Origin of the sequence: Maricaulis sp. (genome assembly GCF_030149425.1) — a bacterium.
In the GTDB taxonomy this organism is placed as follows: domain Bacteria; phylum Pseudomonadota; class Alphaproteobacteria; order Caulobacterales; family Maricaulaceae; genus Maricaulis.
This window is the reverse complement of sequence record NZ_JASBRQ010000051.1, coordinates 1-54236: the sequence shown is the minus strand read 5'-3', so window position 1 is coordinate 54236 and position 54236 is coordinate 1. Positions and strand designations below refer to the sequence as shown.

Below are 54236 nucleotides of genomic sequence, written 5' to 3'. Positions count from 1 at the left end.
GCCGGCCTGCGACCTCGGTGGTTTCCAGCGCCGTCATGTTGAGCTGGCCATCCTCGAACGCAGTCAGCTGGCCCTCCGGCGTGATCCAGCTTGCAGAGGTATAGACGCTGCCATCACTCTGGCGCAGCTGGAAGCCCATCAGCTTCTCTCCGCTATCGAGATGAAAGGACACCCAGTCCCAGCCGAGCTGGGTTTCCGACAGGGGCTGAGAGGAATACTCCCGGTCGAGCCAGGCCTGGCCGGTGACGGCGACTTCGCCGCCGGGAAGGTCCAGCATGCCGGATACGCTGTAAAAGGGCTGGGAATAATAATAGCTCGCCTGGCCGCCAGCGGATTTGACCGAGAACCCGTCCGCGCCGTGGAAGACCAGGGGCCCGTTTGCGTCGAGGGCCAGCGTGTAGCTGAAACCGTCGCCGCGGGCGCTCAGATCCAGCGCGGCGAGGCTGTCCGCGGTCGCGGGCAAGCGTTCGCGTGCGCTGCGCATCGACCATTCATCGATATAGGCCTGGAAGGGTTCGGCATCGACGCCGGCCACGCCCAGCCCGCCGCGGGCCAGCCGTTCGGCGTGATAATGCGCGCTCGGCGTGGTGACGGCGGCATGGCCCATCCAGAGCTGGGGCGAGGACCAGCCTTGCTGATCTGATGGTTCCAGTGCGGACCGGAACAGCGTCCACTGCGCGCCGTAGGGCGTGCCATCCGCGTCCTCCAGCACGGCTGTGAGATACCACCACTCGATGCGGTAATCCGGATGCGCCCCATGGTCTGCCGGGAAGTCGAATTGCGGCGCCGGTTGCGGCGTGGCGAAGCCCGCCACCTCGGTGCCCAGACCGGCAAAGCCCTGGCCGGCGGCCGGTGCGGCATGAAGGGTCAGCGCGATGAGAAACAGGGTGGTGATCCGGATCATGCTTCAGCGCTCCTGCGCGAAAATCTGCAGGAATTCCCGCGGCGGACGTTTGATCAGCGCGCGCGCCGGCAGCAATGCCGCGATAAAGGCGGCGAGAATGGCCAGTACCGCAAGGATCAGCCAGTCGAGCGGGAAGAGGTGTATGGGCAGGCGCCAGCCGAAGGCTTCCACATTGACGACGGCGAGCAACACCCAGGCCAGGAGCAGGCCGGTCGGCAGGGCAATCAGCCAGGTCATCAAAGCGAGGACCCCGGCGCGGATGAGCTCCAGCCGAGCCAGGCTGGCCCGGCTGAGGCCGAGCGCCCACACCGGTGCCAATTGCGGCAGGCGCATGGAGGCCAGGGTGGCGAGGCTGGCGAACATGGCGAAGGCGGCGACGGACAGGGTGAGGACGTTGAGGGCTGCCGTAACGGCGAAGGTGCGTTCGAAGACGGACATAGAGAAGGCCTTCACCTGTGCCTGGTCGATCACGCCATTGGCCGGAAGATCAAACTCGGCCCGGAGCGCCTGCGCCAGTGCCGGGGTGTCGCCGGGGGGCAGGCGCAGGCCGTAGCGCAGCCGTGAGACCTCGCTGTCATAGCGCGTCAGCAGAGCGTCGAGGCCGATAATGGCCTGGGCATTGGGATTGCCGTAATCGGTGTAAACGCCGACCAGCGTCATAGAGGGCTGGGTGCCGAGCCGGACCGGGTCGCCAAGCGCGAGGCCAAGACTGCGCCAGGCCTGTTCATTGACCAATATGCCGTTCCCGGCCGCCACCTCGTCCCAGGCCGTGTCGGTCGCTATCAGCAAGGGCCAGTTATCCCGGTAGGTGGCATGATCGACGACGCCGAAAACTTCGCCAGACCGGCCGGCAATCTCGCTCTCGGCGCTCCAGATCGGCAAGACCGCCTCGGTCCGTGGCTCCAGCCATTCATGGACTTGCGCCGATTGGGTCTCATCCCGTGTGGTCACATAGAGTTCTGCCGCCAGGCGCTGGTCGAGCCAGCCTTCAAAAGTCAGGCGGAAGCTCGAGACCATGGTGCCAACGCCGATATTCGTTGCCAGGGCGAGCATCAGGGCCATCAGCGCCAGTGACAGTCCGGGCAATTGCTGGCGCGTATCGGCCAGGAACCATTCTGCGATGGGACCGCGGGCCAGGCGCTGGATCAGGCGCAAGGCCAGGGCGAGGGCGGGCGGCAGGATCAAGGCCGCGCCGAACAACAGAGCCGCGAGCATGGCAAAACCGGCGATGATGCCGGAGAAAAAGTGCGGGATCAGGGCCGCAACGGCAAGCAGAACCAGGGCGGCGATGGCCTGCTGCACGAAGCGGCGTGCCGACGCCATGGCCCAGGCGCGCGGCTGCGCGGCGGCCAGGAGCGGCAAGGTGGCGGCGCGGCGGATCGAGAGGGCCGTGGCAGCCAGGGCCCCGAGGACGGCAATGGCAAAACCGGACAGCCACCATTGCGGGCGGATGGCGAGCTCGCCTGCAACACTGGCGCCGTACAGGCCGCGCAGGGTGGCGGCGACGCCGGGCAGGAGCGCACTGGCGACGACATAGCCGAGGATCACACCGATTGCGCCGGCCAGGAGGGCGAGGGCAAGGGCCTCGATAATCAGGGCGGCGATGATGGAGGAGACGGGCGTACCCAGCGCGCGCAGTGTTCGCAGCGTTGCCCGGCGCTGCTCGAAGGCCAGGCCGATGGCGGCGTAGACGATGAACAGGCCGACGGCAAAGGACAGAAAGCCAAAAGCTGTCAGGTTGAGGTGAAAACTACCGGTCAGCTGGGCGACTTCGCCATTGGCCGAACCGGTATTGCGCTCCAGTGCCGGCACCAGCTCGGTCAGCGGGGTTCGGCCCGTCCGTTCACGCGTATCGACGAGGATGCGGTCGACCGTATCGCCACGTTCCAGCAGCCGGGCTGCAACGGCGATATCGGTGATGATTTCCCCGCGTGGAACCGCCGCACTGACGCGTACAGGGGGCAGGCTGGACCGGGCGCTTTCCGGCGCGGCGCGCAAGAGCTCTGCTGTCTCCGGCGCAGCCAGAAGCACGCCCGGTGCCGTGAGGAAAGCCAACCCGATCGCCTGGTCTTCCGGTATCGCCGTACCGTTGCCCAGACCGCTCAAGGGTTCGACCCCACGCAGCAGGAAGCGCGCTCCGTCGATCGCATATTCGCCTTCGATGATCGGGGAGGCGGCCCACCCGTCACGGCGCAGTAGCGCCCAACGCGAGAGCGGGATCCGGCCATCGCGCGCTGTCAGCACCAGTACTGAGCCACCGCCCAGTGTCGCACTGGCTTCGTCATAACTGGCACGGGCCTCGGCGTTGATGGCCTGAACGCTGGTCCACAACGCTGTTGCCAGACCCAGACCGATAATCAGGGTGGCCAGCTGACCGGGCTTGCGGCGCCAGTGCGACAAGAGCGCGATGAGCGCCGTTGTCGTCATGACAGACGACCACGTGTCAGATGCGCGCGCCGGGACAGCTGGTCCGCCGCGCTGGCCGAATGGGTCGCCATGACCAGCGCCGTGCCGGCGTCGCGACACAGTTCCAGCATGAGTTCGAGGACATCGGCGCTGGTGGCCTCATCCAGATTGCCGGTCGGCTCGTCGGCCAGCAGCAATGTGGGGCGGGCGGCCAGGGCCCGGCCGACCGCGACGCGTTGTTGCTGACCGCCGGATAACTGTTCGGGATAGCGCGTGAGAAAACCGGACAGGCCGAGCCGTGTGGCCAGGGTATCGATCCAGGCCGGGTCATGCTTGCCGGCCAGTCGCGCCTGAAGCGCCAGATTTCCCGCCACCGTCAATGAGGGCACCAGGTTGAATTGCTGGAAGACCAGCCCGACCGTATCGCGTCGCCGCGCGGCACGCCCGGCCTCGTCCAGCGCCGAGATGGCCTCGCCATTGAGCGCGATATCGCCGGCATCAGGGGTGTCGAGAAGCCCGATCAAATGCAGGAGTGTGCTCTTGCCCGAGCCGGACTCGCCGGTAATGGCCAGGCTCTCACCCGCAGCCAGGGTCAAGCTGACCCCGTCCAGCACGCGCTGGCGCTGGGCGCCATCGCCATATGATTTTTCCAGCCGATCGACCGTGAGCAACATAGGTCTTCCTCTTTTGCCCAAGACTTAGCATCGGCGGCCAGCACTGAAAGAGCCGATATGCCAATTGACCGGCGGCATGTTGAAGCAGGCAGACGGGGCAAGCACGGGGATAGGTTACGGGAAACGGCTACCGGCCTCGATCGCCGCCGCGCTTGCGGTGGTTTGTCAGGCGGCCGTATGCTCAATCAAAGCGCCGCACCCGGTCCGGGTGAGCAGGTCCGCTATCTCCCGGCGCGCGGTATCATCGAGAGCGGCATACTCCTGTCTCATCCAGGCCAGGCATTTTGCCTGATAGGCGAAGACCGGCTGCGTCCATTCGCGACCATCGATCCGGGTTGAGAAGCGGTCCTCGCCGCGAGTAATGGCGTCGGCATTGGCCAGCATGATAGGCACGTAGACCCGGCCGATTTCCTGCAGCAAGGGTTCCAGCGCCGGGCTGGCCTGGCTCAGTGGCAACCAGCCATTCGCGTCGACATCCAGTCCGGACAGATCATCAACCCGGTCGACCCAGGCACGCAGGCGCGGCGAGGCGCCGTTGAGCAGGGCCGCCGGAGTTGGGTCGACCAGGGCGAGCTGGGTGAGTTGTCCGTAAAGAGCAAAGCCGGCCGCGGACGGGCGGGCGCCGAGGACATAGCCCTGGGTTTCGATCAATTGCGACAGGATCGGGATGAAGCGCTTGAAGCTGGCTTCGATTGTGGCCGCGGTGGTCTCGTTCGAGCCGACGACATGGAGTCGTTCAATCTGGCGCTTGCTGATGAAATCGCTGAACCCGCGGGCATCGTCCTCGCCGAGCTGCGGGTTGTGCCAGAAGGTCAGAAGCGGGCCGGCATTGTCGATATCGGCCTGATGGCTCCAGCGGTAGTGGAACATGGCCTTGGTCAGCCATTCATCGGCGAAATCCTCGATCAGATAGTCCAGGAAAGCGAGTCCGGCTTCGCCGGGGATGGCGCTCCGGCCCGGATAGTCCTGTTCCAGGCGGCGCAGGATAAAGGTGGAATCGACGACCGCTTCGCGGCCCCCATTGCTATCCGGGAAGTAGAAAGTCGGCAGGAGCTGGACCTTGGGCATGGGATAGCCCGTCAGGTCCGCATGCCGGCCACCCCAGAGGACGCGATAGGGGATGTGCCGGTATCGCATCAGGGCGAGCATTTTCCGGGTATAGGGCGAGCCCGGTGCACCGAGCAGTTCCAGGACCTTGTCAGCGGCCATGCGCTATCCTCCCGCGTTGTTTGTTCAGCGCGTGACCCTAACGGTCCGCCTTGTGCGATGAAATCCCCGGCCCATCGCCCGGGATGGCCCGGCGCTGGTTTTCAGGCGTTTTCCTTGGCCTGCATAAAGCCCAGACAGCCGGTATCCCGGAGCAGGCCGGTGAGCGGTGCATGCTCGGCGACAGTGGAGAATTTGCGGCGCAATTCGTCCAGCGTGCGGGCTTGATACTTGAAGGTCTTCTGCTTGAAGAGCTCACCATTCATGGTCAGGCGGGTCTCTGCCTCACCGGCATGGAAGGCCTGATGATTGGCCTCCATCCAGGGCAGGAAACGCGTCGCCATCTCTTGCTGCAGGATGGGCCGCAAGGTCGGTGTGAGCGTGTCCAGGGTTTCGAATTCGCCGTCTGCGGACGGCGAGAGCATACGCTTGATATAGGCTGTCAGAGCGGGGGAATTGGCTTCGATATAGGCTTTGGCGGTCGGATCGGTCCAAGCTTCGTAGAGATTGCACCAGAGGCCGAAATCGCCAAAGCAGGGGCGCCCGCCCAAGAGGTAGGGGCGCGCCAGAAAATGTTGATCCAGCATGGCGCAAAGGTCGATGAAGGACTGTTTGAGCTGCGGGATATTGGTCTCATTGCCGCCGGAATAGACTAGGCGCGGCACCATGCGTCGCACGACGAGATGGGCCACCAGCGGACGGGCGAGGGCGCCCCACCATTGACCCTGTAAGCGGTCGCGCGCGAGACGTTTGCCGGTGGCTTTCGCGTCGGTCTCGTAGAACCAGCGCTGGAAGAACATCAGCTTGTTGCACCACTCATCGCCGAACTCCTCGAACAAGCAGGAGAGGAACCAGAGGGCCTTGTCATCGGGATGGATGGAGGGGCCGTCCTCCTCCCGCTCCAGACGTTCAATGATCAAGGTGGAGTCCTGCATGGTCTCGCCGGAGGGAAAGAAGAGCAGGGGAATGAGCTGAACCTTGGCGTGGGTCTGGAAGAGTTTCTCATTCTTCAGATTGCGTATGACCCACTCATAGGGCAGGCCCTTATACTTCAAATAGGCGTCGACCTTCATCGTGTAGGGCGAGGCTTCCAGGCCCATCAGACGATAGTTCGATGTCGTCTCGGACTGGGTTGGGCGTGCGGTCATCTTGACGTCCCCGTTTGCTGGCGATGTGGCTAGGCTGGTACGGTTGCACGCTTGGGCACGCCCGCCTTCTCCAGGCGCCAGCGCAGGGTTTCGATCCGGTCCTGGCCGAAGAAGGGTTCGCCATTGAACACCAGGGTCGGCACGCCCCAATGGCCTGCCTCATCGAGCGCCTTCTGGTTGGCCTCGATATCGTCCATGGGATCATAACCGGCGATCGCCGCTTCCATATCGGCCAGGTCCAGACCGGCCCTGGCGACAGCTTCGGCCAGTTTGTCGCCCTTGTCCCAGTCTGCCTCGCCGCTCCAGATCAGGTGGGAGACCTGGTAGGCGAGTTCTATACCCTTGCCGCGGCGTTGTGCCTCAATGCCCAGACCGGACAGGCGGTAGATGTAAGGCTGCTCCTCGGCAACTTCGAACGTTTCCATGTTCTGCACGATCGGATCAGGCTGCGGGAAGCCCAGCTTCATGCCGAGGAATTCCGCGCGCCGGAAGACATCGGTGATGATGTACCCCACACGGTTCCGGTCGCCGGCAAACAGGGTGTCCTTGCTGCGCACGGCAATCGGCAGAACCGTACGCAAATTGACCTCAAGCTCGAAGTCATCGCGCAGGCGCAGCATGTCGGGCGTGGCAAGATAGGAATAGGGACTTCTGAATGACCAATAAACGTCAACAATTGCTGTCATGTTTTCCTCCCAGCGGCGATCGGTGCCGCCATTATTGAGTATGTGCGGGGCCGCTATTCCAGCCGGTTGGCCGGCAAGGCAATCAGCGTATCGGGGTTTAGGTCTTCATTCGGGTCGGTCAGAGCGCCGGCCGGGAAGAAGACGCTTATGGGGTCGCCTCGAGCATCGAGGCAAAGATCGTGATTATTGTCATTATCACCTAGATCGCCGACCGCGAACGGTGTGGCGGTCTCCACTGATCCATCGGGCTGGTGTAGCGTCACGCGATACAGACCCATTTCTCGAGCGTCGATTTCATCGCCCCCCGGTTTGGTAACCCCACCGGCCCAGACCGCACGCACCACACTTACCAGGCCTTCGCTGGGGCATTCACCATCAGCGTCCAGCGTCCATTGCTCCGGCGGCAGATTTTCTGCCAGCACTAGGGAGGGGCCGTTCTCCAATGGAGTGACTGCGACCTGCGCGTTGAGGAAATTGACCGATCCATCAAGGGAGCGGATCTCGCCGACAATCTCGACCCGGGCCGGTTGATCCTCCTGTGACCCAAATTCCCCGACAAGCAGCGCGGTGCGAAGCTCGCCGGCATCATCGGCGGGGCGTAGGGTGACGCAATCGGCTGAATGGGCTTCACCCGAGCGCGTCGTGACCTGGAAGTCGGCCGCGTCCAGAGTGGCCGCATCAACCTCGTGCGAGAAAATCACCGGCATGCCGTCATCGCCCGGGATTCCGCGGCTCTGCCCGCGGCAGATGGGCAGCGTCCTGATCCGGATTTGCCGCGAGTCGTTGAGGCCGAAAAAGGCCGACAGGAGTTCACCGCGCGGCTCGTTGTCCTGAGCCATGGAGGCCACAGGAAGGGCGGTGATCAGGACAAGGCCGGATACAAAGCGTCTCATCGCGTCACGCCTGATTGTCCGAGCTTCCGATCGGACCGATCAACAGGTCCGCCAGCTTCTTGCGATGATAGACGCCATCGCCCCAAAGTCCCTGATTGTGCAGATTGCGCTTGAAGAAGATGTGCAGCGCATACTCCCAGGTGAAGCCGATCCCGCCATGCAGCTGGATCGCCCGGTCGGAGATATAGGCCGCAGCGTCCGAAGCGGCACTTTTGGCCATATGGGCGGCGGCCTCGGCCTGGCTGCTACCCGCATCAATCTCCGCGCAGGCGTGATAGAGCAGTGAGCGGGCGCGGTCGATATCCACCATGGCATCGACCAGCGGGTGTTTGACCGCCTGGAAGAAGCCGATGGGACGGTCGAACTGGACCCGCTGATTGGCGTAGTCCACCGTGGTCTGAAGCATGTGTTCGCTGGCACCGCACAGATCGGCCGCGACCAGCACCAGCAGGCCGGGCCAGGCCTGGCGCAAGACCGGTTCGGCGTCACGGCTTATCACGGCGCTGCTGGCGATCTGCACATGATCGAAATGCGCGCTGGCCTGATCGCGGGTCAGGTCGTGAATATGATCGGCGGCGAGGCTGAGGCCTTCAGCGCCCTTGTCCACCACGCAGAGGACGAGCGCGTCATCCAGCCGTGCGCTGGTGATCAGCATGTCAGCCTTGAACGCGTCCTGGACGAAGCGGGCCGTGCCCTGGAGGGTGAGTCCGTCTCCATCCGCGCTGGCCATCAATGGCGCATCCTCTGGGGCCCAGCTGCCGCGTTCATTGGTCACCGCAAGACTGGCCGTCGAACCAGAGGCAATCCGGGTCATCGGTGCCAAGGCGGCTTCACCACCGGCAGCACGCAGGACCAGGCTGGCCGAGAGCGTGGGAATAAGCGGCGAGGGCAGGGCGTGACGGCCGGCTTCCTCGACCATGCCGGCGATCCCGGCGAGCGAGATATCGGCGCCGCCGGCATCCTCGCTGATCGCCAGCCCGGTCCAGCCGAGCGCTACGATCTCGGCCCAGAGCGTCTCATCCCAGGGCGAACGCTCGCCTTGGTCATAAACCGGACCCGGATCGGCCGCGACGAGCTCGCGCAAACGGTCCATGGGCAGGCGTTCGTCGAGCATTTTGCGCGCCATGTCGCGCAGCATGGTTTCGTCCTCGCCAAAGCCGAAATCGCGGGGGGTGGTGTGCATTGCGGTCATCGTCCTCTCCCTATTTCGACTTCGGCAGGCCGAGCACGCGCTCGCCGAGAATATTGCGCTGGATCTCATTCGTGCCGGCGGCAATGGTATTGCCATAGGAGTTGAGATAGGCGAGCGGCCAATGACCGGCATCGGGCGCGCGCGGATCGAGCTTGTAGAGCGAGGCATGGGCGCCGGCGATCTCGACGCCGAGGCGGGCATTGTCCTGCTGGAACTCGCTATGGGTCAGCTTCTGCTGCAAGGGCAGGCGCATGGGATGGTCGCACAGCGCCGGCACCCGGGCACGACGCGCATTCTGCCGTAACCCTTCGGCGATAATGGCGCGTTGCATGATGGCGTCGCGGGTGACCGGATCATCGGCCGCCAGCTCCCCGTCGCGCCAGGCATTGCGGGCCAGGTCGATCAGGTTCTCAACGGCTTTTTCGCCTTCACCACCGCCGGCGCCGGCACCTTCTGCCGCGCCGCGTTCCGACAGCAGGGTGGTCATGGCCACGCTCCAGCCCATGCCGACGTCATCGAGGCGGTAGCTGTCGGGAATGCGGACATCCTCGAAGAAGACTTCATTGAAACCGGTCTCGCCGGTGATCTTCAGCAAGGGCCGGACGGTGACGCCCGGATGACCTGCAATGGGGCACAGGAAATAGGTCAGGCCCTGGTATTTCTCGTCCTTGCTGGTGCGGGTGATCAGGATCATCCATTTGGCGAAATGGCCCAGGCTGGTCCAGACCTTGTGACCATTGATGATCCAGTCATCGCCATCGCGCACTGCAGAGGTGCGCTGATTGGCCAGGTCGGACCCGGCGCCGGGCTCGGAAAAACCCTGGCACCAGATCTCTTCTCCGGAGAGGCAGCCGGGGATGAATTGGCGCTTTTGCTCTTCCGTGCCGTGTTTGAGAATGGTCGGTGCGGCCATGCTCAGGCCTATGATATTGATCAGGAAGGGTACGCCGGCGCGGTTGAGTTCCTGATTGGCGATACGCTGCAGCCCGTTATGGCCGTGGCCGCCATAGGCGACGGGCACGTCTGTGCCGACCAGACCGGCGTCATAGCATTGGCGTTGCCAGGCCTGGAGATAGTCGCGCTGCCCCGTGGTCATGACCTCAATCGGTGTGATCGGGAGGCGTTCCGGGGGCGGTGGCGGTCGGTTTTCTGCCAGCCAGCGGCGTGCATATTGACGGAAATCCGCGTGTTCCCGGTCGGTTTCTGGTGCGCTCACGGCGGTCTCCCCTTGGCAGTCTGCGGCCGGTGATCCGGTCCTGTGTCTTGCCGGTATCTTGGCAGCAGGTCGGGTGATCGAAAACAAAGAAGTTTGGATTTGCCGTCACAGGTAGAACGCCGGTTGCGAGACCGGGACCAGGACGAGGACCGGGGCCGGCGCTCAGGCGGCGCTGGTCTTGCGCAGCCAGGCTTTCAACCGCGCCTTGTCGGGAACCGTCACGCAGCGATATCCCGGTTCGACCAGCCGGGCCGCCTGCAATTCCTTCAGCGCATTGCCGATCGAGACCTGGGACACGCCCAGGAGCGCTGCGAGATCGCGCTGCAGGCAGGCGACCCCATCGGCCAACGCGCCGCGGCCGCAATGCAGATAGATGACCTTGGCGAGACGGGCCGTGACGCTGAGTGTGCGGGCATCGTCATAGAGTTCCAGCAAGGCGTTGAGCCGGGCCGTATTGGCCTGCCACAGGCCAGCTGCGAAACCGGGCTCGTGGTCAAGCAGGACCTTGAGGCTGGCCGCGTCGACAATGTCGATCTGGGTTGGACCAACGGCGTAAGCATCATGGGTTTGCGTCGATCTTTGTACCGCCACATCGCCGAAATGCGCGCCGGGTCCGATCATGCGGACCAGATTCAAGGTTCCACCGGGCTGGAAACGGCCGAAACGGACCGCGCCTTGGGCGACGATACACAGCCGCGCGGCGTCATCGCCGCGTGCGTGCACGATCTGGCCGTCGGAATAGCTCGCCCTGCGGGCGCGCCGGCGGGCTTCTTCATAGGCGAGCGGCGGCAGCAAATCGCGCAGGGGCGTTATGGCGAAATCGAGCAGATCCATACTCGTTTGGGTAAATCCAAAAATCTTTGCATTCAATCCGCATGCGAGGGCTTCACCGATGTGGCGGGGCAGGGATCCACGCGTCAGGCGGTGACGGCCGGGCGTCCTGCTATCGCCAGATCGGAAAAAAAATCCGCTTTTAGCGCCAATCGCGTTGGCGCTCAGATGTTTAAGCGCAAGAACGCTATGGTTTTGCTCAGATCTGCCCGCCTCACGCTAACGCGTTGAAACTCTATAGGTATCAATTTGAAACCAAGTGTCCGGCCAAGCATTAAGTGGCCGTATATAAACGAGAAAATAACGTCCCGGCTAATATCGTATAACCGCATGGTTAGCCGAAATTAAGCAAGTCCAGGGTCTATTACCTCCGCAAATTGGCGCAGAGACGCCGAAGTGGAGACATTGGGATGTACGGTCTTTTCGGGACACTCACGGCAAATGTCGCGAGCGCTGCGTTGATATCCAGCGCCATAACGGCCGGCCAAGCGGGCGGCGGGCCAGACGTGTTCAAGTCGCGGGCGGGCGGCTTCTCAACTCACAGTGAAAACAATGGCTTAGATGAAGCAAAGAGCAGTGCTGCTCCAGCCATCCCTTCATTATTCCGGTCCGCCTAGGGCCATACCAGATCAGTAATGGGACAAGCGTAATGAAAACTCTCAATTTAACGGTCGCAGCGGCCTGCCTGTTTGCCGGTATCGCACCTTTTGCCTACGCCGATAATCATGGCGATGTGCTGGTCGATATCCGCGCTCGCGCTGAATTCGTCGAACAGGAAGGCAAGGAAGACGCCGAAATGACTTCGGTGCGCTCGCTGCTGGGCTGGCGCAGCCCGCAATCGGGCGGTTTCACCTTCCTGGCTGAGATCGAGAATGCCTTCATCATCTCCGATGATGGATATAATAACGGCCTCAATGGTCAGACCCAGTATGGCAAGATCTCCAATACCGAGTTCACCGAGCTGCAGCGGCTGCAGCTGACCTATGCCTTCAATGACCAGTTCAATGTCACCGCCGGTCGCCAGTATCTGAATTTCGACGATAAGCGCTTTGTCGGCTCGCCGGGCGCGTCGCAGGACAAGGTCTCCCACGATGCGGTGGCGTTCAACTACTCCGACGGGGCCTTCCAGGCCGATTATGTCTACCATTTCCGCTCCAATCGCGGGCCGGGCGATCGCAATGAGTGGGAGGGTGACAGCCATCTCTTCCGCGCCCAGTACGGCGTCAATGAGTGGGTCAATCTGACCGGCTTTGCTTACTTCATCGATCTGGATGGCAGTGCAGCGAGCCGCTCGAACTTCACCTATGGCGGCTGGCTGCGCGGCGGGCATGATTTCGGCGATGCCGAGCTGTCCTATGCGGCTATGGTCGCCCAGCAGAGCGATTACGGCGACAATACCGCCGACTTCGACCTCACCTACATCGTAACCGATGTCAGCCTGGAGTACGGCGCTTTCACCTTTGCGGCCGGCTGGGATGTGCTGGAAGGTGACGGGACCAACCGCATCGTCAACCCGCTCGGCGCCAATCACGGGGTGCTCGGCTATGCCGATGTCTTCACCGGCGGCGGCCGCCAGGGCACGGTCGACGGGCTGGAAGACATCAATTTCGGTGTCGAATACGCGATCGAGCCGCAAGGCTCGTTCTTCGGCGAGATCGAGTTCGGTGTGCGCCGGCATGAATTCTCGGCCGAAAGCGATGGCGATGATCTGGGCAGCGAGTGGGATAGCTGGGTGACGTTCGCCCTGCCGCACAACCTGTCCCTGACCTTCGACTATCAGGACTTCGAGGGCACCGATGACCCGGTGTCTCCGGGTGATCGTCAGCGTCTCTGGACCGTGCTGACCTATAAGCGCTAGGGCGGTTCCCGGATCACAACAAATAAAGCCACCGGAGCAATCCGGTGGCTTTTTTGTGCCTGATGGGTCGCAAGCGGACGGCTAGCGTGAGCCGGTATCGTCCTCTGCTTCGGCCTCGGCGGCGCGTTGTTCAATCAGCGCCAGGGCCGCGTCCTCGTTTTCGACCTGCTCAATATCGCGGATATAGCAACGCGGATCATCGCGCGTGACGATGTATTCGAAACGCGGATTGTAGATCGTGGCTGTGCGGCCGAAACTGGTGCCGATCTGGATACCCCGGCGCAAACCCCAGCAGCGCCGCTGCAACGTCACCAGATAGCGGCGCGAGGCGCTGCCGGAGAGAATGACGTGCTGGTTATCGACAACGGTATAGCCGTTTACATTGACGACGCGGACGCGTTCGCGGTCCTCTGCGACAGCCGGTAGGGTCAGTACGCAGGCCGCGAGTATGGCCGCTGCGAAACGTGCTGCAGTCTTCATGGCGTGTCTCCACAAATTCGTCCCTCGGTTGAATCCTAGCACGGGCAGGGGCCGGCGACAAAGGTCGTTAACGCGTGGTTAGGTGCGGCGCAGCGACGCTAGCGCTCGATTCGATTCTAACCTTGCAGGAGCTGCGCTGTGGTCAGCCGCGTCGAGATGAATATCCCTGAAGCTACGGCGGGTCTGTTACGCCGGGCCGCGAGCGAGACCGGGGTTGATTTCGGCTATCTTGCCCGCACCGCAGCGCGCGAGAGCAATTTTGACGCGCGTGCCGAGGCCCGCACGTCCAGCGCCGCCGGCATGTTCCAATTCATCGAACAGACCTGGCTTGGAACATTGCAGCGCCATGGCGCCAAGCATGGTTATGCCGCTGCTGCTGCCATGATTGATCGCGGTGCCGATGGTCGCTTCACCGTATCGGACCCGGCCCGTCAGCAAGAAGTCCTCGATTTGCGTTTTGACCCGGCTGCTTCGGCCGTCATGGCAGCCGAGCTCGCGGGCGAGAACGCCCAGGTGATTGAAAGCCGTCTGGGCCGGCCAGCCAGTGGCGGTGAACTCTATGCGGCGCATTTCCTCGGGGCCAACGGGGCGGCCGGGCTGATTGCAGCCGCAGAACGGTCCCCGCAACGCCGTGCCGACGAGCTTTTTCCGCAGGCCGCTGCGGCCAATCGGCCGATTTTTTATGATGGGGCCCGCCCGCGCGGTGTCGCTGAAGTGCTGGCCTCGCTGACCGGCGAGGGCGCCGGGCGCACGCCGGCGCCGATGATGGCGCCGATGATGACGCCAGTGCCCGTGCCGGTCACGCCGCCGGCCATGGCTGGAGCCGGGGCTTCAGCTGGGCGGTCCAGCGCGCCGGTCGCAACCGGGATGACCCGCTTCAGCGGCGGAGAGCTGTCTCCGGCGCTGGTGGAAATCCTGGCCGAACTCGATGCGCCGCGGCGCGCCGGGTCGGAAGAGGCTTAACGCGGCACTGTCCCGGCAAGACTTCATTAAGCATACCCGGCCATCCTGTCCGCTGAGATAAATTTATCCGGCGAGCTAGCGATGAGCGTTGTCACCCTACGAAATCGACTGACCGATACCGATATCCGGCGCTTGGTTCGCGGCCGCGATGAGGAAGATCGTGCCCTTGCGGCGCGTAAGGTCTGTCAGCTGATCGATACGGCCAAGCTGACCGATGTCGAGCGTCAGGCGGTTGGCGGCATTCTCGACCTGATCGTCCAGGACGCGGCGGAAATGGTGCGCCGGTCAATGGCCGTGACCCTGCGCCAGTCGAAGAATCTTCCGCGCGAGATTGCTGTCAAGCTGGCGGCTGATGTCGACTCCGTTGCGACACCGGTGCTGTTGTCGTCACCGGTTTTCGAGGCGGGCGATCTTGAGGAATTGGTCCGGGCATCGGACAGCTCCAAGCGCTGCGCTATTGCGGCGCGCGAAACGCTGCCGAGCAGTGTCGTTCACGAGATCATCGATAGTGGTGACGACAAGGCCACAGGCATCGCCGCCTCCAATAACGGCGCGGATTTCGACCAGACGGCCTATGAGAAGGCTTTCGCGGCCTTCTGCGAAAACCCGCAAGTGATGGATTCCTTCGTCGCGCGGACGCATTTGCCGGTCGAGATTACCGAGAAGCTGGTCGCCCATGTCAGCCAGGAAGCGGCTGAGCGGCTGATCAAGAACCACGCCCTGCCGCCGCAGCTGGCCATCGAGCTGGCCGAGGGTGCGCGCGAGCTGGCTACGATTGATCTGGTGGATCAGGCCGGTGTGGCCCAGGACCCCGAGGCCTTCGTGCAGCATTTGCGCATGAGCGGCCGCCTGACGCCGTCCCTCATCCTGCGCGCTGCCCTGCGTGGACATATCGTTTTCCTGGAGCATGCCTTTGCCGAGCTGGCCGGGGTCACCCATGGCCGGGCCTGGCTGCTGGTGCATGATGCCGGGCCGTTGGGTTTGCGGGCGGTGTATGACCGCACGGGCATGCCGCCGCGGCTCTACCCGGCGATCCGGGCGGTTCTGGATGTCTATCATTCCATGGAGATGCCGCAGGACGAGGCCGGCCGGGCGCACTTCCAGCGCATCCTGGCCGAACGCGCAATCACGCGTTTCCAGGGCATTCCAGAAGATGATCTGGACTATGTCATGGCGCGCTTTGACAGCGATGCGCCCATGAAAATGGCCGGGTAAAAACCCGGCCGCTTTCACGCTTCCAACTTGGTGTCAGTGCTAGTCGTCTTTCCACGGCTCGGCGAAGGCGGCCGATTGCGTCTCGAGCTCTTCTGCCAGGGCTGCGGCGACCGCGTCATTGGTATCGCGGATATTCTGGCTCAGGGCTGCGCGGATCGCATTGACGTGGGCCAGGGCGAGGGCGCGCGGAGCCTGCTCCCGCTTTTCCTCCATATCGATCAGCTTGGTCAGGGATTTGGCCAGGCGCGTAATGATCGGGAATTCATAGGTCGAGCCAACACCGCGCAGATCGTGGGCGCGGATGAAGAGGGTTTCGCCGGCCTTGCCCTTGAGACCTTGGGCTTTCACCTCGGCTGCGGCTTCCTCAAGCTTTTGCACTTCTTCTTCCAGCCAGGTGCCGAAATCGGACCGCAAATCCTTGATCGCATCCTCGGCTTTTTCGATCAGATGCAGATCGCCCGCGCTGATCGGTCCACCGATCTTTACCTGCAGCAGGTTCGGCGGATTCACAATCTCGACATCTTCTTGCGGCTTGGCCATGGGGCGTTCCTTTACCTGGCAGCAGTCATCGGGCGATCCGCAGACCGCGCTCTTGATCGACGATCTGGCCCTAAAAACGTTTCGGTTTGGATAAAATTCCGCTCATCTGTAATGACTTCGCGCAAAGTCTGCGACAGGGAGGCGGCGGTGAAGGGTTTGACCAGGAAGCCATTGGCGCCGGCTGCGCGGGCCATGCCGATGCGTTCGCCATCATCATAGGCGGTCAGCATCACGACTTTGACGCCCGGCGCCGGGGTGCAGCGCGGATCGCGCAGCTCGCGTAACAGATCGAACCCGCTGCGCGGCCGCATCTTCCAGTCGGTCAGAACAAGATCATAGGGGTCCTGGCGCAATTGCGAGAGGGCGCGCTCGACACCATCGACATCGGTGACCTTGGCGACGCCGAACGCATTGAGCGTGACGCGCAACAGGCCGCGCAGGGCAGCGTTGTCGTCCACGACGAGCACGCGCAGGCGGCTGAAGTCAGCACTGTCAGGGGTCTGATCGGCCATTGCCTCAAGCCCGTCATCCAAAACCAGACAGTAGCTTAAGGCCGCTTGCTTAACGGTGCGCTAAGCCGGTCAGCTCTCGAACTGTTCCGCCAGGATGCGTTCGGAGAGATTGCGGTCGCTGTCGAACAGCATGGTCAGGGTGATATCGCTGGCCTCTTCCACATCAACGCGGACAATCTCGCGGAATTCCTTGTTGTCGGCCACCGCCGAGACCGGCCGGTAAGACGGTTCGCAGACCTCGAAACTGACCTTCACCGTGTGCGGTAACAGCGCGCCGCGCCAGCGCCGCGGCCGGAAGGCGCTGATCGGCGTCAGGGCCAGGACCTTGCTGTCGAGCGGCAGGATGGGGCCATGGGCAGACAGGTTATAAGCGGTGGAGCCGGCCGGTGTGGCCACGAGAACGCCGTCGGCCTGCAGCTCGGCGAGGCGGTCCTTGTCGTCGATACGGATCTTGATCTTGGCGGTCTGGCGCGTCTCGCGCAGCAGCGAGACCTCATTGATCGCCAGCGCCTCAAAGGCATTGTGGTGGATGTCCTCGCCGCTGGCCCGCAGCGGCCGGATCCGGGCCGGCTCGGCCGCCGCGATGCGCTCGATCAGATTGTCTTCGTGAAAATCATTCATCAGGAAGCCGACCGAACCGAAATTCATGCCGTAGACCTGGGCGCCGGTGGAAATCGAGGTGTGCAGCGCATCAAGCATCAGGCCATCACCGCCCAGGGCGATGATGATGTCCGCGTCATAGACCGAGACCGAACCATAGCGTTGCTCCAGCCGCTCCTTGGCGGCCAGCGCTCCTGGCTTGGGACTGGCAAGGAAGGCGAGGGAAGGCTTGGATGTGGAAGTCAAAATGAACGCCCGGCTGAGTGGGCGTCATTCAAACTCCCCGGCCCATTTGACGCAAGACTTTCGACGCTTTTTCCGGACCATACATGCGGAAAACATTGGCGGCGGCGGTCATGGCATCGCCCTCGAGCGCCTGGTGCATGCGGCCGTGGTGACGCAGTCCCTTGTGCATGATCGGGTAGGCGGTGCGGTCCAGGCCGGCGGCCTGACAAGCCATGGCCGCAGCGCGCACGCCACCCATGGCCAGGGCGACGCGCCATTGCGCCGGCGTCACCGAGCACAGCTTGGCTATGGCGTGGTCGAAGAGGGGAAGATTGCCGGTCTTCAGGGCAGACAGCGCGAACTGACCGTTCAGCGTGCCAGCCTCCTCGGCGGCGACGACCGCAGCTGCGGCCTCTTCCTCGACATTTTCATTGGGAACCCGGAGCGCGGCTTCCACCGTCAGCTCTTCCACCCGGTCCTTGTCGAGACCGAAGCGGCGGCACAGTTCCTCGCGCCAGCTTTCCGGCAACATGATGCAGAGCTGGGTCGCATAGTCCGTCGACAGGTCGTGACGGCGCGCCAGGGCCTCGCGGAGCTTGGGATGGTTCTTGGCCACGGTCAGGCAAATCTCAAGCGTGCCCTCGGAAATCTCAGCCGTGTCATTATCGGCGAGCGCGCGCAGCACCGGCGCTTCGCCGGGCTTGGCGACGGCATCGGTGACGCGGACCCGCAAATTCTGCCGCTTGGCCAGAATCAGGCGGTGGTCCGGGGACGCCGTCTGGGCGATATGAATCATGTCCTCGTCTGACAGATTCTGGCTCTTCTTGATGATGATGCTGGCGATTTCCAGCTCTTGCGTGGCCAGGTGACGAAGAATAGCGTTGGGCGCGAACTGGCTGGCAGAGAGCTTCTCTGCCATGGCAATTTTCGTTTCCGTCTGGGCTGTACCCGACAGTGTGATCAGCAATTCGCCCGCAACGGGCTCGGCACTCGGAGAGAGTTTTTGAGCGATGCACATGTCCGTTACGCCAAGGGCGAGCTGATGCCGCTTGGACGGGTCGCGCATCTTCGCCAGCGCGGTCAAAGCATCTTTCGGATTGGCAGCCATGCAGTCCTGATACGTACTAAGTCCTGTTTGGCGATATTTATGCCATTCAGTTTGAGAACTTGTTAATTTCATTGTCTGGAAAGGGAAGCGGGCGGTGACCCAGGTATTGGATCAGACTATTTTGACGCTTTATTCGAGTGTCCGGGCCCGGTCGCAGGCATTGGTTGTGCCGCTGAGCGCCGAGGACATGACGGTGCAGACCATGCCGGATGTCTCGCCGACGAAGTGGCATCTGGCCCATACAACCTGGTTCTGGGAGCGCTTCCTGCTCCTGCCCCAGCTCGATGGGTATAAGGAATTCAATAAAGAATTCAATTACCTGTTTAATTCATACTATGAGCAAGTCGGAGCCCGGCACCCCCGGCCCGAACGAGGCTTCCTGACCCGGCCCTCATTCGACGAAGTGATGGCCTACCGGGCCCATGTCGATGCGGGCATGCAGTCTTTACTTTCCAGTGACTATATTGAGAAAAATCCGGACGCAGAGGCCTTGGTCCGGCTCGGCATTGCCCACGAGGAACAGCACCAGGAGCTGCTCCTCACCGATATCAAGCATGTCCTGTCCAGGCACCCGTTCGGGCCGGCGGCCTACCCTGCAGAGCAGACAGAGGCCCGGGCCCCGGCTTTGCGATGGGTGGAGTTTGCTGGTGGGCAGTACAGTTTCGGCTATGGCGGTGAAGACTTCGCCTTCGATAATGAAGGGCCGGTCCATGAGGCCCTGATCACACCCTTTGCACTGGCAACGCGGGCGGTGACCAATGCGGAGTATCAGGCCTTCATTGATGATGGCGGCTATCGAACCGCAACGCTGTGGCTGTCCGATGGGTGGGGCACGGTCCTGAGCGAGGGCTGGGACGCGCCGCTCTATTGGCGGCGGCAGGATGACGGGTCCTGGAATGAGTTCACCCTGGCCGGCGAGGGGCCGCTCAACCCGCATGCGCCGGTCACCCATGTCAGCTTCTACGAGGCCGCGGCATTCGCCGAATGGGCCGGGGCGCGCCTGCCGGAGGAGCGTGAATGGGAAATCGCGGCCCGGAGCATGGCGGGACCACAGGGCCGTTTCATGGATCCGGCTGTCGCCGCGCATCCGGCTGCCGCCGCGGCCGGGGACGGGCTGGCGCAAATCTTCGGCGATGTCTGGGAGTGGACCCGTTCGGCCTATAGTCCTTATCCGCGGTACCGCCCGGCGGCGGGAGCGGTCGGCGAGTACAATGGCAAGTTCATGTCGGGCCAGCTGGTTCTGCGCGGCGGCTCGTGCGCGACGGCGCCGGGGCATGTGCGCGCGAGCTATCGTAATTTCTTTCCACCGGATGCGCGCTGGCAATTCTCGGGCATTCGACTGGCGAAGGATATTTGACCTTCGCGCTGCAAGCGCAGATGTTGTGCACCAGTTGGCGATAAATCAAAGACCGGAAACAAATACCGGGGAGGTTTCAAGATGGACGGACAATCCGCACCGAATGTGAAAGATCTGGTTTCGGCCGAAGAGTGGAAGGCGCGTTGCGATCTCGCCGCGCTCTACCGCCTCGTTTACATGCATGGCTGGGATGATCTCTTCTTCACCCACATCTCCATGCGCGTGCCAGGCCCGGAAGAGCACTTCCTGCTCAATCCGTTCGGCCTGCTGTATGAAGATGTGACGGCGTCGAACCTGGTGAAGGTCGATCTGGAGGGCAATGTGCTGCCGCCGTCGACCTATGGCATCAACCCGGCGGGCTTCACCATTCACTCGGCCATCCATGCCGCGCGTCCGGATGTGAAAGTTGCCCTGCACCTGCATTCCGATGCCGGTGTCGCGGTCGCGGCGCAAAAGCGCGGCTTGCTGCCGGTCAGCCAGCTGGCGATGAATGTCTATAACGATGTCAGCTATCACGATTATGAGGGCATCGCCCTTGAGGCGGATGAGAAAGTCCGCCTGGTGGCCGATCTTGGCGACAAGAATCTGATGATCCTCAACAACCACGGCACGTTGTCGGTTGGCGATCACCCGTTTAGCGCGTATGTTCGCATTTATCTACTGGAACGTGCCTGCAAGATCCAGGTGATGGCGCAGGCTGGCGGCGAGCTGATTGAATGCGATCAGGCAATGCAGGACCGGGTGTTTGGCCAATCCGCGGAGATTTCGACCAACGATCTCTTCAAGGAAATCGGCTGGGCGGCGATCCTCGATCGCGTCCGCCGTCAAAGCCCGGGCTTCGACGTCTAGCCACAGCTTTCTGTCTTCTCCCGGCGGTCGCGGCGCCGGCACAGGCCGGCGCCTGGCCGCAGGCCAAGGGCGAGGGGCTGTTGATCACCACCGCGCTCTATGACCGGGCCGACGGGTTCTGGGACGCGGAGCGTGAGCGCCAGGATGACGGCTATTTCTACAAGGATGAGTTCGCCCTCTATGCCGAGTTCGGGCTGACGGACCAGCTGACCCTGATCGGGCGAGCAGCCTGGCAAACGGTCGAGCAGGTCAGCGAGGACGGCTATGACAGCGCGCAGGGGCTGGCGGCTTCGGAGCTGGGAGTGCGCCGCCTGTTCTGGAGTGGCGAACGGGATGTTGTCTCGCTTCAGGCCGGCATGCTCATTCCGGGGCCGGGTGAAAACGTTTCCAACCAGCCCCTGGGCGAAGGCGAGCGCGCCTATGAATTGCGAGCCTTGTGGGGGCGCAGTCTGGCGCAGAACCGGTTTTGGGACATCCAGCTGGCGCATCGTTGGCGCGGCGGAAGAGATCTCGATGAGGCGCGTCTGGACCTCACCTTCGGTTTCCAGGCGCGGCCGCGATGGCAGGTTCTGGCGCAGACATTTTCGGTCTGGAGTGTCGAGCCGGCCCGCGCTGGCGCGCCGGAATTCGACCAGCACAAGCTACAGCTCTCTCTCCGCCGCCCTTGGGGAGAGGTAGATGTCCAGGTCGGCGGCTTCTTGACCCCGGCTGGCCGCAACTCACTCGATGAGCGCGCGGTTTTCCTGTCGGTCTGGCGCCGCTTCTAGCGCGCCGACTCGACCGCCATGTAAGCGATGACATTGCGGCGGGCCTCCGGATCGCGCAGGCCGACAAAGCTCATGCGATTGCCCGGGACCATGGTGCGCGGGTTCTCCAGCCAAGCGTCCAGCGTTGCAACATCCCAGACCAAGCCGGCCTCGGTGAGCTGGCGCGAATAGGTGAACCCTTCGCGCATCGCTGCGGCTTCACCGATAATGCCGTGCAGATTGGGGCCGACGAGATGGCGGCCGCCTTCATCCAGCGTATGGCAGGACTGGCAGCGACGGTATTGCCGGCCGCCATTGACGAAGTCGGCATCCACAAACTCCGGTCCGAGGGCTGCCAGGACCGCCTGGGTATCCACAGCCGGCGCGTCTGCCTCGACCGCCGCCGGGCTTGCAGTCTGGGCCGGAGCCGTGGTCTCAGCGGGCGCTTGCGCCGTTTCCTGCGGCTGCGGTGCCGGTGCGTCTTCGCCTCCACCACCACAGGCAGTCAGGGCAAGGGTCGAGGCGGCGATCAAAAGCAGGCGGGACATGAGCACAACTCCGGTTTCTGTCTACACGCCGTTATAGAGCGTTGATGCATCAGGGCTATGCGGCACGATGCCGCCAACTGCACTACATGCACATCTCGACAGGGCTGCAGGGTCAAACTAACGTCGCGAACAGTGTTCACACCAGCGTCCGGACTGCCACGAGAGACGCAAGTGGACCGGTCGATAAAGCCACAAGAGGGGACATCATGGCCGAACCGGATATTCTCAAGGGTAAACTGCGCCTTCCGATCATCGGTGCGCCGCTCTTCATCATCTCCAATCCCGATCTGGTGATCGCCCAGTGCAAGGCCGGCATTGTCGGATCCTTCCCGTCGCTCAATGCGCGGCCGGTCAGCCAGCTCGATGAATGGCTCGACCAGATCACCTCCGAGCTGGAAAGCCATAACCGCGCCAATCCGGACAATCCGGCCGCGCCGTTTGCGGTCAATCAGATCGTTCACCGCTCCAATAACCGCCTCGAAGAGGACATGGCCCTGTGTGAGAAGTACAACGTGCCGGTCGTGATCTGTTCGCTGGGTGCGCGCGAGGATGTCTACAAGGCCGTTGACGGCTGGGGCGGCATCACCTTGCACGATGTGATCAATCAGCGCTTTGCCCACAAGGCCATCGACAAGGGGGCAACGGGCCTGATCTGTGTCTCCGCCGGTGCCGGTGGCCATGCCGGGGCGCTCTCGCCCTTCGGTTTCATCGCCGAGACCCGCGAATGGTTTGACGGCCCGATCCTGTGCTCCGGCTCGATCTCGACCGGCGGCGGTGTCCTGGCCGCCCAGGCCATGGGCGCGGACTACGCCTATATCGGCTCGGCCTTCATCGCCACGGCCGAGGCGCGCGCCGACGAGCGCTATAAGCAAGGCATCGTCGAGGGTTCGGCCGAGGACATTGTCTACACCAACCTCTTCACCGGCGTGCACGGCAACTATCTGCGTAAGTCGATCGAGGATGCCGGTCTGGACCCGGACAATCTGCCGGTCAGTGACCCGTCGGCGATGAATTTCGGCTCCGGCGGCAATACCGACGCCAAGGCCTGGAAAGACATCTGGGGGTCCGGCCAGGGCATTGGCTCGGTCAAATCGGTCCAGAGTGCGGGCGATTACATCGATCAGCTGGAGCGCGAATACAAGGCCGCTCAGGCACGCGTTTGCGGCTAAACAAAGCTTAACGCGGGCGGCGCGTTAAACCTGTTATGCTCGATGCACTGGGGGGCGCATTGAGGATGACAGGAAAATGCGCCGCCGTTTCGATCCCACCATTGCGATATTTGTGACCGCCGTCCTGGCCACGGCCTATGCCGCCTGGCTGCTCGGCGGCAATGAGCCGCTCGGGCTGTCAGCAGCCGTCCATGCCGGGGAGCTGATCGCGCGCTAGGCGCGTTGTGCCAGCGCTGCGTTCGCCTGGGCCAGCGCAGCGATGCGCGGCGTAGCGTCGAGCAGTACATCTGCACCTTCACGCTCCAGGGCATCGCGCGTGGCAAAGCCCCAGGACACTGCGGCGCAGGCGCAGCCGGCTTCGCGGGCGGCTTCGATATCGCGGGTCTCATCGCCGACTGACAGGGTGCGCTCCGGGGCGACCCGTGCCTTGCGCATGACCTTGCGGAACACAGAGGCCTTGCCGAACAATGCCGCGCCGCAGGAGAACTGGCTGAACAAACCGCTGAGTTCCGGGCCGAGCACTTCGCGTACAGCGGTTTCGCCATTCGAGCTGACCAGGGCCAGCTGTGTGCCTTTGGCATGCAGTTCCTGTAGGGCGTCGGCAATGCCGTCGAACAAGTGGATCTTGTCGACATTCTCCGCCGCGCGGGCGCGTACGTCGGCAGCGATGAAGGGCAGTTTCCACGCTGGAATGCCCAGCTCGGTCATGATTTCTTTCGGGCGCATACCGCGCAGCGCCTCGGCCCGTTCCTCGCAAAGCGGGGTCAGGCCATGGCGGTCGATGACGTCCGCCAGCGCTGTGCGAAACCAGGTCAGGCTGTCCGCAAGCGTGCCGTCGAAATCGAAAATCACCAGATCATAGCGTCGCATGCGTGGCGTCCCCTGAGGCCCGTAGCGTGCCGGGGTATACCGGCGTTGTTACGGTTTTATGATTCTCCTGCCGGTTGCACCAGTTATTGGATTAAAGTGAATGTGGTTTTCCACGGCAGATCATCCATTTGCCGGGGAGCGGCGTATTACGGTGCGAGCCGGTCACGGGGAAATCCAGGGGGAGCGTTATGAAGCAAGCCAATATGTCAGACTGGGTGCGCGGGTTTTACACGCTTGGCGGCGCCATTGCCCAGATTGCCTTCGGGGCGCTGCCCTTTGTGCTCGGCTGGGAGCACACAGTCGGCTCGCGCTCGGCGGAAACCTTCACCCTGATCACTCCGGCTGGCTATGCCTTTTCCATCTGGAGCGTGTTGTTCGCTGGATCGCTGATATTTTCCATCTACCAGCTTGCCCGCCCGTCGCATGAACCCTTGCGGCGAATCGGCTGGCTCGCCGGTCATGCCTTCTGGCTCAATGCGATCTGGGAGACCTATGTGCCTTTCCAGGGGCTGGACGGTGTCTCTTTGGGCGTGATCGGACTGACCTGGGTGCTGCTTGTGGTGTTGTTGCTGCGCGCCGCCGGTGATGGCGAGGCGGGTTTTATTGATCGCCTGTTCCGCGCGCCCCTGTTCGCCCTGGTCGGCTGGCTCAATGCCGCCGCCTTCGTCAACATCCTGGCGACATCGAATTTCTACGGCTTGCCGTGGATTGGCTCCGGCGCGCTGGAGCCGGCCATTCTGGTGCTGGTCGCCGCCTCGCTTGCGGCTTCGCTGGTTTTGTCACGGCTACCTTCGCTGTCCTATTTCGCCGCTGTCGCCTGGGCGCTCTACGCGGTTCATATCGCGACCCAGGCCCGCGCAGAGGAGGTGCTTCCGATGCTGGCGCTGGGACTAATGGGCGCGGTCGCCGCGACGCTGCTGGCCAGCGGGTTACGCGTCATAAGAAAACCCCGCGCCTGAGACGCGGGGTTCTTAGCCATTTGCAGCTAATCGCGGCTAAATCACCTAGATGCTGGTCAGCCAGTCCGGCTTCACATAGGGCAGGCCGAGATCGTCAGCGACGGACTTGTAGCTGATCTCGCCGGCCTCGACATTGAGGCCGCGGGCCAGATTGGCGTCGTCATTGAGGGCCTGTTTCACGCCCTTGTTCGCAATGGCGATGGCGTGCGGCAGGGTGGCATTGTTCAGGGCAAAGGCCGAGGTGCGGGCATAGGCGCCCGGCATATTGGCCACGCAGTAATGCACGACGCCGTCAACGACATAGGTCGGGTCGTCATGCGTGGTGGCCTTGGAGGTCTCGAAACAGCCGCCCTGATCGATAGCGATATCGACGAGGACCGCGCCGTCCTTCATCTCCGACAGCATGGCCTTGGAGACCAGTTTCGGGGCCGCAGCGCCCGGGATCAGGACCGCGCCGATGACGACATCGGCTTCGCGCACGGCAGCGTCGAGAGCGGCCTGGGTGGAATAGGCGGTCTTCACCGCGCCGGCGAACTGTACATCGAGCTCGGCCAGGCGGGCGTTGGAACGGTCGAACACGGTCACGTCAGCGCGGGCGCCGATGGCCATTTCCGCCGCGTGGGTGCCTGCGACACCGCCACCGATGATGACGACCTTGGCCGGCAGCACGCCCGGTACGCCGCCGAGCATCAGGCCGAGACCACCCTGGGCCTTTTGCAGGCAGTGTGCGGCGACGGAGACCGACATGCGGCCGGCGACCTGGGACATCGGTGTCAGCAGCGGCAGGCGGCCGGCGCTGTCGGTAACGGTCTCATAGGCAATCGCCGTACAGCCGGACTTGCGCAGACCTTCGGCCTGGACCGGATCGGGGGCAAGGTGGAGATAGGTGTAGAGAATGTGGTGCGGCTTGAGCATCGCCGTCTCGACCGGCTGGGGCTCCTTCACCTTGACGATCATCTCCGCGGCATCGAACACGGCGGCCGCGTCCGGCAGGATTGTCGCCCCGGCGGCGATATAGGTGTCGTCCGGGCAGCCAATGCCGACACCGGCATTAGTTTCCACGACCACCTCATGGCCGTCCGAGACCAGTTCAGCGACGCTGTTCGGGGTCAGACCGACGCGATATTCGCGAACTTTGATTTCCTTGGGTACACCGATGCGCATGATTTCTCCCGCTTCCTGTCCATCCTGCGCGCGATTTTTCGAATATCAGTTATACTCGAGCCCGCAGGTGAAATATTTTGACTTTTTTCCCTAATCCGTCGAAGAATGAGGCGTTCATCTAGGAATGCGCGGTCGTATATACGCATCGAGTGGGTAGTTCCAGAATAATCTTCTTTGCGTGTGAATGGAGTTCCCATGCGCCTCGACGACATTGATATTGCCATCCTCAACGAGTTGCAGAGCAATGGCCGCCTGACCAATGCCGAACTGGCCGAGCGGGCTGGGCTGTCGCCTTCGGCCTGCCATCGCCGCGTCAAGGCGCTCGAGGGCGCCGGCATTATCGACCGCTATGTCGCCATTCTAAGCGAGGAGGCGCTGGGCCGGGGCATCACGGTCTATGTGCAGGTCACGCTCGACAATCAAAAGCGCGATACGCTGCTCGGCTTCGAGGCCGCGGTCGAGGCCGTGCCGGAAGTCATGGAGTGCTATCTGATGAGCGGCGAGGCGGATTATCTTGTTCGCGTACTGGTGCGCGATGCCAATGATTATGAGCGGGTGCACCGTGAGGTCCTCTCGGCCCTGCCGGGCGTCGCCCGACTGCACTCCAGCTTCACCATCCGCCGCGTCTTCTCGCGCACCGAGATGCCGGTCGTCGACGCCTAGCCATGGCCAAGTCGCGCGCCTCGCACCGGGTCGACGTCATTGATGACGTCATTGCCCTGTATCGGCGCAGCTGGTTCGGGCGCTGGCGCTGTACGCAGCGGCTGGCGCAAGCCGATGTCCGGCGCATCGAGCTGCAAATCATCCCGCGCCTGGTCTGGGATGAGGTCTTCATCGTCTTCTGCGGGTGTGATGCCCATTTGTCGATGGAGGAGGGCGATGAGGGTTTCAACGTCGTCGCCGAGTGGATGGATGAGCGGTTCGCGCTTGTTGAACCGGATTGGCGCCAGCGCGCGCATGATTTCATCACGGAAAATCCGCTGATCGGCTGTGATATCCTGCTCTGGTCCGGCATTCCCGATGGCGATCAGACTTGATGCACAAGGCCACCAGCGCTAACTCCGCCGTCATGACTGATAATCGCTACGAAAAACTCGAACAGCTGGGCTCCGACACGCCGCTGCCGGACAATCCGGAAACCGCGGATCTCGAACGCGTCGCCAATCCGTGTGATGCGCCCTACATGGTGCGCTTTGCCTGCCCGGAATTCACCTCGATCTGCCCGGTTACCGGCGCGCCGGACTTTGCCCATCTGGTCATCGATTACGTGCCGCGCGACTGGATCGTCGAATCCAAGTCGCTCAAGCTCTATCTTGGCGCTTACCGCAATCACGGCGCTTTCCATGAGGCTTGCACGACGATGATCGGTCAGCGCCTGGTCAAGGAGCTCGACCCGGTCTGGCTGCGAATTGGTGGCTACTGGTACCCGCGTGGCGGCATCCCGATCGACGTCTTCTTCGCCACCGGCGAACCGCCGGCCGGGGTCTGGATCCCCGAGCAAGGGGTCGCCTCCTATCGCGGGCGCGGCTAGGCCATCATCGCCGACAGCGTTTTGCGCAAGGACGCTGCGCGCAGCGGCTTGGTAATAATCCCCTGCATGCGTAACTCGCGTGCCCGGCCGGCATTGCGCATGGCCTTGAGGTCGGCGCTGTCGAGGCTGCTGAGCAGGTAGATGCGCGCCTGGCTCTGGCGGTTTGCCAGCTCGTGAATGACCTCGAGTCCGCCGCGCCCCGGCATCAGAATGTCGAGCAGGATGATGTCAGCCTCGTCGCCATCGCCGTCCAGGAAAGCGTCGCCGCTGGCATAAAGACGGGTTTCAAAGCCCAGCTCATTGCTGACCTCGGCAATGAATTCGCGCATGCTGGGATTATTGTCGACGACGGCGAGGCGGACCGTCATGTCGGCGCGGGGGCCTGGGCTGCGCGATCGAGTGCCTCGCTCAATGCGCTGGCCAATTGCTTGCGTGTGTAGGGCTTGGCGACAAACGGGATATCTTCGGGCAGAGCCTGCGGCGCTTCGCTGGGGCGGTTCGGATAGCCGGATGTGAGGACGGTCGGAACGCCGCGGTCGAGGGCGATGACGGCGAGGTCGAAGCCTGATTGTTCATCGCCCAGCATCACATCGCTCAGCATAATGTCGGGGCGGTCATCATCAGACTGCAGGACCGCAAGCGCGGTCGCAGCATCCATCGCCGGGGTGACCTGATAGCCCAGGTCGCGCAATTGCGCCGATGCGCTCTCGATCAGGGACGGGTTATCCTCGACAAGCAAGACACGGAAATTCCGGGTCGCGATCGGCAGGGTGTTGAGCCCTGTGGCCTGATCATCCTCGCCAGCCGCCTCGGCCTCTGGCAGAAAGAGGGTGATGGTCGTGCCTGCGCCCACTTCACTGGCGATATCCATCCAGCCCCGGGCCTGTTTGGCGTAGCCGAACGCAGAGCTGAGGCCCAGCCCGGTGCCTTGGCCGACGGGCTTGGTGGTGAAGAAGGGATCGGTGGCAGCCGCAAGCGTGTCCGCGTCCATCCCGGTTCCGGTATCTCGCAGGGTAATGGCAACGTAATCGTGAGGTTGGGCGGGATTGTCTTCGCTGGCCGCATCCGGACCGGCGATGCGCCGGGACTTTATCAGCAAGGTCCCGCCCTTGGGCATGGCGTCACGCGCATTATTGGCCAGGTTGATCAGGGCCGTTTCCAGTTGTGTCTTATCAGTGTGAATACAGGCGTCGTCACATCCCAGCTCGACCTGGACGTCGATCTGATCGCCAAGGCTGCGCTGGAGCATGTCCGCGATCCCCGACAGGGCGCTGTCTGCTTCAAAGCGAGTTTCCTCAAGCGTGCGCCGCCGGGCGAAGGAGAGCAGGTCCGAGGTCAGTTCGGCGCTGTGCTCTGCGGCCCGGATTGCCGTCTGCAACAGGCGGGCATGGGCGTCTTCCATCTCCACCCGTTCCGATAACAAATCCAGATTGCCCAGGATAATGCCGAGATAATTATTGAAGTCGTGCGCGATCCCGCCCGTGAGTTGCCCGAGTGCCTCCAACTTGGCGCTTTCGGCCAGTTGGAGCTCAAGCTGTTTGGTCTGGGTTACGTCGAGAATCAGGCTGTTCCAGAGCATGGCGCCATCATCGCGCGGCGGCTGTGGCCGGCCGCGTCCCTGCAGCCATTTGCGTTTTCCCGACGGTGTCGTGATGCGCCAGGAATGCACCCAGGGCGATAACTCAATGGCCGATTTCATCACCGAGGCCTGCATGGCCGGCAGGTCCTCGGGCACCACCATGCCCCAGAGGATCGAGGCGTCTTCGTGTACCTGGTCAGAGGACACCTCCCAGATGCCCTCACAACCGGTACTCATATAGAGCACCTGGTTCCGTCCATCGGGGTATTGCAGGTATTGGAAGATGGCGCCGGGGATATTGCTGGCGAGATCGGTGAATCTGCGTTCGCTCTCGGCGAGGTTCGCTTCGGTGCGCTTGCGCTCGGAGATATCGCGCAGCGTGCCGATCATCCGGGCCGGCTTGCCATCATCGCTATACTCAACCACGCGCCCCCGCGATTGCACCCAGATGGTGTGACCGTCGAGATGGATCACCCTGTGGTCGCTGGTGAACTGGGTGTCGCGTTCCAGCGCTTGGGCAATTCGGGACTGCACCAGGGCGAGATCATCCGGGTGAACGTTTTCCTCCAGCAGCGCCATCGGGACGCGCTCGGTCATGGGCGGGCGGCCGGATATCGCTTCGCATTGCGGGGAGCGGTAAATGCTGTCGGCGAGAATATCCCAGTCCCATAGACCATCCCCGATGGCGTCAAACACCAGATCGGACAGTGTCGACTGCTCAAGCGATGTGTCTGTGGTCATGGACGCGCCCCGTTGTGTTGCTTTTTAGGACTATCCCGATCTGCGGCAGGCAGCAAATGGGCGCCCGGCTGGCTAGCCTTTCCAGCGCCCGATCTGTGCCGGTGGTCGTTTGCGTTCGACCACCTCGTTCTCCGCTGTACCGATATAGATGAAACCGGCAACGCGTTCGCCGGACCGCAGGCCGAGTGCGTCCTTGGCGTCGGCGTCATAGGCATACCATTCGGTGAGCCACTGTGCGCCAAAGCCCATGGCCGAGGCCGCAATCAACAGGTTCTGGCACACCGCGCCGGCGGACAATTCCTGTTCCCAGAGCGGAATCGCATGCTTTTCGGTTACTTTGGAAATCACCGCGATCACCAGGGGGGCACGGGTGAAGCGATTGGCTTCAAAGGCGATCTGCTCCTCGCTGGCCTCCGGCGTTTTTGCGGCCCAGATTTTCCCGAGAATGCGGCCGAAACTCTCCCGGGCCTCGCCTTCAAAGACAACAAAGCGCCAGGGGGCCAGCTTGCCATGATCGGGCACGCGCGCGGCTATGCCGAGCAGGTGGTCGATTTGTTCGCTGTCGGGGCCCGGCTCACTTAACCCGATCGCCGGAGTGGAACGCCGCCGTGTCAAAAGCCCGAGCGTCTCCTGCGAAGGATGTGTCGGGGCGAGTCGCTCGCCCGGTGCGGGAAAGCTGGCAGTGCTGTTATGATTCATAATGTGGCTCGCAAGACGTTATATGCTTGTATCTTTGACCGAACAGGTCCCGGATCGTTATATCTGTCAGTGCGCAAACTAATGCGAATTGGCTCCGGGGGGAGTAGTATTGGGTATGAATGCAGAAGTCGCCATAGAAGATGGATCACCAGCTGATCGCCGCCGCCGCAAGGTGCGCGAAGCGATTATCGACGCGGCCGAGTCCATTTTCTCGGCTGAAGGGGAGGAGGGCATTTCCATGCGCCGCCTCGCTGAAGCGATCGATTACAGCCCGGCGGCGATCTACAAATACTTTTCCTCAAAGCACGAATTGTTCAGCGCCATCCGCGAGATGTTCTTCGAACGCCTGCTGGCCCGTATTCATACGGCGTTGCAGGAGGGCGGCGAGGTGCGCGGTCTGACCGAGCGCTGTGTGCGGGCTTATATCGAGGTCGGTATTGAAGAGCCCAATCACTATATGATGGCTTTCTCTCCTGGTGCCGTCAGTGAGGCGCATGAGCCGTTTGAAGGCGATGTCTCCTTTGAAGCCGAGAGTAAGCTGGTGGAGATGATCGAGGAGGGCATGAAAGAGGGCGTTTTCCGCAAGGTTGACCCTCGCGTGGCCTCCAAGAGTGTCTGGGCCAGCCTGCACGGTCTGACCATGCTGATGGTGAGCCTCCAGGATTTCCCCAATGGCATGCCGGGATCGGAACATGTGACCCGGGAAGAGGTCATTGATTTCCACGCCAATATGATGATCCGCGGGCTTATGCCTTAACGCATATCCTCTATGCGAAAAAAAGTGAACGCCGTTTACTTCTCAAACGGCGTTTCTCGCCCTATCTCTTGTTCGACGATCGAATAAGGGATGTCTAATGTCTTCGAAAACCAAAGCGCCCCGGAAATCCAAAAGCCCTCGGGCCGGCGGGATTGTGCTTTTCACTGCGGCGGTCCTGGCCGCGGGGGTGTTCGGCCTGTCCGCTTTGCGGGCAGAGGCGAATGGTGTCCAATCCGCACCGCCACCGCTGCCGGTAAGCGCCATCGAAGTCTCATACGATGAAAACGCGACAATAGATGAACAGTTTCCCGGTCTGGTTACAGCCCGTCGCGAAAGTGCGCTGGGGTTCGAGCGCGGTGGACGCATAGACGCTCTGCTGGTTGATGTCGGCGACCGGGTCGAAAGCGGCCAGGAACTGGCGCGCTTGGATACGCGGGCTTTGCGGGCCCAGGTCGCTGCAGCTGATGCCCAGACCGCCGAAGCCGCGGCCCAGACCGCTTTGGCGCGCGATACCGAAAACCGTCAGGAAACACTTCTGGCGCGCGGCCACATTTCGCCGCAGCGGTTTGATGAAGTCGTCACCTCCACACGCGCCGCTGAAGCGCGCCAGCGCGCGGCCGCCGCCGCTGCCGATGCGCTGCGGGTCCAGCTGGACCTGGCGGTAATGGAGGCGCCCTTCGACGGCGTGGTGACCGCGCGTTATGCCGATGAGGGCGCGATTGCCGCTCCGGGGCAGCCTATTTTGGACCTGGTGGAAGCCGGTGCGCTGGAGGTGCGTATCGGTCTGCCGGTTGAAGTGGGGCCCGTCTCGAGCCCATGACAGCTTACACTTTTCGCTCTGATATGGGGGCCTTTGAAGCCAGTCTGCGCGCCAGCACCGGTATCGTCGATCGTCAGACGCGGACCGTCACGGCAGTGTTTGATCTGGCGGAAAACAGCGGCGCGGTTGCGGGCCAGGTCGTGCGCCTGAGCGTACCGCTCAATGTCGATGCCCGGGGCTTCTGGGTTCCGGTCTCGGCGCTGGTCGAGAGCCGGCGCGGGCTTTGGTCGGTTTACGTCCTGCAGCCCGAAGGCGGTGATTACCGGCTCGAGGCGCGCGTGGTTGAGACCGTACGGGTGGAGACCGAGCGCGTTTTCGTTCGCGGTGCCGTGTCTGAGGGCGAGCTGATCCTCTCCGGCGGAATTGGGCGCGTGACGCCCGGCCAGCTTGTCGCATTCCGCGGCGGTCGCGGTCAGACCCAGGCCTCGGAGTAATCGCCATGCGCACGCTCTTCTATCGCTATCACCGCCTGACGGTCCTGGCTGTTATTCTACTGATTGCTGCCGGGCTGGGGGCGTTCTTCTCCCTTGGGCGTCAGGAAGATCCGACCCTGACGGAGCGATTTGGCACCATCGTCACCCCCTTCCCGGGGGCCTCGGCCGAGCGTGTGGAAGCGCTGATTACCGAACCCCTGGAGGACGCGATCAACGAACTGGCGGAGATTGACGAAACCTTCTCCACCTCGCGTTCGGGCATTTCCGTGGTCAGCCTGGCGATCCGCGAGGACCTCAATCCGACCGAGGTGGACCAGGCCTGGACCAAGATCCGTGAACAGGTCGACACCGTGCGGCCGGTGCTGCCGCAGGGTAGCGGGGCGCCGGATGTGCAGCGTCAGTATATCGGCGCAGCGACCCTGATTGTGGCGCTGACCTGGAGCGATAGCGGCGCGGAAAACGCGGCCATCCTGTCCCGTCTGGGCCGTGATCTGGAGCGCGATCTGCGCAATCTCAGTGGTACTGAAGAGACCGATATTTTCGGCGCCATCGAGGAAGAGATCCGCATCGAGGTGGAACCGGAAACGCTCGCGGCCCTGGGTCTGACGGTCAATGATATCGCGCGCCTGACCCGCGCCGCCGACGCCAAGACGCCGGCGGGCGAACTGCGCGGTGATCGCGTTGATCTGGGTGTTGAAATCAATGGCGAGTTTGATGGTGTCGACCGGATACGCGCTATTGCCCTGACCGAGGGGCGCAATGGCGAGTTTGTCCGTCTCGGCGATGTCGCCACGGTCGAAAAGGGCGAGCGCCTTCCAGCGGCGACGCTGGCGACGACGGCGGGTGAGCGCACGGTGCTTGTGGCTGCCTATCTGCAGCCGGACTTGCGGGCTGATCTGTGGGCGCAGGCCGCCGATGACGTTGTTGCCGAGTTTGCCGCCAGCGTGCCTGGCATCGATGTCGAAACGATTTTCCGCCAGGGCGATTATGTCGAGAGCCGGCTCAACGGGCTGGCCCGCAATCTGGGCTATTCCGCCCTGATCGTCTTTGGCGTGCTGTTCTTGATGATGGGCTGGCGCGCCGCCTTCATCGTCGGCTCGGCCCTGCCGCTGACCGTGCTCTCGGTCATGCTGATGATGCGCATTTATGACGAACCGCTGCACCAGATGTCGGTGACCGGCCTGGTCGTCGCCCTGGGGCTCCTGATCGACAATGCGATCGTCGTGGTCGAGGAATACCGGCTGCTGCGCTCCAAGGGCCAATCGCCGCTGGAGGCGCTCGACGGTGCTGTCCGCTTGCTGTTTGCACCGCTTCTGGCCTCGACCCTGACGACGGTATTCGCCTTCGCGCCGATCGCGCTGATGCCCGGAGCGGCGGGCGAGTTCATCTCCATGATCGGGATTTCGGTGATCTTCGCCATCACCGCGTCCTTCATCATTGCCATGACCGTTGTCGGCGCCTTTGCCGCCTGGTTCGACGATCCCAAGATCGATGGCGGGCCCCGCCGTTTCTGGCGCACCGGGCTCAATATCGCGCCCCTGGCCTGGATCTATCGCGGGATTCTCAAGGTGATCGTTGCGCGGCCCTGGATCGGCATCTTTGCGTCCGTGCTGTTGCCGATTGCCGGTTTCGTCGCTGTTTCCACCCTGCCGATGCAATTCTTCCCGCCGACCGACCGGGACATGTTCCAGGTCACGCTGGAATTGCCGACGACCGCCTCGATTGAAGAAACCCGGCGCCAGACCGAACGCGTCCGCGCGGTGATCGAGAGCTATGACGGTGTTGAACGCGTCACCTGGGTGGTCGGGGAGAGTGCGCCGCGGACCTATTACAATGTCGTCGGCAACCGCTCGGGCATCTCCAATTTCGCCTCCGGCTTCGTCCGCACCGCCTCCGCCCAGGATACGGCAAGGATCCTGCCGGATCTGCAACAGCGGGTGATGCAGGAATTTCCCGAGGCCCGTATCCTGACCCTGCCGTTCGAGCAGGGGCCGCCGATCCCGGCGCCGATCGAGCTGGTGGTTGTCGGCCCGGAGCTGGCGGAACTCGACCGGCTCGGCAATGAGCTGCGCGCCCTGCTCGCCCGCACGCCGACCGTGACCCACACCCTGGCCCAGCTGGAAATGGGTGAGCCGGTCGCGCGCGTCATGGCCGATGAAGCGGCAACCGAGCTGGCGGGCCTGCGCCTGACTGATCTGGCCGGGCAATTGCGCGGTGATCTCGATGGTGTCGTCGGCGGCAGCGTGCTGGAAGGCGTTGAGGAACTGCCCGTGCGCATCGTCTCCAGCGAGGCGCGCCGGACCAGTCTGACTGACGTCAGCGGGACCCCGCTGACAACGCGCGGCGGCGAGCTCCTGGCCAGTCCCGTAGCGGCCCTGGGGGAGATCGAACTGGCACCGCAAGTGGCCCAGATCCCGCACGAGAACGGACGCCGGATCAACCGCATCTACGCCTATCTCGACCCCTTCACCCTGCCGGCGACGGCTCTGGCGGCCTTCTTTGAAAGCCTCGACCAAGCCGGGCTGGAATTGCCGCCGGGCTATGAACTGCAGGTCGGTGGTGAGGCGGCCGAGCGCGGCGATGCGGTGGGCAATCTGCTCGGCACCGCGGTTCCGCTGGTCGTGCTGATGATCGGTTCGGTGGTGCTGGCGTTCAACAGTTTCCGCTATGCCGGGGTGATCCTGTTTGTTGCCTTCCTGTCGATCGGCCTGGCCATGTTCGGTGTCTGGCTGTTCGGCACCCCGCTTGGCTTTAATGCCATTGTCGGCGCCATGGGCCTGATGGGGCTGGCGATCAATGGCGCCATTGTCGTCCTGTCCGGACTGAAAGCCGACCCTGCAGCAGTGGCGCTGCAGGAGGGGGCGGTGGAACAGGGGGTGATGGATTCCACCCGCCACATCATCTCCACCACGCTGACGACGATTGGCGGTTTCGTCCCGCTTATCCTGGATGGCGACAGTTTCTGGCTGCCTTTTGCGGCGGCCATGGTGGGCGGTGTGTCCGGGTCGGCGGTGCTCGCCCTGATCCTCGCGCCTTCGGCCTTCGTGCTGCTGGCCCGGGGTGAGGAAAAGCGGCGACGCTTGGTCGAAGCGCTCAAGCGTCACGCCAAACCGAAGGACGACTTGATGCAGCCGGCCGAATAGGCTTAGGCGCGGTAGCAGAAAGCGAGGCCGCGCATGACGCAGAAGAGAGGGCCCTGGGCCCTGCACAGCCGGATCACCCGGTTCGAAAACCCCTGGCTGCGGCTTGATGATTTTGCCGTGACGCGGCCGGACGGCAAGCCGGGTGAATACGGCGTTGTGCATTTCAAGAACACGGCAATCGCTATCCTGCCGGTTTTTGACGACGGCACGACCGTGCTGGTTGGTCAGCATCGTTTTCCACATGACCGCTATAGCTGGGAAGTGCCGGAGGGTGGCGGCCGCCTTGAGGAAGACCCGCTGGAGGAAGCCAGGCGCGAGCTGGCCGAGGAGACCGGTCTGAGGGCCCGCCACTGGCAGGACATGTTGCGGATCGACCTGTCCAACTCGGTCAGCGATGAGAGCGCGATCGGGTTTATCGCCACCGGATTGAGCCAGGGCGAGCCGGACCCGGAGGGCACAGAGGAGCTGCGTATACGCCGCTTACATTTTTGTGATGCCGTTGATGATGCCGTTTCAGGCAAGATTAGCGATGCGCTGAGTGTGGCAATCCTGCTCAAGGCGCACTACATGGCGAGTAACGGTTTGCTGGACCAGGCCTTGTGTGCTGCCATGCTGAACCGCGGAAAATCAGGGGATTAGGGCCCCGGGGAAGGAAAACATCATGTCCGTGACCGAACCGCGCAAACCGATTGAAGTGCGTACCGGTGTGGATTCTGTCTGGGCCCGGCTGCGCGTTGAAGCCGCAGCGGCTTCGGCGGAAGAGCCGATCCTGGCCAGCTTTCTCAATGCCGCCATTCTCCGCCACGATAACTTTGCTGACGCGCTCGCCTATCGTCTGGCTGCCAAGCTGGCCGATGCGCAGCTTGATACCATGCTGGCCCATGATGTGGCGCTGGAGGCGATCGAGGGCGATCCGGAAATCGTCGAACAGGCCGCAGCCGACATGTTGGCTGTGGACGAACGCGATCCGGCGAGTGTCAGCCTGTTGCAGCCTTTCCTCTATTTCAAAGGGTTTCATTCGCTTCAGGCCTATCGCGTCGCCCACTGGCTTTGGAAAGAGGGCCGGCAAAATCTCGCTTTCCACCTGCAAAGCCGCATCAGCGAGCGCTTCGGCCTCGACATCCACCCGGCCGCGCGGATCGGCAAGGGCGTGATGATCGATCACGCGACCTCGGTCGTGATCGGTGAAACGGCGGTTGTCGGCGATGATTGTTCCTTGCTGCACGAGGTCACGCTGGGCGGAACCGGAGCCTCGCACGAAGACCGCCATCCCAAGGTTGGCCGCGGTGTACTGATCGGCGCCGGGGCAAAAGTGCTCGGCAATATCGAGATCGGCGACAATGCCCGCATCGCTGCGGGGTCGGTCGTGCTCAAGCCGGTCCCGGCTGGCTGTACCGTGGCTGGAGTTCCGGCGAAGATTGTCGGCGATTGCTGCCCTCAGCCGGCCCGTTCCATGGACCAGAATCTTCCCGATGGCGCCGGCTAGTGCTGGCGGCATTCGCGATATCAGGCCTGCGGGTGGACGGCGGGGTCTGAATTGGGGTTAGTTAGCGCCAACTCGAATCCCCTTCAGGAGACGCATTTTGGATAAGAATATGAACCCGGTTGAAGCCGCCAAGCTGCAGCAATTCCTGCGCGGCAAGCTCAACCCCGACCTTCAGGTCCAGCGCCGCAACCGCCCGGACGAATGCGCCGAAATCCATCTTGGCGATGAGTGCCTGGGCGTCGTGTCCAAGATCATCGATGAGGGCGAAACGTCCTATTCCTTCGAGATCACCATTCTGGACATCGACCTGGAAGAACTTGGCTGATCCAGCCACGCCGATCCTTGAGCTGCAAGCCGTAGCCAAGACCTATGCGGGAGGCGTTGAAGCCGTTCGCGGGGTCGATCTGTCGCTGGCTCCGGGCGAATTGCTCGCGCTGACCGGCGAGTCCGGTTGCGGCAAGACGACCGTACTGAAAATGATCAACCGCCTGGAGCAAGCTTCGGGCGGTTCGATTGTATTCAGGGGCAGGGATATTGCCGGTGTCGACCCGGTGCAGCTGCGCCGGCAGATCGGCTGGGTAATGCAAGGCGATGGTTTGTTTCCGCATTTCACCGTGCGCGAGAACATCGCCATCCTGCCCAAGCTGCTGGGTTGGGACCCGGCGCGCTGCGAATTGCGTGTGCGCGAAATGATGAAGCTGGTTCAGCTCGATGTGGAGGAATTCGGCGAGCGCTATCCGCATGCCCTGTCCGGCGGGCAGCGTCAGCGTGTCGGCTTCGCCCGGGCACTGGCTGGAAATCCGGGCCTGGTTCTGATGGACGAGGCCTTCAGCGCCCTTGATCCGATAACGCGGGATGCTTTGCAGCAGGATTTCAAACGCCTCCAGGCCGAGCTCGGCTTTTCTGCGGTTATGGTCACGCATGACATGGCCGAGGCCCTGATCATGGCGGACCGGATCGCCGTGATGCGCAATGGGGAGATCGTCCAGCAGGGCACGCCGGCTGAATTGCTGCGGGCACCTGCGCAAGACTATGTGGCGCAATTGCTGGAGACGCCGCGGCGCCAGATGCGCGCCATTGCGGAGCTGGACGCATGAACGCCAATCTCGCCGAGCGCTTTGCCGAACTGCCCGACCTGTTGTCCGGTCATGTGCTTCTTTCCGTGGCCGCACTGGTTGTGGGCATGGCGATCAGCCTGCCACTGGGCATTTTCGCCGCGCCGCGGCGTCACCTGGCCAATTCGGTGCTCAATATTGCCAGCGTCATCCAGACCATTCCCGGCCTGGCCCTGCTGGCGCTGATGGTACCGCTATTGGGCGGTACGATCGGCTATGCCCCGGCCTTCATGGCCTTGATGCTGTATTCCATCCTGCCGATCCTGCGGAATACAATCGTTGGGCTGCAGGGCGTGGATCGCGGGGTCATCGAGGCCGCGCGCGGCCTGGGGCTGACGGACCGGGAACGGCTCTGGCAGGTCGAGTTGCCGCTAGCCTTGCCGGTTATCGTCGCGGGTTTGCGAACGGCCACGGTCTGGGTGGTCGGCGCGGCCACCCTGGCGACCCCGGTGGGGGCGCCGAGCCTGGGAAACTACATCTTCGCCGGTCTGCAGACCCGGAACTGGCTGTCGGTGATCTTTGGCTGCCTGTTTGCGGCCGGTCTCGCCATCCTGCTCGACCAGCTGATCCGGCTGATGGAGATGGCAGCGCGGGAGCGCCAGAAAGGACTGGCGATCCGCGTCGGTAGCGCGCTGATGATCGTCTTGATGGCCGCGACCCTGCCACGCTTCATCGAGCTGCCGAGCCCTGCGCCTGCACAGGTTCTGGCTGAGGGCGAGGCGCCGGCCCGGCTGCGCGCGCAAGAGGGCGCGTTGCAGGGAGCACGTGTCCGAATCGGAGCCAAGGCCTTTTCCGAACAGTATATTCTGGCCGATCTGATCGAAACCGTTCTGGAAGGCGAGGGCGCCGATGTGGAGCGCCGCGATAATCTCGGTTCCACCATTGTGTTTGATGCCCTGCGCACAAACGAGATTGATATCTCGATCGATTACACCGGTACGATCTGGGCCACGATCATGAACCGGCCCGAACCGATTGATCGCTATGCCATGTTCGCGGAAATGTCGGGTTGGCTCTATGAGCAGCATGGCATTGTTACCCTGGGCCGGCTGGGTTTCGAGAATGCCTATGGCTTTGCCATGCGGGCCGATCTGGCCGGGGAGTTGGGAGCCCGGACATTGGGCGATCTGGCGGCGCATGCGCACGATCTTGAAGTCGGTGGCGATGCTGAGGTTTTCACCCGGTCAGAATGGATCTCGACCCGCGATGCCTATGGCCTTGGCGCCGTATCCACGCGGGCCATGGATGCGACCTTCATGTATGACGCCGTGCGCGATGGCCAGGTCGATCTGATCAGCGCCTATACGACGGATGGCCGTATCCCGGCTTACGATCTTGTCGTCCTTGATGATCCGCTTGGGGTGCTGCCGCCTTATGATGCGGTGATCCTGCTGTCACCGGAAGCTGCGGCGCGGGCCGGGCTTGCTGACGCACTCGCCCCTCTTGTCGGCGCCATCGACAGTACCGATATGCGCGAAGCGAACCGGCTTGTTGATCTGGAACGGCAAACACCGTCCCAGGCCGTGCGCTGGCTGTTGAGTGAAATCGGATTGGACGAGGAATGAGCGGCTATTTCGCCCGCGGGCGCTTGCAGGATGAAGAGTGGCTGATGCGCGCCTGTGAAGTGCTCAATCGCGATTGGCCTTCCTATATGGCGCCGATCACGGCCGATACGGTCCTCAACGCGGTCTATACCCAGCAACAGGCCGAGTTTGAGGAATTGCTCAAACAGGTCGATCCGGAAGAGGATATTGATCCCACCGTGTTTCCGGCCATTGCCTATTTCAACGCCGGCGATGGCTGGCCCATGGATCTGATCTTCTCCGGTCTGGCAGCGGTTCTGGTCTGGCTGTTCGTGCCGGATTATCTCGGCATTACGCGATTGGCTCTGACCAGCATACTGGCCCTGTATGTGGTCATGCAGGTGGTGAAGTCCCGCCGTACGGCGGAGGAAGCCCGTTTCCGCATGCGCAATCTCGGTCTGGAAACCACGACCAAGCATCCGCTGACCCTGCGCCATCTGGTGCGCTTCCGGCGCAAGCCGGTGACGGTGCACTAGCTCTCGAGCCAATCCATAGCCGCCTTGCGTGTCCGGAAGACCCGGAACAGGTCGAGTTCTCCCGCTTCCGGCATCAGCTCCCAGAGTTGGCCGATCGGCGCTGTGAGCTCTGATTCGAAAACCCAGGCATTTTTGTTGGGCGGACCGGCAATCTCGGCCGTCTCCTCCAGCAGCTGGACGAATCTATTCTGGAACAGATCGAGGGTCAGCTCGCTGACATCGCTGCCCGCTTCCACGACAATCAGGCGGACCACATCCGGGCCCCATTCCGGCGAATGGATCATTTCCATATAGTTCTGGACGATCTCGTCGGCCGTGACCTTGCCGTTGAAATGCGCTTCAAAACGGCGCGCCCGGGCGTCGAATGTACGGGTGTACGGCATTCGTCCCTCCCATCTGAAGGCAATATCCCGCTGGCGGCTTGCGGGGTCAATGTTTCAAAGTGAAACAAAACGGTGCGCGCCGGGGCACGCACCGTTGAGAAGGCTATGAAATCGCTAGTCTCAAAGCACGGTCAGCATGGTCGCGACCAGCGGGTGGCGGACGATATCCTTGGCTTCGAGGCGGCAGACGGAGATGTTCTCCAGGTCTTCCATCTTGTTGGCGATCTCGGCCAGGCCGGACATTTCCGGCAGGAGGTCGGACTGGGCCGGATCGCCGGTGATGACCATGGTTGAATTCCAGCCGAGGCGGGTCAGCAGCATTTTCAGCTGCACATAGGTGCAGTTCTGCGCCTCGTCGACGACCACGAAGGCATTGTTCAGCGTGCGGCCGCGCATATAGCCGATCGGCGCGATCTCGATGACGCCTTCCGCCATCATCGCCTTGAGTTTTTTCGGTGACAGACGGTCGGCGAGGGCGTCGTAGAGCGGGCGCAGATAGGGCGCCAGCTTTTCCTCCATCGCACCGGGTAGGAAGCCGATCGATTCGCCGGCCTCGACAGCAGGCCGGGAGAGCACGATGCGGCTGACTTCACCTTTCTCCAGCGCCTCCACCCCTTTGGCGACGGCGAGATAGGTCTTGCCCGTGCCGGCCGGACCGAGCGCCAGGATCAGATTCTGGAGATCGATCGCCTTCATCAGCTTTTCCTGGCCGGGCGAGCGGGGTTTGACCTTCTTGATGAAGCGCTGATCGCGCATGGGTTCCTTATCGTCGGGCGACCAATGTGTGCCCGGGAAAAGAGCCTGCACCTTGTCCTCTTCGGACTTGTAGTGACCGGAATTGAATTCACCGGCTTTCAGACGACGTTTGACGGACCGTTTACCCATGACTGGAACCTCCACACATGAAAAACCCCTCGGCGACAGGCAGAGGGGCGACAACGCGTTGCGATAAGGGTGAGTCGGAGAACTCCGGCAGCTGCTCAGGCTGATGGCCGGAACCGGGTGGCGGACTTGGATGCAGACAACTCATGTGACTGCAAAGCCTCCTGCTGGAGTTTCCGAAGCGACCCGGAAGCGAACTTCCGAATCGTGTGTACAGTGTCAGTGTAGCGTGATGAAGAAGATCTAAACGCGCGCGTCTTGGATATTTCACAAAATTTTGGGGGCGGACATCGATGGCGATTTATGCACTGGGCGATTCGGAGCCGAAACTGCCGGAGGACGGCGCCTATTGGGTGGCGCCGGATGCGCGCGTCATCGGCATGGTCGAGCTCAAGCGCAATGCCAGTATCTGGTATGGCTGTGTTGTCCGCGGTGATACCGACTGGATCGAGATCGGCGAGGACAGCAATGTGCAGGATCTCTCGGTCCTGCACACCGATCACGGCATCCGGCTGAAAATCGGCAAGGGTGTCACGGTGGGTCATCAGGCCATGCTGCATGGCTGTGAGGTCGGCGATTATTCCCTGATCGGCATTGGTGCGCGCATTCTCAACAATGCCAAGATTGGTAAGAACTGCATCATCGGTGCCCACGCGCTGATTCCCGAAGGCAAGGAAATCCCCGACAACTCGCTCGTTGTCGGCGCGCCGGGCAAGGTCATCCGCACGCTGGACGAAGGCACAGCCGAGCTGCTCAAGGCCTCGGCCGATCACTATGTCGAGAATTCAAAACGGCACAAAACCGATTTGCGCCTGATCGAGGCCTAGCCGGCACGGCCCCAGAGATCGCGGATATTCTGATCCGCATCGCTGCCCAGGTTGAACCAGGCGGCGCGATCATGGGAGGCGTCGATGATCAGGAGCTTGTCCTGGCGGTCGAGCACATGGCTGAGCTCATTGCGCAGCACGGCCGCCGTGGTCGGGCCGCGCAGCAACCAGACGCCGCCGGTGACCGATTCGACATCGCCATAGGCGGAAAGCGCGTTGCGGAACTCACCCGCCTTGTCCGAGGTGATCTCGCCGACAATGACGAAGTTGGCAGGCCGCGCACCCGGGGTGACGCGTTTTTCCACCTGGGTGCCGCCATCATCTTCGCTGAACCAGTCGCTGAAGGCGTCCAGGCTTGAAGCGGCAGCGAATTCGCCCTCACGCTCTTCGCTCACAAGCGAATGCGCAGCAATCCGACCCTCACCAACGAAGGCACGCATCTGGGCGGGCGTATAGGGGCCATAGACTTGGCCTTCGACCTTTACAAACCAGGACATAGCGATTCCGTCATCGCGGGGCATGACACTCTCTCTCGCACTTGCACTCGTACTCTCTAGGGCATGGATGCGGCAAGAATCGGGCCGCACCCCAACCATACTCATCATGAGCGACTAAAACGTGATGTAGGGCGATCTAGGCCGCTTCGCTGTCATTCGTCTGCGCTTCAGGCGGATCGAACACGACTGCAAAGCCATTGTCCAGAATGCGCGCCACACGTCCTGACATCTCTCCGACACGAACCGGCTCGTCCACACGCGGGCGCTCCAGGCACTCAAAGGCCGCACCGGTGACCGAGACATCGATGACATTGGCAGCGATCACGACACCGTCGCTCAGTCGGATACGTGCCCGGCCACGGCCCGGCTTGCGCGGGGCATGCCGGTCTTCGTCCAGGCCGAGCCGTTCCTTGTTGAAGCGCCAGGTGATGGCGTCGGCCAGCTTGTCCCGTTTCCGGTCAGTGGCGCGGAAAGCCATGGAGAAATCGTCTTCGCCGGCGCGCACGACATCGCCTTCGAGGCGGCCGATGCCATTGACCAGAAGGACGATACGATCGCCCTGTGCGGGCTTCAGGCGGGACAGGATGCGGGCTCCGCCCGGCGAAATATCGACCAGGCGGCAGGCATGCTCGCCATGTTCTTCTGACCAGAAACGCCCGTGCAGGCGCAGGGAAACACGCGCATGTCGGCGCCGCTCCTGCGAGCCGCGGGCGGCAATCTTGATTTTCCGGCGGTCAAGACGTCCCGGTTCGTCGGTCATGGCCATTTCTCCGTTCCAGCCCGGGACGCTAGAGCAGAGGGGTTAAGAACCCTTTGCAGCTAGTGATCATTCGCGATGTGTAGTTGCACATCGCCCGTGTGCCGCCGCGAGACAGGCAGGAGATGACCGGGCACAGCCGGCGGTCGGATCTCGCGCAAGGTGGTCCGCACGACGGGGCGGCCGCGGAAAGGCTCGGTATCATCGAGCGGCTGGAACAGGCCGAGAATCCGGTCGACCACACCCTCCGGTCCGCGCAGCGGGAAGACGGAGATCTCGACCGGGAGCTGATGCATGTCCATCGAGCTGGCCCGGGCCACCATGGAGGCCGGCGAGGCGCCGGACAGCGATGATTCCAGGATAGCCTGGACATGCACCGCATCATGGCCGCGCCAGAGGCTGAGGAAATTCTGGTCGCGGAATTCGCGTTGATAGAGATCGCAAAGCTGCGTTCCGGCCAGTCGGAAGACATGATGCGCCGGATCAATACGGCGCAATATGAAGACATGGCCGAGCAGATCGGAGATGTCCTGCGGCGCGATATCCTCGCGCTGCGGCGCCGCGCTGCCCAGACGCAAAGTCTGCCAATAGGTGTGAAGGGCTCGTGATTGCGCGTGGCGCATGCCGCTCTCCGGTCGTCTGAGGGCCGCACAATGCCGCCCCTGTCCGACGCGCCGTGCTTCAAGAACGGGGCCATACGCCTCAAAAGCGACCTGTGACAGCAGGGCTCTCCGGCCAAGCGAGCAGGCTTCTCACAAACCGGCCCACGGTTTGCTATGAGGGTGGGGAGAGCAAAGGAGCACGGCCATGCGCGTATCAGCCCGGCACGCTTTATTGATGATCGCCACCTCTGTGATGGCGCTATCTGCAGCCCCGGCCAGTGCCGGAGGCCCGCCGCATGATGGCGGTGGTCATGGCGGCGGTCACGGCTGCTGCACCCATGGTGGCGGCCATACGGTCAACGTCCCGCACGTCAATATCCATGGCGGCAATATCAATGTCGGCGTGAATATCCAGTCGCGGGTCAATGTAACGGCCAATGTGAACGCCAATGTCAGCGCAGTCGCCAATGCCAATGCGTCCGCCAATGCGGGCGCCGGGTCGGCGGCTGGTGCCGGTTCGATCACCTTCATCAATGGCGGCAGCTATTATGCGCCGTCGACCGCTCCGGCGCCGACGGCCATTACCGGCCTGCGCGTGGTCGAGCGCGAATATGAAGAGGAATACGAGCGCGTCGAGATTATCGAGGAATGGCGCATGATGCGCGCCGTCTGCCTGGATGATCGTGGCAATCCGCACCCGGCTTCGCAGGTCGATCCGGATGAAGAGATCTCCGCGGTCTATGATGGCGAGGTCTATCGCTGCATGGCCGGCACGACGTTGCAGGTCACGGTGGGCTGGCGTCATGACGGCCAGGCCTGGTGGGATGAGGCCGACACGATCATGTGCCGCCGCGGCGAAGCGCTCTGGCACAGCCCGGGCGGCGAGCTGCGCTGTGCGACCCAGACACCGCAGCGCAATTGCAATGAACGCTCGCTCCTGCGCCGCTACGGCCCCGGCGAGAAACTCTTCTATACGCGCCGTACCGAAGTCGTCACCGAATACGAGCGTGTCGCCGAGCGCGAGAGCCTCAACATGACCCTGATGCTCGACGGCGGCGTCGGCGGCTATCGCTGATTTACCCAATCCATCCATGCCATCGGCATGACTTTGCCCCGGCTGAGTTTCAGCCGGGGCTTTTTTTGTGTTTGCGAGCCTAACCCGCCATCCCGAGATAGATCAGGGTCAGCCCGATCGTATTGCTCAGCCCGTGCGACAGGATGAGCGGCCAGAGATTGCGGTTGAAGGCGAGGTATAAAAGGCCGGAGACGGCGGCGATGGCCCCTGTGGCGACCCAGCCTGAGACGCCCTGGTAGTAAAGGTGCTGATGGCCGAACAGGACGGCCTGGCACATCACGGCGAGAATGGCGGCTACGGGCAGGCCGGAAAACACGGTTTCGAAGCGTTCGAACAGGGCGCCGCGAAACAACATTTCCTCGACAAACCCGCCGATCACCCAGGCAATGGCGAGCCAGAACAGGAAGGCGGGCAGATTGCCGGGTACGGCATCAAAGCGTCCGGTAAAGCGCGCATCGATCGCCTGCACGCTCTCGCTCGGCGGACCGATCAGGCTGGTCGCGAGCCCGTCGGCGAGAATGCCGACGCCCATGGTGACGACAAGAGCGATGAGGGTCCAAACGGCGGTCCAAAAAATACTCTTCGGCCGGCCCATGCCGAGATCGGCCCAGCCTTTGCTGCGGCGGCGCAGGCTCCAGCTGGCCAGGGTGAGGGCCGCGACAAGCGATATCGGTCCCGCCAGGCTCCACAGCGCCTCATGATCGAGCAGCGCCGCTTTCAACAGCAGCAAGGCGCCGATGATCACAGTGAGATCGAAGAGCGCCGAGGCGCGGCGAAAGATGTCGGAAGCGATGGCCGTCATGGGAGATCCGGTCTGGTGACTATGGTTTCCATGTCTAGACCGGACGGCGGGTGGATTATTGAATGATTGTGCGGAGGGCAGAGTGTGCCATTTAGTGGCGCGCTACCCCCCTAAGAATACGTGAGAAATGGGTACGTATCGCGTTTATCTGGAGCCTATTTTTGCGGCCCCAAAACCAGGTGAGGAGCCGGCTAATCATCATCACCGCCCCCATGAACAAGGAAAACCCGAGGGCGCCACGAACAAAATTATCTGCCACCCGCTCGATATCTCTCGTCAACAGCAACCAAATGAGATGAAAGGCTACAAACGCACACATCCACAACACGTAGATTTTCAGCACCCCCTTTAATTTTGTCCGCCTGATCATAGGGCACAGCTCGCATACATCGCGTCGCACAATCCCTAAAAACTCGGGTACAGGTCCCCTTTGGTGCCCCTCTATTCCGCCAAAACACGTGAGAAATGGGAACGGAAAAATCGGGCCGTGGACCCACCTACTCGTCAGAGCTCAACGCGCGAAACTCTCCAGCAAACCATCACACGAGGAGTGTCTGCCGCGCGGGATTTCTTCACTCACAGCCTCGTAAACGATTGTGACAGCTGCCTGGATATCGGCCGCCTCGATACCGGCGGCTAGGGGAATTTCGTCAGATCCGTGCAAAATACGGCAGAAGTCCCGGTAGGCAAAAGGGGCTACAACGTATTCGTCCTCGTCCAAGTGAGCCATCTCTAGGACTTTTAAGTTCAAGTGCAATATGAGTGGGGCTAGCTGGTCGTGATCCAATTCATGGCTGATTGAATTGTAGTGGTCACTCAAAAAGCGGATATCGGTGATCAAGGAAGTTAATCGCATTGAAGCGCGATTTTCCCGTTCAGCTTCGGATGCTGAAAGAACAACTAAAAATGCGGATACAAGTGCTTTCAGCATCATCACGTCACCAAATTTGAAGCTGCGCGGTCATATAGAGCACAAGGTAGCTGGTGGTCGGAGTTCATCAGCGACCCGTACCAATTTCCCAGTCCTATTTCCATACCTCGATGCATTATACGCGCACTGATTGTGCCGCATGCGGAGTTTGATACACGCTCAACCGGGGACACATATTGTCTCATGGGGCGGCATTCCGGTGAAGCCTGTGCCAGCCCCATCCAACACAACTAACCCCGGCTGTTGCCAGCCGGGGTCTGTTTGCGCGTCGAGACTGTTGTGGGCCAGCGCCGCGCGCGAACCTCTGTCCCGTCGTCGCCCTAGTTCGGGCCGTACGGGTTGGTGGTCTGGAAGGTGGCCGAATTGCCGATAGCCGTTGCCGTGCCGGAGATATTCTGGCCGGTGGTCATCTGGCCGGTGACGACGGAGGATACATTGGCACCATTGACCTGGTTCATATCGCCATAAGAGGTCACCGGGCATTCCGAACAGATATAGCTGGTGGCCGCATTGCCGAAGGCGGTGGCCGACATCATCACACTGCCGCCCGCATCGCCGGCGAAGTTGGCGCGTGCATTGACGGCGCCGGTATTGTTCTGATCAAGGCCCATGAAGGCATCGGCGCCCAGATTGGAGATGACCGCCGAATTGCCGACGCCTTCGGCCGACACCGTCAGCAGGTCCGCATCGAAGTTTCCGACCAGGATCTCCGAATCGGCCGTGACCGTGCCGGAATTGGTCTGGCCGCCCTGCAGGTGGGCATAGCCATCCTCATTCTGGATACGCACGGCATTGCCATTGGCCGAAGCCATGGCCTGACTGGAGATCGCCGTACCGCCCGCATCCATGCGCACGCGGCCGGTGACATTGCCGCGATTGGTCTGGTCGACATCGACGATTTGCGAGGCGCCCGTATAGCCCTCGACCAGGACGCTATTGCCATTGGCCGCGCCAACCGCTGCGGCGGCATAGCCCAGGCCCGCATCCGGCGCGAGCACGTAGCTGTCGGCGCTCACCTCTGCGCCGCTGTCCTGGCGCAGGTTGAGATTGGTGGCGCCGCCATAGGCGACAGACTCATAGGCATTGGCGCTGGCCGTCGCCGTGGTCACAGTAGAAATCGAATAGCTGCCGACATTGAGCTGGGCGTTTGACGTCACGCTGGCACCATCCGCCGCGCTCTGGTCCGATACCAGATCCATATCCGCATCGGTCAGCACCGATGCGGTGTTGCCGAAGGCGGTTGAGGTCGTCAGGGCGACGCCGTCAGTGATCCGTGCCGTCGTAGTCGCCGAGGTGTCGACCGAGCCCGAGAAAACCTGGCTCGACTGCACGTCGTGCGGCGTGACCACGTCAACAGTCAGCGCATTGGCAATGCCGATCGCGGTCGCCGTGGCGCTGTCGGCCTGGTCGGTTTCGGTGGTGACGATCGCATTGATCGCCGCATCAAGATTGACCTGGCCGTTCAGGATCTCAGTTGTATCGTCCGCGAAGGTAGCTGCGGACATTGTCATCACGACGCTCGTGGCCGTTGCTAACAGTCTGGCGCGCTTGAACATTCGAGGTCTCCCCGGAGCCATAGGCTGCATGATGGGTGGCGATTCCGCCGGTAGAATTGGTCGATCCGCCGATCGGATCGGAATAGTGACAGGCCGCAGCCGGATCGACGCCATAGAGCTGCGAGGAAATCTCCAGCACGGCGCGTTCGATCACCGAGCGCACAGCCAGCTGGACCGGCTCGAGCGAGCGGCCGCCGGCGGAAATGTCGATCACGGCCTCATCCCAGAAAGCGAAGATGCCGGCGCTGATCTCACGGCCGATGATCTGCTTCTGGTAGGAGATCACATCGACCGTCTCCATCGAGCGCGTGTCATTGAGGCGCAGGTCGAGGCCGATATTCATCACCCAGGCGCGGCGGTTGAACAGGCCCGTCGGATCGCTGTCGATGCGATCGCCGGCCAAAACGTCCACGCCATTGGAGCGGATGTTGTAGTTCAGCTCGGTGATGCCGCCGACCAGGTGATAGTCCGAGCCTGGCAAGGAGGCGGCATAGATCTGGCGCTGATTGCCGTCCTCATCGCCGATCAGCGAGTTGTTGGCATAGCGCAGTTCCAGCTCGGACACCGAGGTGTCGAAACGCTCGACCAGGCGCACACCGGCCTTGGCAAACGCCGAGATCGCCATCAGCGAGGCGCCCTGAGTCAGCGCCGCGCCGCCTTCCAGCGAGGCCCGGCCGGTATAGTCGGACAGGCGGCCCACAGCGATGCGCGGCGATTGCAGATTATTGGCCCGGGCGTAATTGGCCAGGCAGACCAGCGCCTCGGAATAGGGCGTCGGGTTGGCGACAACCGGCGCACCGCCGATCGGCTGGGCGTAAAGCCCGTCGCTGCCGCCGGTCGAGTTGGTAGTGGCGCAGCCGGTCAGGGCCAGCGCACTCGCTAGGGCGGAGATGAGAAGCTTAGTCGGGGTCATTGGCACTACTCACATATCCATTCGCATCGGCATTGGCGTTGATATCGCCATTATTGATCTGGTTGGAATTCACGATGACCGTGTTGTACTGGCCGGAGACATTGACGTTCAGCTGGTTGCCGATCGCCGCTGCGGACGAGCCGACACCACCGCCAAACAGGCCGGTCTGGCTGGACACGCCAACACCGGTCTGGATGATGCCGTCAATGATGACCCGGTTTCCCGCCTGCGAGCGCGCTGCGGCACCGGCGGCTGCGCCGGCACTGGAGCGAGCGCCCGACCAGGGCTGGGTCGTCTGGCCCGGAGCCACGCCATAGGGCTGTTCCCAGGCGCCCGACGTCTGTACGTTTTGCGCGTCAGCGCCGACATCAATGGCAACAGCGAGGGTTGCAGCAGCGGCGATGTAAAGAACGGCTTTGGGCATGGCCTTGTGTCCATCTTGGTCAAATCGTATGGGGAAAGGTGCAACGCGCGTGCCAGACGGGAGTGCCCGAAATCACGTTCTCTCGTTAGGGGAATCGCGTTGCTGCGGAGATTTCGGTCCGGGTTGGACCAATTTGGGAGCGTTTTCAGCCGATGAGTGTGCCGGAGCGGGACGATGAGCGCCATGAGCCGCCGGGCGGCGGTTCGCGCCAGCCGATATTCAACAACATCCCGCTGGGCGTGCTGATTGTCGCCGTCCCGATTATCGTGGTCGCCCTGCTTCCCTTTATCGCTCCAGAGCTGGAACGCTTGATCTTCGCGGCCTCCGTGGTCGTGGTTCCCGGGCCCGGTCAGATAGCGCCGCAACAGCCGCTGGGGCCGTGGGCCCCTTATCTGCTGCACGTGCTGATACATTTCGGCGTTCTGCACATCGCCATGAACCTGACCATCCTAGTCAGCGCCGGACGGGCCGTCGCCGCCGGTTTCGGTACCGACAGCCGGGGCACGCTGGGCTTTTTGGTCTTCTTCGCCCTGTGTTCGATTGCCGGGGCGGCCACCCAGGTCGCGCTCAGCGGCAATGAGGCGGCAACCATGGGCGGAGCTTCAACCGGCGTGTCCGGCGTTCTCGCCGCGGCCGGCTGGGTGATGGGCGGATATCGCGGCATGCTGCGCCTGGCCGTGCCCTGGATCGGGCTCAACCTGGTCTTCGGCATTATCGGTATCGGTTTTCCGATCCCGATCGGCTGGGTCGCCCATATCGGCGGCACACTGGCCGGCGCGGTGCTGTTCCCGTTACTACAGCCGGTGTTTTCCAGCCGCTAGCGCCTACCAGAGCCGCTCGAAACTGCGCTCGCCATTGATCTCGAGCCCTTTGATCAGGGCATCGCCATTGTCCTGAACGGACAGGATCAGTCGAGGGGATTGGCTGGCATCGCGCAAAATCCCGTCCAGTTCCTGCGCCGTTGTCCGCGAGGCGTAGTAACGCGAGAGATTATAATTGACGTAGATCCAGACATGATCGCGTTCGACACGGACGCGTTCCGTCCGGCCGGTCTCCGGGTCGACCTGATTGGTCCATTCGAAAGGCTCTCCGGTCGTGCCGGTGACATAGCCGCGGATCACAACGCCTTCAGGCGGGCGGTTCCGGTGCAGCGCGTTGGCCGTCCACACACCGTCCGCATCTGCTGCGATGCTGACATAGATCACGTCGCCCGATACGAACTCGTCCTCGCCATCCATTTGCAGCGCATCGAGCCGGGCCAGGCTGATCTCGATGCGGCTGTAATAGCCCAGGAGCGGATCGCGCGGATCGTATCCCTCAACGGCGATCGTGACTTCTGTGCCTGAGGCGCGCTTGGCGGCGTGGGTGGTCAGCATGAGGGTGAGAAAGCCGGTCATCACGGCGGCGATCAGGCCGAGGCGCAGGGTGAAGCTCATGACGCGTCCTCCTTGCTGGAGGGAAGCAGCGTGCTGCGCCATCGCATCAGGGCAAAGCTCAGCCCGAACAATAAGAGTCCAGCGCCCAGGAAGAAGACCGAGGCCGTCAGCAGGCCTTCAAACGTCTCCCAGTAGACATAGAAGGTCTGCATGGCGAAGCCGATAATCCCCATTGTCCCGGTGGCGCGGAAACCGTCGCGTGAGCCGATCAGAATCAAGGCCACGCAAAGCGCATAGAAGGCAGCGCCGATCAGCAGCCGCGCGGCAAAAATGGTCTCCGGCGAGGTGATGTGACCGATCAGCGGTAGGATAAGCGCGGCCAGGGCGGCTGCCGTCAGGCTGGCGCTCATTGCCATGCGGCGCTGCGGCGTGCCCGGTTGCAGGAAGGACAGCACGGCAACGGCCAGCACTGCCGGGCCGCCGGCCAGCCAATAGGCAGGGGAGATCGCCAGCTCGTCCTCATCCATGCCGTAAAGGCGGACTTCGTTCTCGATATTCCCCAGAGGCCATTGCACGATGGCTCCTCCGATCACGGCAGCCAGGCCAAGCCAGGCCGAGATCACGCCGAAACCCGGCACGCCGCGATTGCGCCATTGCGCCGCGAGAAGGGCGAGGGCGCCATAGAGCAGCGGGTGCAGGGCTATGATCTCGACATCGAAGGCGGTGAATGCGCCAAGCTCGCGCCAGATCGCATTCGATATCCAAAACAGCAGAGCCAGGCCGAGCAGGTTGGCGGAGACACGCGATTGCAGCCGCGCGGCCGCAGCCATCATCAGCGTCCAGACCACGAGATAGCTCCACATGATATTGGGCGCTGCCGGGTTGAGGATCTCCAGCCAGACCCAGAGGGCGCCCAGGACGGTCGCGACTATCAAAACCGGCCGCGACGGAATGATCACGGCCGTCGCCAAGGCTCCGAAAGACCAGATCAGGACGGCGGTATTGCGGAAGGAGGACATATTAAAGGTCTGCGCCGTCAGGGCGATGGCGGCGCCGAATAGGAGCGCGCCGAGCAAGGCCAAGGCGTGGCCCAGCGTGGGGGCATCCCGGTCAAAGGCCCGGCCTGCCCCCAGAAGGGCGGCCCAGATCGCCGCGACCAGAAAGATAAAGGCCAGGAGTTTGGGCATGGCGTCCCAATTGGCGGCGACAAAACTGATGGCCGACATCGCCAGCAGGACGGCGCCGAGGATCGACAGGGCGCCAGCGGCGTTCCAGGCGTGGCCGGATGTGGCGATATCGCCGAGGATATCGTCTTTGTAGCGTGCCTCGACCCAACCGGCTTTTATCCAGCGGTCGAGATCCTTGCGAATCCGAGATTGATAACTCACGGGGCTCCCCTTCGCGCCATGGTCCCAGTATCCCGGCCGAAGGTTGGCGCAGCGCGCGGCAGGTGTCCACGTAAGAGTGATTCACATCCAGGCCTCTGGCCGGCCCGGTGCCCGCTTCGTCAATGCGCATACTCGTGGTATGGTGCAACCGGACTTGCCGGAAGGAGTGGCTCATGCGTGTAGAAGCCATCTTGCAACAGAAGGGCAGTGCCGTCGTCACCATCGAGGACACCGCCACACTGGTGGAGGCTGCCGAAGCGCTCGACAGTCATAATATCGGCGCGCTTGTCGTTATCGACGCCCAGGCGCGTCCGGTGGCGGTCATGACGGAACGCGATATTGTCCGCGAACTGGCCGTCAATGGAGCGGCTTCCCTGCAGCGCAGTGTCGCCAATGCGATGACACCGGTCTTCATCACCGCGACTCGTGATGAAACCGTCGAAAGCGTGATGATGCGGATGACGGGACGGCGCGTCAGGCATCTGCCTGTATTGGAGGACGGTCAGCTCGTTGGAATCGTTTCCATCGGTGATGTGGTCAAGGCCAAGATCGCCGATGCCGAGGCGCAGACCGCGGCCATGCGAGATTATATCCTGTCCTGATATTGAGCTGCAGGACGTAATCATAAGGCAGGGCAGGGGACTTGCCGCCATTGGTGACAAAAACCTGAGAGAAATGCTGCAGCGGGGGTTGCGCCGATCCGGCCATCCTGTAGAAGAGCGCTCCCGACGGCGCGGTGCGCAGCTTTTTGCTTGCGGAGCGAAGCCGTTTCCTTATTATGCGAGGTCTTGCGTTTTTTCGTACCTAGGGCCGGTGAGTCGAGATTGAAGCACCGGGTTCAGGAAGTTTTGTTGCCGTTTCGGCGGTCTCATAACGAACTGCACATTCTCTGAAAAAACGCGATTGACTTCAAAAACGGCGCGGCCTAAACACCGCGCTCCTTGCCGCGGCGACCCAGGCGGGTTCAAGCGGTTCGGGCCCTGGCGCTTCGGTGCTGACGGTCCGGCTCTTTGACATTGTTGGTTATGGAAAGAGAAACGCAGGCGGCGGCGTTCTGCGGTGGGTCAGACCACCACTTGAACACCGATCGCTGAAGCGTTCTCTTATACGACGATTGATTTCGGTCTGATTTATCAGGCC

Annotated in this window: 59 protein-coding genes (1 of these 59 running past the window's edge); 26 read left to right on the top strand and 33 right to left on the bottom strand. The window is 62.5% G+C overall.

The window, feature by feature from the left end:
* The 10 genes from Q1V57_RS07990 to Q1V57_RS07945 form a co-directional block, all read right to left on the bottom strand.
* Positions 1-904, bottom strand: partial view of a lipocalin-like domain-containing protein gene (locus Q1V57_RS07990; protein WP_300529438.1) — the 5' portion only. Its footprint begins 176 nt before the window's first position; 904 of the gene's 1080 nt are visible here — the first part of the coding sequence; its start codon is at positions 902-904; its stop codon lies beyond the left edge, outside the window.
* 3 nt (positions 905-907) lie between these two features.
* The gene (locus Q1V57_RS07985) at positions 908-3331 is read right to left on the bottom strand and encodes an ABC transporter permease (protein WP_300529436.1); all 2424 of its coding nucleotides are present in this window, start codon (positions 3329-3331) and stop codon (positions 908-910) included.
* The gene (locus Q1V57_RS07980; protein ID WP_300529434.1) at positions 3328-3984 is read right to left on the bottom strand and encodes an ABC transporter ATP-binding protein; all 657 of its coding nucleotides are present in this window, start codon (positions 3982-3984) and stop codon (positions 3328-3330) included. The genes Q1V57_RS07985 and Q1V57_RS07980 overlap by 4 nt, the downstream gene beginning before the upstream one ends.
* A gap of 165 nt (positions 3985-4149) precedes the next feature.
* Positions 4150-5193 carry a glutathione S-transferase N-terminal domain-containing protein gene (locus Q1V57_RS07975; RefSeq protein ID WP_300529432.1) on the bottom strand — a complete coding sequence of 348 codons (1044 nt, stop codon included), beginning with the start codon at positions 5191-5193 and terminating at the stop codon, positions 4150-4152.
* A gap of 101 nt (positions 5194-5294) precedes the next feature.
* A complete protein-coding gene (locus Q1V57_RS07970; RefSeq protein WP_300529431.1) occupies positions 5295-6338 on the bottom strand; it encodes a glutathione S-transferase family protein in 1044 nt (347 codons plus the stop codon).
* Positions 6339-6367: 29 nt separating this feature from the next.
* Complete coding sequence (locus Q1V57_RS07965) at positions 6368-7024, bottom strand: DsbA family protein (RefSeq protein ID WP_300529430.1); 657 nt, start codon at positions 7022-7024, stop codon at positions 6368-6370.
* A gap of 53 nt (positions 7025-7077) precedes the next feature.
* Positions 7078-7917 (bottom strand): hypothetical protein, encoded by an 840-nt coding sequence (locus tag Q1V57_RS07960; RefSeq protein WP_300529428.1) that lies wholly within the window; start codon positions 7915-7917, stop codon positions 7078-7080.
* 4 nt (positions 7918-7921) lie between these two features.
* Entirely contained in the window at positions 7922-9109 is a 1188-nt protein-coding gene (locus Q1V57_RS07955; protein WP_300529426.1) for an acyl-CoA dehydrogenase family protein, read from the bottom strand.
* 10 nt (positions 9110-9119) lie between these two features.
* Positions 9120-10325: an acyl-CoA dehydrogenase family protein gene (locus Q1V57_RS07950; RefSeq protein ID WP_300529424.1), complete on the bottom strand. Its 1206-nt coding sequence runs from the start codon at positions 10323-10325 to the stop codon at positions 9120-9122.
* Between the two features lie 162 nt (positions 10326-10487).
* Positions 10488-11159, bottom strand: a complete 672-nt coding sequence (locus Q1V57_RS07945) for a Crp/Fnr family transcriptional regulator (protein ID WP_300529422.1) — start codon at positions 11157-11159, stop codon at positions 10488-10490.
* A 646-nt stretch (positions 11160-11805) separates the two neighbouring features.
* Here Q1V57_RS07945 and Q1V57_RS07940 point away from each other — a divergent pair.
* Complete coding sequence (locus Q1V57_RS07940; RefSeq protein WP_300529421.1) at positions 11806-13014, top strand: hypothetical protein; 1209 nt, start codon at positions 11806-11808, stop codon at positions 13012-13014.
* Positions 13015-13095: 81 nt separating this feature from the next.
* Here the strand turns inward: Q1V57_RS07940 and Q1V57_RS07935 are convergent, their stop codons facing one another.
* Positions 13096-13494, bottom strand: coding sequence for a DUF6491 family protein (locus Q1V57_RS07935; RefSeq protein ID WP_300529419.1), 399 nt, complete (start codon positions 13492-13494; stop codon positions 13096-13098).
* Between the two features lie 138 nt (positions 13495-13632).
* On the opposite strand from Q1V57_RS07935, the gene Q1V57_RS07930 reads away from it, so the two are divergent.
* Both Q1V57_RS07930 and Q1V57_RS07925 read left to right on the top strand, forming a co-directional pair.
* Positions 13633-14457 (top strand): hypothetical protein, encoded by an 825-nt coding sequence (locus tag Q1V57_RS07930; RefSeq protein ID WP_300529417.1) that lies wholly within the window; start codon positions 13633-13635, stop codon positions 14455-14457.
* Between the two features lie 81 nt (positions 14458-14538).
* The gene (locus Q1V57_RS07925; RefSeq protein WP_300529415.1) at positions 14539-15672 is read left to right on the top strand and encodes a DUF2336 domain-containing protein; all 1134 of its coding nucleotides are present in this window, start codon (positions 14539-14541) and stop codon (positions 15670-15672) included.
* A gap of 39 nt (positions 15673-15711) precedes the next feature.
* Here Q1V57_RS07925 and Q1V57_RS07920 read toward each other — a convergent pair whose 3' ends face one another.
* From Q1V57_RS07920 to Q1V57_RS07905, 4 genes are all read right to left on the bottom strand, one after another.
* Positions 15712-16212, bottom strand: a complete 501-nt coding sequence (locus Q1V57_RS07920) for an Hpt domain-containing protein (protein ID WP_300529413.1) — start codon at positions 16210-16212, stop codon at positions 15712-15714.
* A gap of 11 nt (positions 16213-16223) precedes the next feature.
* Entirely contained in the window at positions 16224-16724 is a 501-nt protein-coding gene (locus Q1V57_RS07915) for a response regulator (RefSeq protein ID WP_300529411.1), read from the bottom strand.
* A 69-nt stretch (positions 16725-16793) separates the two neighbouring features.
* On the bottom strand, positions 16794-17570 hold the full coding sequence (locus Q1V57_RS07910) for an NAD kinase (RefSeq protein WP_300529409.1): 777 nt from the start codon (positions 17568-17570) through the stop codon (positions 16794-16796).
* Between the two features lie 28 nt (positions 17571-17598).
* Positions 17599-18657, bottom strand: a complete 1059-nt coding sequence (locus tag Q1V57_RS07905) for a DUF2336 domain-containing protein (RefSeq protein ID WP_300529407.1) — start codon at positions 18655-18657, stop codon at positions 17599-17601.
* Between the two features lie 94 nt (positions 18658-18751).
* Between Q1V57_RS07905 and egtB the strand changes: the two genes are divergently transcribed.
* The 3 genes from egtB (at position 18752) to Q1V57_RS07890 (ending at position 21630) form a co-directional block, all read left to right on the top strand.
* Positions 18752-20014, top strand: a complete 1263-nt coding sequence (gene egtB, locus Q1V57_RS07900; RefSeq protein WP_300529406.1) for an ergothioneine biosynthesis protein EgtB — start codon at positions 18752-18754, stop codon at positions 20012-20014.
* An 81-nt stretch (positions 20015-20095) separates the two neighbouring features.
* Positions 20096-20863, top strand: a complete 768-nt coding sequence (locus Q1V57_RS07895) for a class II aldolase/adducin family protein (RefSeq protein ID WP_300529404.1) — start codon at positions 20096-20098, stop codon at positions 20861-20863.
* Between the two features lie 80 nt (positions 20864-20943).
* Positions 20944-21630, top strand: coding sequence for a hypothetical protein (locus tag Q1V57_RS07890; RefSeq protein WP_300529403.1), 687 nt, complete (start codon positions 20944-20946; stop codon positions 21628-21630).
* Here Q1V57_RS07890 and Q1V57_RS07885 read toward each other — a convergent pair.
* Positions 21627-22157, bottom strand: a complete 531-nt coding sequence (locus Q1V57_RS07885; protein WP_300529401.1) for a cytochrome c family protein — start codon at positions 22155-22157, stop codon at positions 21627-21629. The two genes, Q1V57_RS07890 and Q1V57_RS07885, sit on opposite strands and share 4 nt — an antisense overlap.
* A 206-nt stretch (positions 22158-22363) precedes the next feature.
* On the opposite strand from Q1V57_RS07885, the gene Q1V57_RS07880 reads away from it, so the two are divergent.
* Positions 22364-23326: a nitronate monooxygenase family protein gene (locus Q1V57_RS07880; protein ID WP_300529399.1), complete on the top strand. Its 963-nt coding sequence runs from the start codon at positions 22364-22366 to the stop codon at positions 23324-23326.
* A gap of 76 nt (positions 23327-23402) precedes the next feature.
* Complete coding sequence (locus tag Q1V57_RS07875) at positions 23403-23543, top strand: hypothetical protein (RefSeq protein WP_300529397.1); 141 nt, start codon at positions 23403-23405, stop codon at positions 23541-23543.
* On the opposite strand, the gene Q1V57_RS07870 is transcribed toward Q1V57_RS07875, so the two are convergent.
* The gene (locus Q1V57_RS07870) at positions 23540-24196 is read right to left on the bottom strand and encodes an HAD hydrolase-like protein (RefSeq protein ID WP_300529395.1); all 657 of its coding nucleotides are present in this window, start codon (positions 24194-24196) and stop codon (positions 23540-23542) included. The genes Q1V57_RS07875 and Q1V57_RS07870 overlap by 4 nt on opposite strands.
* Before the next feature lie 188 nt (positions 24197-24384).
* Here Q1V57_RS07870 and Q1V57_RS07865 point away from each other — a divergent pair, with 188 nt between their 5' ends.
* Positions 24385-25155, top strand: a complete 771-nt coding sequence (locus Q1V57_RS07865) for a hypothetical protein (RefSeq protein WP_300529393.1) — start codon at positions 24385-24387, stop codon at positions 25153-25155.
* 45 nt (positions 25156-25200) lie between these two features.
* On the opposite strand, the gene ald is transcribed toward Q1V57_RS07865, so the two are convergent.
* Positions 25201-26319, bottom strand: a complete 1119-nt coding sequence (gene ald, locus Q1V57_RS07860; RefSeq protein WP_300529391.1) for an alanine dehydrogenase — start codon at positions 26317-26319, stop codon at positions 25201-25203.
* Between the two features lie 195 nt (positions 26320-26514).
* On the opposite strand from ald, the gene Q1V57_RS07855 reads away from it, so the two are divergent.
* The 3 genes from Q1V57_RS07855 to queF are packed head-to-tail and all read left to right on the top strand — an operon-like array spanning position 26515 to position 27850.
* Entirely contained in the window at positions 26515-26982 is a 468-nt protein-coding gene (locus Q1V57_RS07855) for an Lrp/AsnC family transcriptional regulator (protein WP_300529389.1), read from the top strand.
* Between the two features lie 2 nt (positions 26983-26984).
* On the top strand, positions 26985-27356 hold the full coding sequence (locus Q1V57_RS07850) for a hypothetical protein (protein WP_300529387.1): 372 nt from the start codon (positions 26985-26987) through the stop codon (positions 27354-27356).
* Positions 27357-27388: 32 nt separating this feature from the next.
* Positions 27389-27850, top strand: coding sequence for a preQ(1) synthase (queF, locus tag Q1V57_RS07845; protein ID WP_366145107.1), 462 nt, complete (start codon positions 27389-27391; stop codon positions 27848-27850).
* On the opposite strand, the gene Q1V57_RS07840 is transcribed toward queF, so the two are convergent.
* From Q1V57_RS07840 to Q1V57_RS07830, 3 genes are all read right to left on the bottom strand, one after another.
* Positions 27847-28218 carry a response regulator gene (locus Q1V57_RS07840; protein ID WP_300529385.1) on the bottom strand — a complete coding sequence of 124 codons (372 nt, stop codon included), beginning with the start codon at positions 28216-28218 and terminating at the stop codon, positions 27847-27849. The genes queF and Q1V57_RS07840 overlap by 4 nt on opposite strands.
* Positions 28215-30170, bottom strand: a complete 1956-nt coding sequence (locus Q1V57_RS07835) for a hybrid sensor histidine kinase/response regulator (RefSeq protein WP_300529383.1) — start codon at positions 30168-30170, stop codon at positions 28215-28217. Before Q1V57_RS07835 ends, Q1V57_RS07840 begins: the two co-directional genes overlap by 4 nt.
* 72 nt (positions 30171-30242) lie before the next feature.
* Complete coding sequence (locus Q1V57_RS07830; RefSeq protein ID WP_300529381.1) at positions 30243-30869, bottom strand: nitroreductase; 627 nt, start codon at positions 30867-30869, stop codon at positions 30243-30245.
* A 115-nt stretch (positions 30870-30984) separates the two neighbouring features.
* Between Q1V57_RS07830 and Q1V57_RS07825 the strand changes: the two genes are divergently transcribed.
* From Q1V57_RS07825 to Q1V57_RS07780, 10 genes are all read left to right on the top strand, one after another.
* Positions 30985-31626: a TetR/AcrR family transcriptional regulator gene (locus Q1V57_RS07825; protein ID WP_300529379.1), complete on the top strand. Its 642-nt coding sequence runs from the start codon at positions 30985-30987 to the stop codon at positions 31624-31626.
* A 154-nt stretch (positions 31627-31780) separates the two neighbouring features.
* The gene (locus tag Q1V57_RS07820; protein WP_300529378.1) at positions 31781-32446 is read left to right on the top strand and encodes an efflux RND transporter periplasmic adaptor subunit; all 666 of its coding nucleotides are present in this window, start codon (positions 31781-31783) and stop codon (positions 32444-32446) included.
* Positions 32443-32880 carry a hypothetical protein gene (locus Q1V57_RS07815; RefSeq protein ID WP_300529377.1) on the top strand — a complete coding sequence of 146 codons (438 nt, stop codon included), beginning with the start codon at positions 32443-32445 and terminating at the stop codon, positions 32878-32880. The genes Q1V57_RS07820 and Q1V57_RS07815 overlap by 4 nt, the downstream gene beginning before the upstream one ends.
* Before the next feature lie 5 nt (positions 32881-32885).
* The gene (locus Q1V57_RS07810; protein ID WP_300529375.1) at positions 32886-36023 is read left to right on the top strand and encodes an efflux RND transporter permease subunit; all 3138 of its coding nucleotides are present in this window, start codon (positions 32886-32888) and stop codon (positions 36021-36023) included.
* A gap of 33 nt (positions 36024-36056) precedes the next feature.
* Entirely contained in the window at positions 36057-36662 is a 606-nt protein-coding gene (locus tag Q1V57_RS07805) for an NUDIX hydrolase (RefSeq protein WP_300529373.1), read from the top strand.
* A 22-nt stretch (positions 36663-36684) separates the two neighbouring features.
* Positions 36685-37509, top strand: a complete 825-nt coding sequence (cysE, locus tag Q1V57_RS07800; RefSeq protein WP_300529371.1) for a serine O-acetyltransferase — start codon at positions 36685-36687, stop codon at positions 37507-37509.
* A gap of 97 nt (positions 37510-37606) precedes the next feature.
* Positions 37607-37834, top strand: coding sequence for a DUF3126 family protein (locus Q1V57_RS07795; protein WP_300529369.1), 228 nt, complete (start codon positions 37607-37609; stop codon positions 37832-37834).
* Positions 37827-38606: an ATP-binding cassette domain-containing protein gene (locus Q1V57_RS07790; protein WP_300529367.1), complete on the top strand. Its 780-nt coding sequence runs from the start codon at positions 37827-37829 to the stop codon at positions 38604-38606. The genes Q1V57_RS07795 and Q1V57_RS07790 overlap by 8 nt, the downstream gene beginning before the upstream one ends.
* Complete coding sequence (locus Q1V57_RS07785) at positions 38603-40189, top strand: ABC transporter permease/substrate-binding protein (protein ID WP_300529365.1); 1587 nt, start codon at positions 38603-38605, stop codon at positions 40187-40189. The genes Q1V57_RS07790 and Q1V57_RS07785 overlap by 4 nt, the downstream gene beginning before the upstream one ends.
* Positions 40186-40683, top strand: coding sequence for a hypothetical protein (locus tag Q1V57_RS07780; RefSeq protein ID WP_300529363.1), 498 nt, complete (start codon positions 40186-40188; stop codon positions 40681-40683). The genes Q1V57_RS07785 and Q1V57_RS07780 overlap by 4 nt, the downstream gene beginning before the upstream one ends.
* Here Q1V57_RS07780 and Q1V57_RS07775 read toward each other — a convergent pair.
* Together Q1V57_RS07775 and Q1V57_RS07770 are read right to left on the bottom strand one after the other, a co-directional pair.
* On the bottom strand, positions 40680-41066 hold the full coding sequence (locus tag Q1V57_RS07775; protein WP_300529361.1) for a hypothetical protein: 387 nt from the start codon (positions 41064-41066) through the stop codon (positions 40680-40682). The two genes, Q1V57_RS07780 and Q1V57_RS07775, sit on opposite strands and share 4 nt — an antisense overlap.
* 120 nt (positions 41067-41186) lie before the next feature.
* Positions 41187-41951 (bottom strand): PhoH family protein, encoded by a 765-nt coding sequence (locus Q1V57_RS07770; protein ID WP_300529359.1) that lies wholly within the window; start codon positions 41949-41951, stop codon positions 41187-41189.
* Between the two features lie 290 nt (positions 41952-42241).
* Between Q1V57_RS07770 and Q1V57_RS07765 the strand changes: the two genes are divergently transcribed.
* A complete protein-coding gene (locus Q1V57_RS07765) occupies positions 42242-42775 on the top strand; it encodes a gamma carbonic anhydrase family protein (RefSeq protein WP_300529357.1) in 534 nt (177 codons plus the stop codon).
* Here Q1V57_RS07765 and Q1V57_RS07760 read toward each other — a convergent pair.
* The 3 genes from Q1V57_RS07760 to Q1V57_RS07750 form a co-directional block, all read right to left on the bottom strand.
* The gene (locus tag Q1V57_RS07760; RefSeq protein WP_300529355.1) at positions 42772-43272 is read right to left on the bottom strand and encodes a DUF4339 domain-containing protein; all 501 of its coding nucleotides are present in this window, start codon (positions 43270-43272) and stop codon (positions 42772-42774) included. The two genes, Q1V57_RS07765 and Q1V57_RS07760, sit on opposite strands and share 4 nt — an antisense overlap.
* A 136-nt stretch (positions 43273-43408) precedes the next feature.
* Entirely contained in the window at positions 43409-44032 is a 624-nt protein-coding gene (locus tag Q1V57_RS07755) for a PilZ domain-containing protein (protein ID WP_300529353.1), read from the bottom strand.
* 59 nt (positions 44033-44091) lie between these two features.
* Positions 44092-44652, bottom strand: coding sequence for a PAS domain-containing protein (locus tag Q1V57_RS07750; RefSeq protein WP_300529351.1), 561 nt, complete (start codon positions 44650-44652; stop codon positions 44092-44094).
* A gap of 184 nt (positions 44653-44836) precedes the next feature.
* Between Q1V57_RS07750 and Q1V57_RS07745 the strand changes: the two genes are divergently transcribed.
* Positions 44837-45706, top strand: coding sequence for a hypothetical protein (locus Q1V57_RS07745; RefSeq protein ID WP_300529349.1), 870 nt, complete (start codon positions 44837-44839; stop codon positions 45704-45706).
* Between the two features lie 79 nt (positions 45707-45785).
* Here the strand turns inward: Q1V57_RS07745 and Q1V57_RS07740 are convergent, their stop codons facing one another.
* From Q1V57_RS07740 to hfaA, 5 genes are all read right to left on the bottom strand, one after another.
* On the bottom strand, positions 45786-46508 hold the full coding sequence (locus tag Q1V57_RS07740) for a CPBP family intramembrane glutamic endopeptidase (protein ID WP_300529347.1): 723 nt from the start codon (positions 46506-46508) through the stop codon (positions 45786-45788).
* Positions 46509-47019: 511 nt separating this feature from the next.
* Positions 47020-47442 (bottom strand): hypothetical protein, encoded by a 423-nt coding sequence (locus tag Q1V57_RS07735; protein WP_300529345.1) that lies wholly within the window; start codon positions 47440-47442, stop codon positions 47020-47022.
* Between the two features lie 317 nt (positions 47443-47759).
* Positions 47760-48944: a holdfast anchor protein HfaD gene (gene hfaD / locus Q1V57_RS07730; RefSeq protein ID WP_300529343.1), complete on the bottom strand. Its 1185-nt coding sequence runs from the start codon at positions 48942-48944 to the stop codon at positions 47760-47762.
* Positions 48910-49908 carry a holdfast anchoring protein HfaB gene (hfaB, locus tag Q1V57_RS07725; protein ID WP_300529341.1) on the bottom strand — a complete coding sequence of 333 codons (999 nt, stop codon included), beginning with the start codon at positions 49906-49908 and terminating at the stop codon, positions 48910-48912. The genes hfaD and hfaB overlap by 35 nt, the downstream gene beginning before the upstream one ends.
* Positions 49895-50332 (bottom strand): holdfast anchoring protein HfaA, encoded by a 438-nt coding sequence (hfaA, locus tag Q1V57_RS07720; protein ID WP_300529339.1) that lies wholly within the window; start codon positions 50330-50332, stop codon positions 49895-49897. Before hfaA ends, hfaB begins: the two co-directional genes overlap by 14 nt.
* Before the next feature lie 152 nt (positions 50333-50484).
* On the opposite strand from hfaA, the gene Q1V57_RS07715 reads away from it, so the two are divergent.
* Entirely contained in the window at positions 50485-51153 is a 669-nt protein-coding gene (locus tag Q1V57_RS07715) for a rhomboid family intramembrane serine protease (protein ID WP_300529338.1), read from the top strand.
* Between the two features lie 3 nt (positions 51154-51156).
* On the opposite strand, the gene Q1V57_RS07710 is transcribed toward Q1V57_RS07715, so the two are convergent.
* Together Q1V57_RS07710 and Q1V57_RS07705 are read right to left on the bottom strand one after the other, a co-directional pair.
* Positions 51157-51768, bottom strand: a complete 612-nt coding sequence (locus Q1V57_RS07710; RefSeq protein ID WP_300529336.1) for a GDYXXLXY domain-containing protein — start codon at positions 51766-51768, stop codon at positions 51157-51159.
* A complete protein-coding gene (locus Q1V57_RS07705) occupies positions 51765-53096 on the bottom strand; it encodes a DUF2157 domain-containing protein (protein ID WP_300529334.1) in 1332 nt (443 codons plus the stop codon). Before Q1V57_RS07705 ends, Q1V57_RS07710 begins: the two co-directional genes overlap by 4 nt.
* Positions 53097-53269: 173 nt before the next feature.
* Between Q1V57_RS07705 and Q1V57_RS07700 the strand changes: the two genes are divergently transcribed.
* On the top strand, positions 53270-53698 hold the full coding sequence (locus Q1V57_RS07700) for a CBS domain-containing protein (RefSeq protein WP_300529333.1): 429 nt from the start codon (positions 53270-53272) through the stop codon (positions 53696-53698).
* Positions 53699-54236: the final 538 nt, after the last annotated feature.

What these genes read in the sequence shown, in the direction of transcription:
- Q1V57_RS07925 (WP_300529415.1), top strand. Translation starts at nt 14,539, where the DNA reads ATGAGCGTTGTCACCCTACGAAATCGACTGACCGATACCGATATCCGG.
- Q1V57_RS07710 (WP_300529336.1), bottom strand. Translation starts at nt 51,768, where the DNA reads ATGAGCTTCACCCTGCGCCTCGGCCTGATCGCCGCCGTGATGACCGGC.
- hfaD (WP_300529343.1), bottom strand. Translation starts at nt 48,944, where the DNA reads ATGTCCGCAGCTACCTTCGCGGACGATACAACTGAGATCCTGAACGGC.
- Q1V57_RS07975 (WP_300529432.1), bottom strand. Translation starts at nt 5,193, where the DNA reads ATGGCCGCTGACAAGGTCCTGGAACTGCTCGGTGCACCGGGCTCGCCC.
- Q1V57_RS07835 (WP_300529383.1), bottom strand. Translation starts at nt 30,170, where the DNA reads ATGACCACAGACACATCGCTTGAGCAGTCGACACTGTCCGATCTGGTG.
- Q1V57_RS07765 (WP_300529357.1), top strand. Translation starts at nt 42,242, where the DNA reads ATGGCGATTTATGCACTGGGCGATTCGGAGCCGAAACTGCCGGAGGAC.
- hfaB (WP_300529341.1), bottom strand. Translation starts at nt 49,908, where the DNA reads ATGACCCCGACTAAGCTTCTCATCTCCGCCCTAGCGAGTGCGCTGGCC.
- Q1V57_RS07970 (WP_300529431.1), bottom strand. Translation starts at nt 6,338, where the DNA reads ATGACCGCACGCCCAACCCAGTCCGAGACGACATCGAACTATCGTCTG.
- Q1V57_RS07870 (WP_300529395.1), bottom strand. Translation starts at nt 24,196, where the DNA reads ATGCGACGCTATGATCTGGTGATTTTCGATTTCGACGGCACGCTTGCG.
- Q1V57_RS07700 (WP_300529333.1), top strand. Translation starts at nt 53,270, where the DNA reads ATGCGTGTAGAAGCCATCTTGCAACAGAAGGGCAGTGCCGTCGTCACC.
- Q1V57_RS07745 (WP_300529349.1), top strand. Translation starts at nt 44,837, where the DNA reads ATGCGCGTATCAGCCCGGCACGCTTTATTGATGATCGCCACCTCTGTG.
- Q1V57_RS07945 (WP_300529422.1), bottom strand. Translation starts at nt 11,159, where the DNA reads ATGGATCTGCTCGATTTCGCCATAACGCCCCTGCGCGATTTGCTGCCG.
- Q1V57_RS07850 (WP_300529387.1), top strand. Translation starts at nt 26,985, where the DNA reads ATGGCCAAGTCGCGCGCCTCGCACCGGGTCGACGTCATTGATGACGTC.
- Q1V57_RS07755 (WP_300529353.1), bottom strand. Translation starts at nt 44,032, where the DNA reads ATGACCGACGAACCGGGACGTCTTGACCGCCGGAAAATCAAGATTGCC.
- Q1V57_RS07780 (WP_300529363.1), top strand. Translation starts at nt 40,186, where the DNA reads ATGAGCGGCTATTTCGCCCGCGGGCGCTTGCAGGATGAAGAGTGGCTG.
- Q1V57_RS07940 (WP_300529421.1), top strand. Translation starts at nt 11,806, where the DNA reads ATGAAAACTCTCAATTTAACGGTCGCAGCGGCCTGCCTGTTTGCCGGT.
- Q1V57_RS07895 (WP_300529404.1), top strand. Translation starts at nt 20,096, where the DNA reads ATGGACGGACAATCCGCACCGAATGTGAAAGATCTGGTTTCGGCCGAA.
- Q1V57_RS07735 (WP_300529345.1), bottom strand. Translation starts at nt 47,442, where the DNA reads ATGATGCTGAAAGCACTTGTATCCGCATTTTTAGTTGTTCTTTCAGCA.
- Q1V57_RS07915 (WP_300529411.1), bottom strand. Translation starts at nt 16,724, where the DNA reads ATGGCCGATCAGACCCCTGACAGTGCTGACTTCAGCCGCCTGCGCGTG.
- cysE (WP_300529371.1), top strand. Translation starts at nt 36,685, where the DNA reads ATGTCCGTGACCGAACCGCGCAAACCGATTGAAGTGCGTACCGGTGTG.
- Q1V57_RS07750 (WP_300529351.1), bottom strand. Translation starts at nt 44,652, where the DNA reads ATGCGCCACGCGCAATCACGAGCCCTTCACACCTATTGGCAGACTTTG.
- queF (WP_366145107.1), top strand. Translation starts at nt 27,389, where the DNA reads ATGACTGATAATCGCTACGAAAAACTCGAACAGCTGGGCTCCGACACG.
- Q1V57_RS07855 (WP_300529389.1), top strand. Translation starts at nt 26,515, where the DNA reads ATGCGCCTCGACGACATTGATATTGCCATCCTCAACGAGTTGCAGAGC.
- Q1V57_RS07760 (WP_300529355.1), bottom strand. Translation starts at nt 43,272, where the DNA reads ATGTCCTGGTTTGTAAAGGTCGAAGGCCAAGTCTATGGCCCCTATACG.
- Q1V57_RS07880 (WP_300529399.1), top strand. Translation starts at nt 22,364, where the DNA reads ATGGCCGAACCGGATATTCTCAAGGGTAAACTGCGCCTTCCGATCATC.
- Q1V57_RS07875 (WP_300529397.1), top strand. Translation starts at nt 23,403, where the DNA reads ATGCGCCGCCGTTTCGATCCCACCATTGCGATATTTGTGACCGCCGTC.
- Q1V57_RS07905 (WP_300529407.1), bottom strand. Translation starts at nt 18,657, where the DNA reads ATGGCTGCCAATCCGAAAGATGCTTTGACCGCGCTGGCGAAGATGCGC.
- Q1V57_RS07810 (WP_300529375.1), top strand. Translation starts at nt 32,886, where the DNA reads ATGCGCACGCTCTTCTATCGCTATCACCGCCTGACGGTCCTGGCTGTT.
- Q1V57_RS07770 (WP_300529359.1), bottom strand. Translation starts at nt 41,951, where the DNA reads ATGGGTAAACGGTCCGTCAAACGTCGTCTGAAAGCCGGTGAATTCAAT.
- Q1V57_RS07830 (WP_300529381.1), bottom strand. Translation starts at nt 30,869, where the DNA reads ATGAATCATAACAGCACTGCCAGCTTTCCCGCACCGGGCGAGCGACTC.
- Q1V57_RS07985 (WP_300529436.1), bottom strand. Translation starts at nt 3,331, where the DNA reads ATGACGACAACGGCGCTCATCGCGCTCTTGTCGCACTGGCGCCGCAAG.
- Q1V57_RS07805 (WP_300529373.1), top strand. Translation starts at nt 36,057, where the DNA reads ATGACGCAGAAGAGAGGGCCCTGGGCCCTGCACAGCCGGATCACCCGG.
- Q1V57_RS07740 (WP_300529347.1), bottom strand. Translation starts at nt 46,508, where the DNA reads ATGACGGCCATCGCTTCCGACATCTTTCGCCGCGCCTCGGCGCTCTTC.
- hfaA (WP_300529339.1), bottom strand. Translation starts at nt 50,332, where the DNA reads ATGCCCAAAGCCGTTCTTTACATCGCCGCTGCTGCAACCCTCGCTGTT.
- Q1V57_RS07775 (WP_300529361.1), bottom strand. Translation starts at nt 41,066, where the DNA reads ATGCCGTACACCCGTACATTCGACGCCCGGGCGCGCCGTTTTGAAGCG.
- Q1V57_RS07785 (WP_300529365.1), top strand. Translation starts at nt 38,603, where the DNA reads ATGAACGCCAATCTCGCCGAGCGCTTTGCCGAACTGCCCGACCTGTTG.
- Q1V57_RS07965 (WP_300529430.1), bottom strand. Translation starts at nt 7,024, where the DNA reads ATGACAGCAATTGTTGACGTTTATTGGTCATTCAGAAGTCCCTATTCC.
- Q1V57_RS07885 (WP_300529401.1), bottom strand. Translation starts at nt 22,157, where the DNA reads ATGTCCCGCCTGCTTTTGATCGCCGCCTCGACCCTTGCCCTGACTGCC.
- Q1V57_RS07920 (WP_300529413.1), bottom strand. Translation starts at nt 16,212, where the DNA reads ATGGCCAAGCCGCAAGAAGATGTCGAGATTGTGAATCCGCCGAACCTG.
- Q1V57_RS07815 (WP_300529377.1), top strand. Translation starts at nt 32,443, where the DNA reads ATGACAGCTTACACTTTTCGCTCTGATATGGGGGCCTTTGAAGCCAGT.
- Q1V57_RS07935 (WP_300529419.1), bottom strand. Translation starts at nt 13,494, where the DNA reads ATGAAGACTGCAGCACGTTTCGCAGCGGCCATACTCGCGGCCTGCGTA.
- Q1V57_RS07960 (WP_300529428.1), bottom strand. Translation starts at nt 7,917, where the DNA reads ATGAGACGCTTTGTATCCGGCCTTGTCCTGATCACCGCCCTTCCTGTG.
- Q1V57_RS07840 (WP_300529385.1), bottom strand. Translation starts at nt 28,218, where the DNA reads ATGACGGTCCGCCTCGCCGTCGTCGACAATAATCCCAGCATGCGCGAA.
- Q1V57_RS07955 (WP_300529426.1), bottom strand. Translation starts at nt 9,109, where the DNA reads ATGACCGCAATGCACACCACCCCCCGCGATTTCGGCTTTGGCGAGGAC.
- ald (WP_300529391.1), bottom strand. Translation starts at nt 26,319, where the DNA reads ATGCGCATCGGTGTACCCAAGGAAATCAAAGTTCGCGAATATCGCGTC.
- Q1V57_RS07865 (WP_300529393.1), top strand. Translation starts at nt 24,385, where the DNA reads ATGAAGCAAGCCAATATGTCAGACTGGGTGCGCGGGTTTTACACGCTT.
- Q1V57_RS07715 (WP_300529338.1), top strand. Translation starts at nt 50,485, where the DNA reads ATGAGTGTGCCGGAGCGGGACGATGAGCGCCATGAGCCGCCGGGCGGC.
- Q1V57_RS07980 (WP_300529434.1), bottom strand. Translation starts at nt 3,984, where the DNA reads ATGTTGCTCACGGTCGATCGGCTGGAAAAATCATATGGCGATGGCGCC.
- Q1V57_RS07825 (WP_300529379.1), top strand. Translation starts at nt 30,985, where the DNA reads ATGAATGCAGAAGTCGCCATAGAAGATGGATCACCAGCTGATCGCCGC.